At 71.0% G+C, this 50,418-nt stretch carries 50 protein-coding genes (1 of these 50 cut by a window edge); 32 read left to right on the plus strand and 18 right to left on the minus strand.

The features are described from left to right. The 3 genes from ACIPSA_RS37750 to ACIPSA_RS37760 all read left to right on the plus strand — a co-directional run. Nucleotides 1–785 carry the 3' portion of a sensor histidine kinase gene (locus tag ACIPSA_RS37750; RefSeq protein WP_402643175.1) on the plus strand. The gene continues 421 nt to the left of window position 1, outside the view, so the window shows 785 of its 1,206 coding nt (coding positions 422–1,206); the start codon falls outside the window, past its left edge; the stop codon is at nucleotides 783–785. Between the two features lie 74 nt (nucleotides 786–859). Next, a complete protein-coding gene (locus ACIPSA_RS37755; protein WP_402643177.1) occupies nucleotides 860–1,531 on the plus strand; it encodes a response regulator in 672 nt (223 codons plus the stop codon). Nucleotides 1,532–1,595: 64 nt separating this feature from the next. Further along, on the plus strand, nucleotides 1,596–2,228 hold the full coding sequence (locus ACIPSA_RS37760) for an AAA family ATPase (RefSeq protein ID WP_402643179.1): 633 nt from the start codon (nucleotides 1,596–1,598) through the stop codon (nucleotides 2,226–2,228). A gap of 12 nt (nucleotides 2,229–2,240) precedes the next feature. On the opposite strand, the gene ACIPSA_RS37765 is transcribed toward ACIPSA_RS37760, so the two are convergent. Together ACIPSA_RS37765 and ACIPSA_RS37770 are read right to left on the minus strand one after the other, a co-directional pair. Further along, nucleotides 2,241–3,347 carry a DUF5937 family protein gene (locus ACIPSA_RS37765; protein WP_402643180.1) on the minus strand — a complete coding sequence of 369 codons (1,107 nt, stop codon included), beginning with the start codon at nucleotides 3,345–3,347 and terminating at the stop codon, nucleotides 2,241–2,243. Between the two features lie 263 nt (nucleotides 3,348–3,610). Beyond that, nucleotides 3,611–4,783 (minus strand): threonine aldolase family protein, encoded by a 1,173-nt coding sequence (locus ACIPSA_RS37770; RefSeq protein WP_402643182.1) that lies wholly within the window; start codon nucleotides 4,781–4,783, stop codon nucleotides 3,611–3,613. A gap of 197 nt (nucleotides 4,784–4,980) precedes the next feature. Between ACIPSA_RS37770 and ACIPSA_RS37775 the strand changes: the two genes are divergently transcribed. From ACIPSA_RS37775 to ACIPSA_RS37820, 10 genes are all read left to right on the plus strand, one after another. After that, nucleotides 4,981–5,901 (plus strand): Rossmann-like and DUF2520 domain-containing protein, encoded by a 921-nt coding sequence (locus ACIPSA_RS37775; RefSeq protein WP_402643185.1) that lies wholly within the window; start codon nucleotides 4,981–4,983, stop codon nucleotides 5,899–5,901. Nucleotides 5,902–5,971: 70 nt separating this feature from the next. Beyond that, entirely contained in the window at nucleotides 5,972–6,973 is a 1,002-nt protein-coding gene (gene panC / locus ACIPSA_RS37780; RefSeq protein WP_402643187.1) for a pantoate--beta-alanine ligase, read from the plus strand. Then, complete coding sequence (locus ACIPSA_RS37785; RefSeq protein WP_402643190.1) at nucleotides 6,970–8,691, plus strand: L-aspartate oxidase; 1,722 nt, start codon at nucleotides 6,970–6,972, stop codon at nucleotides 8,689–8,691. The genes panC and ACIPSA_RS37785 overlap by 4 nt, the downstream gene beginning before the upstream one ends. 5 nt (nucleotides 8,692–8,696) lie before the next feature. Beyond that, nucleotides 8,697–9,674 carry a carboxylating nicotinate-nucleotide diphosphorylase gene (gene nadC / locus ACIPSA_RS37790; protein WP_402643192.1) on the plus strand — a complete coding sequence of 326 codons (978 nt, stop codon included), beginning with the start codon at nucleotides 8,697–8,699 and terminating at the stop codon, nucleotides 9,672–9,674. Nucleotides 9,675–9,679: 5 nt separating this feature from the next. Continuing rightward, a complete protein-coding gene (locus ACIPSA_RS37795; RefSeq protein WP_402643195.1) occupies nucleotides 9,680–10,477 on the plus strand; it encodes a type III pantothenate kinase in 798 nt (265 codons plus the stop codon). A 157-nt stretch (nucleotides 10,478–10,634) separates the two neighbouring features. Continuing rightward, nucleotides 10,635–11,255 carry a hypothetical protein gene (locus tag ACIPSA_RS37800; RefSeq protein ID WP_402643284.1) on the plus strand — a complete coding sequence of 207 codons (621 nt, stop codon included), beginning with the start codon at nucleotides 10,635–10,637 and terminating at the stop codon, nucleotides 11,253–11,255. A gap of 81 nt (nucleotides 11,256–11,336) precedes the next feature. Continuing rightward, the gene (locus ACIPSA_RS37805; protein WP_402643196.1) at nucleotides 11,337–11,516 is read left to right on the plus strand and encodes a hypothetical protein; all 180 of its coding nucleotides are present in this window, start codon (nucleotides 11,337–11,339) and stop codon (nucleotides 11,514–11,516) included. Between the two features lie 158 nt (nucleotides 11,517–11,674). Then, a complete protein-coding gene (locus ACIPSA_RS37810; protein ID WP_402643286.1) occupies nucleotides 11,675–12,094 on the plus strand; it encodes a BlaI/MecI/CopY family transcriptional regulator in 420 nt (139 codons plus the stop codon). Between the two features lie 9 nt (nucleotides 12,095–12,103). Further along, on the plus strand, nucleotides 12,104–12,637 hold the full coding sequence (locus ACIPSA_RS37815) for an amino-acid N-acetyltransferase (RefSeq protein ID WP_402643199.1): 534 nt from the start codon (nucleotides 12,104–12,106) through the stop codon (nucleotides 12,635–12,637). A 234-nt stretch (nucleotides 12,638–12,871) separates the two neighbouring features. Then, the gene (locus tag ACIPSA_RS37820) at nucleotides 12,872–13,207 is read left to right on the plus strand and encodes an Lsr2 family protein (RefSeq protein ID WP_365273264.1); all 336 of its coding nucleotides are present in this window, start codon (nucleotides 12,872–12,874) and stop codon (nucleotides 13,205–13,207) included. On the opposite strand, the gene ACIPSA_RS37825 is transcribed toward ACIPSA_RS37820, so the two are convergent. After that, on the minus strand, nucleotides 13,186–13,830 hold the full coding sequence (locus ACIPSA_RS37825; RefSeq protein ID WP_402643201.1) for an SCO3374 family protein: 645 nt from the start codon (nucleotides 13,828–13,830) through the stop codon (nucleotides 13,186–13,188). The two genes, ACIPSA_RS37820 and ACIPSA_RS37825, sit on opposite strands and share 22 nt — an antisense overlap. Nucleotides 13,831–14,277: 447 nt before the next feature. Between ACIPSA_RS37825 and ACIPSA_RS37830 the strand changes: the two genes are divergently transcribed. Next, nucleotides 14,278–16,803 carry an ATP-dependent Clp protease ATP-binding subunit gene (locus ACIPSA_RS37830; protein WP_402643203.1) on the plus strand — a complete coding sequence of 842 codons (2,526 nt, stop codon included), beginning with the start codon at nucleotides 14,278–14,280 and terminating at the stop codon, nucleotides 16,801–16,803. A gap of 88 nt (nucleotides 16,804–16,891) precedes the next feature. Here the strand turns inward: ACIPSA_RS37830 and ACIPSA_RS37835 are convergent, their stop codons facing one another. After that, complete coding sequence (locus ACIPSA_RS37835) at nucleotides 16,892–17,491, minus strand: HAD family acid phosphatase (protein WP_402643204.1); 600 nt, start codon at nucleotides 17,489–17,491, stop codon at nucleotides 16,892–16,894. 520 nt (nucleotides 17,492–18,011) lie between these two features. On the opposite strand from ACIPSA_RS37835, the gene ACIPSA_RS37840 reads away from it, so the two are divergent. Continuing rightward, the gene (locus tag ACIPSA_RS37840; protein WP_402643207.1) at nucleotides 18,012–18,557 is read left to right on the plus strand and encodes a M23 family metallopeptidase; all 546 of its coding nucleotides are present in this window, start codon (nucleotides 18,012–18,014) and stop codon (nucleotides 18,555–18,557) included. Nucleotide 18,558: 1 nt separating this feature from the next. On the opposite strand, the gene ACIPSA_RS37845 is transcribed toward ACIPSA_RS37840, so the two are convergent. Then, entirely contained in the window at nucleotides 18,559–19,158 is a 600-nt protein-coding gene (locus ACIPSA_RS37845) for a TetR/AcrR family transcriptional regulator (RefSeq protein WP_402643208.1), read from the minus strand. Nucleotides 19,159–19,305: 147 nt separating this feature from the next. Here ACIPSA_RS37845 and ACIPSA_RS37850 point away from each other — a divergent pair, with 147 nt between their 5' ends. The 3 genes from ACIPSA_RS37850 to ACIPSA_RS37860 all read left to right on the plus strand — a co-directional run bounded on the left by ACIPSA_RS37850 (nucleotide 19,306) and on the right by ACIPSA_RS37860 (nucleotide 21,949). Continuing rightward, nucleotides 19,306–20,916, plus strand: a complete 1,611-nt coding sequence (locus ACIPSA_RS37850) for an MDR family MFS transporter (protein WP_402643210.1) — start codon at nucleotides 19,306–19,308, stop codon at nucleotides 20,914–20,916. Nucleotides 20,917–21,020: 104 nt separating this feature from the next. Further along, on the plus strand, nucleotides 21,021–21,446 hold the full coding sequence (locus ACIPSA_RS37855; protein WP_402643289.1) for a helix-turn-helix transcriptional regulator: 426 nt from the start codon (nucleotides 21,021–21,023) through the stop codon (nucleotides 21,444–21,446). Between the two features lie 56 nt (nucleotides 21,447–21,502). Further along, nucleotides 21,503–21,949, plus strand: a complete 447-nt coding sequence (locus ACIPSA_RS37860) for a VOC family protein (protein ID WP_402643213.1) — start codon at nucleotides 21,503–21,505, stop codon at nucleotides 21,947–21,949. A gap of 216 nt (nucleotides 21,950–22,165) precedes the next feature. On the opposite strand, the gene cseC is transcribed toward ACIPSA_RS37860, so the two are convergent. The 5 genes from cseC to ACIPSA_RS37885 form a co-directional block, all read right to left on the minus strand. Then, on the minus strand, nucleotides 22,166–23,527 hold the full coding sequence (cseC, locus tag ACIPSA_RS37865) for a two-component system sensor histidine kinase CseC (protein ID WP_402643291.1): 1,362 nt from the start codon (nucleotides 23,525–23,527) through the stop codon (nucleotides 22,166–22,168). After that, nucleotides 23,524–24,228, minus strand: coding sequence for a two-component system response regulator CseB (gene cseB / locus ACIPSA_RS37870; protein WP_402643214.1), 705 nt, complete (start codon nucleotides 24,226–24,228; stop codon nucleotides 23,524–23,526). The genes cseC and cseB overlap by 4 nt, the downstream gene beginning before the upstream one ends. A gap of 74 nt (nucleotides 24,229–24,302) precedes the next feature. Further along, entirely contained in the window at nucleotides 24,303–24,965 is a 663-nt protein-coding gene (locus ACIPSA_RS37875; RefSeq protein ID WP_402643217.1) for a hypothetical protein, read from the minus strand. Continuing rightward, nucleotides 24,953–25,492: a SigE family RNA polymerase sigma factor gene (locus ACIPSA_RS37880; protein WP_132856486.1), complete on the minus strand. Its 540-nt coding sequence runs from the start codon at nucleotides 25,490–25,492 to the stop codon at nucleotides 24,953–24,955. The genes ACIPSA_RS37875 and ACIPSA_RS37880 overlap by 13 nt, the downstream gene beginning before the upstream one ends. A gap of 267 nt (nucleotides 25,493–25,759) precedes the next feature. Then, nucleotides 25,760–26,635: an A/G-specific adenine glycosylase gene (locus ACIPSA_RS37885; protein WP_402643219.1), complete on the minus strand. Its 876-nt coding sequence runs from the start codon at nucleotides 26,633–26,635 to the stop codon at nucleotides 25,760–25,762. 180 nt (nucleotides 26,636–26,815) lie between these two features. Between ACIPSA_RS37885 and ACIPSA_RS37890 the strand changes: the two genes are divergently transcribed. Next, on the plus strand, nucleotides 26,816–27,664 hold the full coding sequence (locus tag ACIPSA_RS37890; protein WP_402643220.1) for a hypothetical protein: 849 nt from the start codon (nucleotides 26,816–26,818) through the stop codon (nucleotides 27,662–27,664). Nucleotides 27,665–27,802: 138 nt separating this feature from the next. Here ACIPSA_RS37890 and disA read toward each other — a convergent pair whose 3' ends face one another. Together disA and radA are read right to left on the minus strand one after the other, a co-directional pair. Next, entirely contained in the window at nucleotides 27,803–28,927 is a 1,125-nt protein-coding gene (gene disA / locus ACIPSA_RS37895; RefSeq protein WP_402643223.1) for a DNA integrity scanning diadenylate cyclase DisA, read from the minus strand. Nucleotides 28,928–29,007: 80 nt separating this feature from the next. Then, complete coding sequence (gene radA / locus ACIPSA_RS37900; RefSeq protein ID WP_402643226.1) at nucleotides 29,008–30,417, minus strand: DNA repair protein RadA; 1,410 nt, start codon at nucleotides 30,415–30,417, stop codon at nucleotides 29,008–29,010. Nucleotides 30,418–30,617: 200 nt separating this feature from the next. Between radA and ACIPSA_RS37905 the strand changes: the two genes are divergently transcribed. Further along, nucleotides 30,618–32,318: a hypothetical protein gene (locus ACIPSA_RS37905; RefSeq protein WP_402643228.1), complete on the plus strand. Its 1,701-nt coding sequence runs from the start codon at nucleotides 30,618–30,620 to the stop codon at nucleotides 32,316–32,318. Between the two features lie 19 nt (nucleotides 32,319–32,337). Here the strand turns inward: ACIPSA_RS37905 and ACIPSA_RS37910 are convergent, their stop codons facing one another. Then, nucleotides 32,338–33,186, minus strand: a complete 849-nt coding sequence (locus ACIPSA_RS37910; protein WP_402643230.1) for a hypothetical protein — start codon at nucleotides 33,184–33,186, stop codon at nucleotides 32,338–32,340. A 71-nt stretch (nucleotides 33,187–33,257) separates the two neighbouring features. Here ACIPSA_RS37910 and ACIPSA_RS37915 point away from each other — a divergent pair, with 71 nt between their 5' ends. The 4 genes from ACIPSA_RS37915 to ilvD all read left to right on the plus strand — a co-directional run bounded on the left by ACIPSA_RS37915 (nucleotide 33,258) and on the right by ilvD (nucleotide 37,853). Beyond that, nucleotides 33,258–34,190: a Ppx/GppA family phosphatase gene (locus ACIPSA_RS37915; RefSeq protein WP_402643232.1), complete on the plus strand. Its 933-nt coding sequence runs from the start codon at nucleotides 33,258–33,260 to the stop codon at nucleotides 34,188–34,190. 166 nt (nucleotides 34,191–34,356) lie between these two features. Then, nucleotides 34,357–35,187 (plus strand): sugar phosphate isomerase/epimerase family protein, encoded by an 831-nt coding sequence (locus ACIPSA_RS37920; RefSeq protein WP_402643234.1) that lies wholly within the window; start codon nucleotides 34,357–34,359, stop codon nucleotides 35,185–35,187. Beyond that, the gene (locus tag ACIPSA_RS37925; RefSeq protein WP_402643237.1) at nucleotides 35,184–35,810 is read left to right on the plus strand and encodes a TetR family transcriptional regulator; all 627 of its coding nucleotides are present in this window, start codon (nucleotides 35,184–35,186) and stop codon (nucleotides 35,808–35,810) included. The genes ACIPSA_RS37920 and ACIPSA_RS37925 overlap by 4 nt, the downstream gene beginning before the upstream one ends. Nucleotides 35,811–35,999: 189 nt before the next feature. Beyond that, nucleotides 36,000–37,853, plus strand: coding sequence for a dihydroxy-acid dehydratase (gene ilvD / locus ACIPSA_RS37930; protein WP_402643239.1), 1,854 nt, complete (start codon nucleotides 36,000–36,002; stop codon nucleotides 37,851–37,853). Between the two features lie 57 nt (nucleotides 37,854–37,910). Here ilvD and ACIPSA_RS37935 read toward each other — a convergent pair whose 3' ends face one another. Beyond that, nucleotides 37,911–40,019: a serine/threonine-protein kinase gene (locus tag ACIPSA_RS37935; protein ID WP_402643241.1), complete on the minus strand. Its 2,109-nt coding sequence runs from the start codon at nucleotides 40,017–40,019 to the stop codon at nucleotides 37,911–37,913. 190 nt (nucleotides 40,020–40,209) lie between these two features. Between ACIPSA_RS37935 and ACIPSA_RS37940 the strand changes: the two genes are divergently transcribed. From ACIPSA_RS37940 to ACIPSA_RS37950, 3 genes are read left to right on the plus strand one after another with little or no spacing between them, the layout of a single operon-like run. Further along, complete coding sequence (locus ACIPSA_RS37940; protein WP_402643242.1) at nucleotides 40,210–40,527, plus strand: SH3 domain-containing protein; 318 nt, start codon at nucleotides 40,210–40,212, stop codon at nucleotides 40,525–40,527. A gap of 26 nt (nucleotides 40,528–40,553) precedes the next feature. Next, a complete protein-coding gene (locus ACIPSA_RS37945; protein ID WP_402643245.1) occupies nucleotides 40,554–40,895 on the plus strand; it encodes a hypothetical protein in 342 nt (113 codons plus the stop codon). Between the two features lie 42 nt (nucleotides 40,896–40,937). After that, nucleotides 40,938–41,456: an EamA/RhaT family transporter gene (locus ACIPSA_RS37950; RefSeq protein ID WP_402643248.1), complete on the plus strand. Its 519-nt coding sequence runs from the start codon at nucleotides 40,938–40,940 to the stop codon at nucleotides 41,454–41,456. Nucleotides 41,457–41,474: 18 nt separating this feature from the next. Here the strand turns inward: ACIPSA_RS37950 and ACIPSA_RS37955 are convergent, their stop codons facing one another. Beyond that, nucleotides 41,475–41,954 (minus strand): SAM-dependent methyltransferase, encoded by a 480-nt coding sequence (locus ACIPSA_RS37955; RefSeq protein WP_402643249.1) that lies wholly within the window; start codon nucleotides 41,952–41,954, stop codon nucleotides 41,475–41,477. A 137-nt stretch (nucleotides 41,955–42,091) separates the two neighbouring features. On the opposite strand from ACIPSA_RS37955, the gene ACIPSA_RS37960 reads away from it, so the two are divergent. Next, nucleotides 42,092–42,865: a class I SAM-dependent methyltransferase gene (locus ACIPSA_RS37960; protein WP_402643251.1), complete on the plus strand. Its 774-nt coding sequence runs from the start codon at nucleotides 42,092–42,094 to the stop codon at nucleotides 42,863–42,865. Nucleotides 42,866–42,917: 52 nt separating this feature from the next. Here the strand turns inward: ACIPSA_RS37960 and ACIPSA_RS37965 are convergent, their stop codons facing one another. Continuing rightward, the gene (locus ACIPSA_RS37965) at nucleotides 42,918–44,324 is read right to left on the minus strand and encodes a SulP family inorganic anion transporter (protein ID WP_402643253.1); all 1,407 of its coding nucleotides are present in this window, start codon (nucleotides 44,322–44,324) and stop codon (nucleotides 42,918–42,920) included. 227 nt (nucleotides 44,325–44,551) lie between these two features. On the opposite strand from ACIPSA_RS37965, the gene ACIPSA_RS37970 reads away from it, so the two are divergent. From ACIPSA_RS37970 to proC, 3 genes are all read left to right on the plus strand, one after another. Then, complete coding sequence (locus ACIPSA_RS37970) at nucleotides 44,552–45,361, plus strand: ABC transporter ATP-binding protein (RefSeq protein ID WP_402643255.1); 810 nt, start codon at nucleotides 44,552–44,554, stop codon at nucleotides 45,359–45,361. Further along, on the plus strand, nucleotides 45,358–46,131 hold the full coding sequence (locus tag ACIPSA_RS37975; RefSeq protein ID WP_402643257.1) for an ABC transporter permease: 774 nt from the start codon (nucleotides 45,358–45,360) through the stop codon (nucleotides 46,129–46,131). The genes ACIPSA_RS37970 and ACIPSA_RS37975 overlap by 4 nt, the downstream gene beginning before the upstream one ends. Nucleotides 46,132–46,317: 186 nt before the next feature. Beyond that, nucleotides 46,318–47,130: a pyrroline-5-carboxylate reductase gene (gene proC, locus ACIPSA_RS37980; protein WP_402643259.1), complete on the plus strand. Its 813-nt coding sequence runs from the start codon at nucleotides 46,318–46,320 to the stop codon at nucleotides 47,128–47,130. 35 nt (nucleotides 47,131–47,165) lie between these two features. On the opposite strand, the gene ACIPSA_RS37985 is transcribed toward proC, so the two are convergent. Further along, nucleotides 47,166–47,750 (minus strand): cysteine hydrolase family protein, encoded by a 585-nt coding sequence (locus tag ACIPSA_RS37985; protein ID WP_402643260.1) that lies wholly within the window; start codon nucleotides 47,748–47,750, stop codon nucleotides 47,166–47,168. Nucleotides 47,751–47,825: 75 nt separating this feature from the next. Here ACIPSA_RS37985 and ACIPSA_RS37990 point away from each other — a divergent pair, with 75 nt between their 5' ends. Then, nucleotides 47,826–48,839: a GlxA family transcriptional regulator gene (locus tag ACIPSA_RS37990; RefSeq protein WP_402643263.1), complete on the plus strand. Its 1,014-nt coding sequence runs from the start codon at nucleotides 47,826–47,828 to the stop codon at nucleotides 48,837–48,839. Here the strand turns inward: ACIPSA_RS37990 and trpS are convergent. Continuing rightward, nucleotides 48,779–49,804 carry a tryptophan--tRNA ligase gene (trpS, locus tag ACIPSA_RS37995; RefSeq protein WP_402643264.1) on the minus strand — a complete coding sequence of 342 codons (1,026 nt, stop codon included), beginning with the start codon at nucleotides 49,802–49,804 and terminating at the stop codon, nucleotides 48,779–48,781. The genes ACIPSA_RS37990 and trpS overlap by 61 nt on opposite strands. Nucleotides 49,805–50,418: the final 614 nt, after the last annotated feature.

A 50,418-nucleotide genomic window follows, 5' to 3' on the forward strand; every position in this document is an offset into this window, starting at 1 on the left:
CGGTGTTCCAGACGGTGCCGTTCGCCCTCGCCTGGGTGCTCGGTGACTCCATGCGCACCCGCCGCGCCTACTTCCAGCAGCTGGAGGAGCGCGCCGCCCGGCTGGAGAAGGAGCGCGAGGCGCAGGCCAAGGTCGCGGTCGCCGCCGAGCGGGCCCGGATCGCGCGGGAGCTGCACGACGTGGTCGCGCACAACGTGTCGGTGATGGTGGTGCAGGCCGACGGCGCCGCCTATGTCCTCGACGCCGCGCCCGACCAGGCGAAGAAGGCCCTGGAGACGATCTCCTCCACCGGCCGCCAGGCCCTCGCCGAGATGCGCCGTCTGCTGGGCGTCCTGCGCACTGGGGAGCACCAGGAGGTCGGTGAGTACGTCCCGCAGCCCGACGTCGAGCAGATCGATGACCTCGTCGAACAGTGCCGCAGCTCCGGCCTGCCCATCGACTTCAAGGTCGAGGGCACCCCGCGCCCGCTGCCCAGCGGCGTCGAGCTCACCGCGTACCGCATCGTGCAGGAGGCGCTGACCAACACGCGCAAGCACGGCGGGCCGAACGCCGGCGCCAGCGTGCGCCTGGTCTATTTCGACGACGGGCTGGGCCTGCTCGTCGAGGACGACGGAAAGGGCGCCCCGCACGAGCTGTACGAGGAGGGCGGCGCCGACGGCCAGGGCCACGGCCTGATCGGCATGCGCGAGCGGGTCGGCATGGTCGGCGGCACCCTCGACGCGGGCCCGCGTCCTGGGGGAGGCTTCCGCATCAGTGCCCTGCTCCCGCTCAAACCGGCGCACTGACCCCGATGCACGCCCCCTGTTGACACCTGTCACGCCCCAAGCAAGTCGTAAAGACGGAAACGGAAGAGGCCCCGATGACGATCCGTGTGATGCTCGTCGACGACCAGGTGCTGCTGCGCACCGGGTTCCGGATGGTGCTCGCCGCCCAGCCGGACATGGAGGTCGTCGCGGAGGCGGGCGACGGTGTCGAGGCCCTCCAGGTGCTGCGCTCGGCCGAGGTCGACGTGATCCTGATGGACGTGCGCATGCCGAAGCTGGACGGTGTGGAGACCACCCGCCGCATCTGCTCGGAGCCCGACCCGCCGAAGGTGCTGATCCTGACCACCTTCGACCTCGACGAGTACGCCTTCTCCGGGCTGAAGGCGGGGGCCTCCGGCTTCATGCTCAAGGACGTGCCGCCCGGCGACCTGCTGACCGCGATCCGCTCCGTGCACAGCGGTGACGCCGTCGTCGCTCCCTCCACCACCCGCCGCCTCCTCGACCGTTTCGCGCCGATGCTGCCCGCCGCCGGCGGGGAGCCCCAGCACAAGGAGCTGGAGCGGCTCACCGACCGTGAGCGCGAGGTCATGGTGCTGGTCGCCCAGGGGCTGTCCAACGGCGAGATCGCGGCCCGGCTGGTGCTGTCCGAGGCGACGGTGAAGACCCACGTCGGCCGCATCCTGACCAAGCTCGGGCTGCGGGACCGGGTGCAGGTGGTGGTTCTGGCGTACGAGACGGGGCTGGTACGGGCCGGCGGGCACGGCTGAGTCCGGGACACCGCGACTCCCGGAACCGCACTCACGCGTGACCGGCTCGTACTAGGGTCCGCCCATGCTCCTGTGGATCAACGGCCCCTTCGGGGGCGGCAAGACACAGACCGCACACGAGATCCAGCGTCGGCTTCCGGGCAGCGTGATCTGCGATCCGGAGCACGCCGGCTTCGGCCTGCGCCGCATGCTCCCGCCCGAACTGCGCGGAAACTTCCAGGACCTGGTGTGCTGGCGGCAGGGCGTCGTCGAGGTCCTCGACCTCGCCCTGGCCGAGCACGACGGCGTGGTGATCGTCCCCATGACGGTCACCGACTCCCGCTACTTCGCGGAGACCATCGGCCGGCTGGGCGAACTCGGGCACGACGTACGGCACTTCACACTCCTCGCCGAGCGCGAGACGGTGATCCAGCGGCTGCGGGAGCGCGGCTTCGGGCACCTCCTCCAGTACGTCGCGGGGAAGAACTCGGGTCTGCGCAGGGAGAGCTGGGCCGTGCAGCAGCTCGACCACTGCCTGGAGCGGCTGCGCGAGCCGGAGTTCGCCGAGCATCTGTGGACGGACCACTCGACCGTGCCGAAGACGGCGGACCGGATCGCGGTGCTGGCCGGGCTGACGCTCAGGCCCAACACCGAGGGTGCGCTGCGGACGCGGCTGAGGCAGGTCGGGGTCGGTGTGAAGCACATCCGCTTCGACTGATTCGTCGCCCGGCTACCTGAGGATCCCTTCCAGGAAGTCGCTGCCCAGCCGCGCCACCACCGACACGTCCAGCTGGTGCAGGACGTACCGCCCCCGGCGACGGGTCGTGATCAGGCCCGCCTTCTTGAGGACGCTCAGGTGCCGGGATATCTCGGGAGCGGTCATGCCGCGGACCTGGGCCAGCTCGCTCGTGGTGTGTGCGCTGCGGGCGAGACTGCGGCAGATGCGCATGCGCACCGGGTGGGACAGGGCGGTCATCCGCAGGGTGAGCTGCTCGACGGAGGGCGGGGCGGCGAGTTCCGGGGAGCCCACGGGGTAGTGCAGGACCGGCTGCCAGCCGTACCGGTGCAGCACCATCAGATGGGGCCAGCCCAGGCTCGTCGGTACGAGCAGGAGGCCGCCGTCCGCCGTGGCCGTACGCCCCTCGCCCAGCTTGTCGACCGTGATCCGGCCGGCCGCCTCGTCCAGGGCCACGGCCGGGGACACGGACGCCAGCGCCTCCGCCAGGCCCTTGCGGCGCAGCAGCTCCGTCTTGAGGCGGGCGTCCGCCGTGAGCTGGTGGCGCAGCCGGGACCAGGTCTCCGCGAAGAACGCCTCCTCGCAGTCCTCCAGGAACTGCCGGAGCCAGCCCCGGATCCGGGGCGGGTCGGCCAGCAGCCGCTCGGTGAAGCGCATCTGCTGCGGCCCCCGCGCGGCGGCCAGCTCCACGGCGCGACTACGCAACCCGGCGTCGGCAAGCGGGCCGGGGCCCGGCAGGCCGTAGGGAAGGGCGCAGGTGAACTCCAGTGCCGTGTCCACGAACTGCTCGTCCGTCAGCTTGTCCAGCTGGTCCAGTTCCTCGGCGAGCGTGGCGCCCGGGAGCGTGGACCCGCCCGGAGTGCCCGCGAACGGCAGGAACATGTCGGAGAACGTCGTCCGCCACAGGAAGTCGGCCTCGCACATCCGGTCGGCCAGATGCGAGTCGAGCCCCGCGGTCACGCTCGTGACCCAGCCCTGCAGCCCCGGGTGGTGCCCCGGCTCGGACAGCGCGTGCAGCGCCATGCCGAGCTCGGCCAGGGGCGAGGGCACGACGGCGACCCTCTCCGGCCGCAGCCCCGCGATGTCGATGCGCACGCTCATGCCCCCATGGTGCACGCCGCCACTGACAGCCCGGCCCCGATTGACGGCGCCCGTCAATCGGGGGGACTTCCCGCCCGGACCGGCGCAGCCCGGGGCGTCCGGGGCGGCCGCGGAACCCGGTCGTCCACGTCGATCCGCATCCCGGGAAGGAGATCCGACATGAGCGTCACCCAGCAGTACCTCCTCGACACCTACCGCGCCCGGCAGCACGGCGTGCCGGCCCCGCCCGCGCCCGCGTTCCCTGTAGCCCGCGTGCCCTGCGGCTAGGCCTTCTGCGGCAGCCTGGTCGCGAAATCCGCGACGGCAGCCCGTACGTCGGCAGCCGTCCACTCCAGACCCGCGGAGCGAACCGTGACCTCGGTGACGGCCAGGCCGGGGCCGCCCGGCTGCCACCCATTGCAGAACAGGAGCGTCCCGGTCTCCTCGGCCTGGCGCACCGCCGCCTCCGCCACCACTTCGGGGGCGTACGGCAGCCACACCTGGAACTCGTGGGTGTGCGGCTCCTCGGGGTTCACCCGCGCCCAGGGCACCCCGGCCTCCGCGAACCCCTCGCGCAGCGCGGCGGCCACCACGCGCGCGTGGCGCACATAGTCGGGCAGCCGGGGCAGCTCCCGCTCCAGCCCGGCGAACGCCGACAGCGCGGTGGGGAACTGCTGGAAGACCATGCCGCCGTACCGGTGCCGCCAGGTCTTCGCCTCTTCCACCAGGGTCTTCGGGCCGGCGAGCGCGGCTCCGCCAAAGCCGTCGAGGGACTTGTAGAACGAGACGTAGACGCTGTCCGCCAGGCCCGCGATCTCGTCCAGGGAGCGGCCGAAGTGGACGGTGGACTCCCACAGGCGCGCGCCGTCGAAGTGCACCACCGCGTCGCGCTCCCGCGCGGCTTCCACGACGGCGGTGAGCTCCTCCCAGGAGGGCAGCAGGAAACCGGCGTCCCTGAGGGGCAGTTCCAGCATCAACGCCCCGAAGGGCTCCGGGAAGTCGCGTATCTCCTCGGCGGTGGGGAGCCGCGGCTCATCGGTCACGCGGACCGGGCGCAACCCGCTGACCTGGCTGAACGCGTTCCGCTCGTGCATCTCGGGGTGGGCCAGCGCATGCAGGGCGACCGTGGGGTTGCCGGTGCGGCCCGCCCAGCAGCGCAGGGCCACCTGCTGGGCCATCGTGCCGGTCGGGAAGAACGCGGCCGCCTCCGTGCCCAGGAGCGCGGCGACCCGTTCCTCCAGGGACGCGACGATCCGGTCGCCGTAGATGTCCGCCGGTTCGTCCAGGTCGTACACCTGGGGCGCCGTCTCCTGCAGCAGCGCGAGCCGTTCGCGGATCGTGCCTCGCCAGCCCGCGCGCGACAGGACGCGCCGCGCCTTCCGGTGAGCGGCCGACCGGCGTTCCCGCAACCGCTCCTGTGCCGACCGCTCTTCGCCCTGTTCACCCGTATCACTCATGCACCGGATCATGCCGTGCCGGCCTGCGCGCCGACAGCCGGATTTCCACGGAGCGAAGTGCCGCCGGGGCCCGCCGCGCGGACGTGTGGAAACCCACAGCCTGTGGACAACGCGATCGGTGCTCCAGCCGATAGCGTTAACATGACGAGAAATCGTCCGGTACCCAGAGCGGACTGGAACGGGAAGGCCACCTTCGCGTGAGTACAGACCAACAGCCAGACCCCAAGGACCGCCCGGCGCGGCTCGCCGTCGGCGTCGTCGGCGCCGGCCGGGTGGGCCCCGCGCTGGCCGCGTCCCTCCAGCTCGCCGGACACCGCCCGGTGGCCGTCTCCGCGGTCTCCGACACCTCCAGACGACGCGCCGGTCTGATGCTCCCGGACGTCCCGGTAGTCCCGCCCGCCGAGGTGCTCCAGCGCGCCGACCTGGTGCTGCTCACGGTTCCCGACGACACCCTGCCCGGCCTGGTGGCGGGCCTCGCCGAGACCGGCGCCGTACGGCCCGGCCAGCTCCTCGTGCACACCTCGGGGCGATACGGCGCGAAGGTCCTGGACCCCGCCCTGCGCGCGGGCGCGCTGCCGCTGGCCCTGCACCCCGCGATGACCTTCACCGGCACCCCGGTGGACGTCCAGCGGCTCGCCGGATGCTCCTTCGGTGTCACCGCCCCCGACGAGCTGCGGCTGGCCGCGGAGGCCCTCGTCATCGAGATGGGCGGCGAGCCCGAGTGGATCGCCGAGGAGAACCGCCCGCTCTACCACGCGGCCCTCGCCCTCGGCTCCAACCACCTGGTGACCCTGGTCGCCCAGTCCATGGAGCTGCTGCGCACGGCCGGTGTCGAGGCCCCCGACCGGATGCTCGGCCCGCTGCTCGGCGCCGCCCTGGACAACGCCCTGCGTTCCGGTGACGCGGCGCTGACCGGGCCCGTCGCGCGCGGGGACGCGGGCACGGTCGCCGCACACATCGCCGAGTTGCGCAGGCACTCCCCGCAGACCGTCGCGGGTTACCTGGCGATGGCCCGCGCGACCGCCGACCGCGCGCTCGCGCACGGCCTGCTGAAGCCGGAACTCGCGGAGGACCTCCTCGGAGTGCTCGCCGGCCGCGGCGAGGGGGACGCCCGATGACCGGGACCGGGCTCAGGACCGTGAGGGAGGGCCGCCTGACGACGCGCGTGCCCGAGAACGGAGACTTCCGATGACCACCGCCCTGCTGAGCACCGCCGACGAGCTGCACGCGCGGGTGCGTCGCGGTCGCCGTGCCGTGGTGATGACCATGGGCGCCCTGCACGAGGGGCACGCCACGCTGATCCGCAGCGCGCGAGAGATCGCCGGGCCGGACGGCGAGGTCGTGGTCACCGTCTTCGTCAACCCGCTCCAGTTCGGCGCGGGCGAGGACCTCGACCGCTACCCGCGCACCCTGGAAGCCGACCTGAAGATCGCCGAACAGTCGGGCGCGGACGCCGTGTTCGCCCCCTCCGTGGACGAGGTCTACCCCGGCGGCGAACCCCAGGTGCGTGTCTCCGCGGGCCCGATGGGCGAGCGCCTGGAGGGATCCTCGCGGCCCGGGCACTTCGACGGTGTGCTCACCGTGGTCGCCAAACTGCTCCACCTCACCCGGCCCGACGTCGCGCTCTTCGGCCAGAAGGACGCCCAGCAGCTGGCCCTGATCCGTCGCATGGCAGGGGACCTGAACTTCGGTGTCGAGATCGTCGGCGTACCGACCGTGCGCGAGGACGACGGCCTGGCCCTGTCCAGCCGCAACCGCTACCTCTCGCCCCAGGAACGGCACACGGCCCTCGCCCTGTCCCAGGCCCTGTTCGCGGGCGGTGACCGGCACGCCGCGCAGGAGGCGCTGCGCGCGCGGGCCCGCGAAGTGCCCTCCACGCGCGCGCGTGCCGAGGCGCTCAGCGCCATAGGGGAGTCCCGCGCGGCCGCCGACGCGCACGCCGTCGCCAAGGCCGTGCCCGGGGCTGCCGCGGCCGTCCGCGCCGCGGCCCGCCTGGTCCTGGACGAGGCCGCCCGGCTCGACCCGCCGCTCGAACTGGACTACCTCGCCCTCGTCGACCCGTCCGACTTCACCGACATCGGCGACGACTTCACCGGCGAGGCCGTCCTCGCCGTCGCCGCCCGGGTCGGGACGACCCGGCTGATCGACAACCTCCCCCTCACCTTCGGAACCTTCGGAGCCGCCTCGTGACCAGCACAGGCATACGACTGCACGCGCCCGCCCCCGGGTGGTCCATCTCCGCGGACGTGGTGGTCGTCGGCTCCGGGGTCGCCGGCATCACCGCGGCCCTGCGCTGCGAGGCCGCGGGCCTGAAGACCGTCGTCGTCACCAAGGCCCGCCTCGACGACGGCTCCACACGCTGGGCGCAGGGCGGCATCGCCGCGGCCCTGGGCGAGGGCGACACCCCCGAACAGCACCTGGACGACACCCTGGTCGCGGGCGTGGGCCTGTGCGACGAGGACGCCGTACGGATCCTCGTCACCGAGGGTCCCGACGCGGTACGGCGACTCATCGAGACGGGCGCGCACTTCGACGAGTCCTCCGAAGGCGGACTGGATCTCACCCGGGAGGGCGGCCACCACCGCCGCCGTATCGCGCACGCGGGCGGCGACGCCACCGGCGCGGAGATCTCCCGGGCGCTCGTCGAGGCCGTACGCGCGCGTGGGCTCCGTGCGATCGAGAACGCGCTGGTCCTGGACCTGCTGACGGACGCCGACGGCCGTACCGCGGGTGTGAGCCTGCACGTCATGGGTGAGGGCCAGCACGACGGCGTGGGCGCGGTGCACGCCCCCGCCGTGGTCCTGGCGACCGGCGGCATGGGGCAGGTGTTCTCGGCGACCACGAACCCGTCCGTGTCGACGGGCGACGGTGTGGCCCTCGCGCTGCGTGCCGGTGCGGAGGTCTCCGACCTGGAGTTCGTGCAGTTCCACCCGACGGTGCTGTTCCTCGGCGCCGACGCGGAGGGCCAGCAGCCGCTGGTCTCCGAGGCGGTGCGCGGCGAGGGCGCCCACCTGGTCGACGCCGACGGCGTGCGCTTCATGGTCGGTCAGCACGAGCTGGCCGAACTCGCGCCCCGGGACATCGTCGCCAAGGGCATCATGCGGCGCATGCAGGAGCAGGACGCCGAGCACATGTTCCTCGACGCCCGGCACTTCGGCGCCGACATGTGGGAGCACCGCTTCCCGACGATCCTGGCCGCGTGCCGTGCCAACGGCATCGACCCGGTCACCGAGCCCATCCCGATCGCCCCTGCCGCCCACTACGCCTCCGGCGGCGTGCGCACCGACGCCCGGGGCCGTACGACCGTCCCGGGCCTGTACGCGTGCGGCGAGGTCGCCTGCACCGGTGTGCACGGCGCGAACCGGCTCGCCTCCAACTCCCTCCTGGAGGGGCTGGTCTACGCCGAGCGCATCGCCGCCGACATCATCGCCGGCCACGCCGGAAACGGCCTCCACGCGCGTGTGCCGGAGCCGGTCGAGCACCCCGAGACGCCCGCCCACCCGCTCCTCGCCCCCGAGGCCCGGTTCGCGATCCAGCGGATCATGACCGAGGGCGCGGGCGTCCTGCGCTCGGACGAGTCGCTGCTGAAAGCCGCCGACCAGCTCCAGCAGCTGCACACCGAGGCCCGCGACGCCCTCGACGAGAACGGCAAGACCGCCGAGCCGGGCGTCGACACCTGGGAGGCCACCAACCTCCTGTGCGTGGCCCGCGTCCTGGTCGCCGCCGCGCGGCTGCGCGAGGAGACCCGCGGCTGCCACTGGCGCGAGGACCGGGCCGACCGCGACGACGCCGACTGGCGGCGCCACATCGTCGTACGGCTGAATCCGGACCGGTCGCTGGCCGTGCGCACCACCGACACCGCAGACTTCCCCCCTACCCGGCAGCAGCACCAGCCCCAGGAGCAGTGACAGAAGTGAGCACCCCCGACCTTCCCCTCGCCTCGAACGGTGGCTGCGGCGACGGCTGTGCCTGTGGCGCGGACACCGACGAGGAATATCTGGAGTGCGGGCTCGACCCCGCGCTCGCGCAGCTCCTGGCCGACGCCGGACTCGACCCCGTGGAGGTCGAGGACATCGCCAACGTCGCCATCCAGGAGGACCTCGCCCACGGCGTGGACGTGACGACCGTCGCGACCATCCCCGAGGACGCCGTGGCCACCGCCGACTTCACCGCGCGCGAGGCGGGCACGGTGGCCGGCCTCAGGGTCGCCGAGGCCGTGCTCTCCGTGGTCTGCACGGACGAGTTCGAGGTCGAGCGGCACGTGGAGGACGGCGACCGGGTGGAGGCCGGGGACAGGCTCCTGTCGGTCACCACGCGCACGCGTGACCTGCTGACCGGCGAGCGCAGCGCGCTCAACCTGCTGTGCCGTCTGTCAGGCATCGCGACGGCCACGCGCGCGTGGGCGGACGCGCTGGAGGGCACGAAGGCCCGGGTGCGCGACACCCGCAAGACGACGCCGGGCCTCAGGTCGCTGGAGAAGTTCGCGGTGCGCTGCGGCGGCGGCGTCAACCACCGCATGTCGCTGTCGGACGCGGCCCTCGTCAAGGACAACCACGTGGTTGCCGCGGGCGGCGTCTCCCAGGCCTTCGAGGCCGTGCGGGCGGCCTTCCCGGACGTACCGATCGAGGTCGAGGTCGACACCTTGCACCAGCTGCGCGAGGTCGTGGACGCGGGCGCCGACCTGATCCTGCTCGACAACTTCACGCCCCTGGAGTGCGAGGAGGCGGTGGCGATCGTCGACGGCCGGGCGATGCTGGAGGCCTCCGGCCGGCTCACGCTGGAGAACGCCAAGGCGTACGCGGACACCGGCGTGGACTACCTGGCCGTCGGGGCCCTGACCCATTCCTCGCCGATCCTGGACATCGGCCTGGACCTGCGTGAGGCGGAGTAACGGCCATGCTCCTCACGATCGACGTGGGCAACACGCACACCGTTCTGGGCCTGTTCGACGGTGAGGACATCGTCGAGCACTGGCGCATCTCCACGGACGCCCGCCGCACGGCGGACGAGCTGGCGGTGCTGCTGCAGGGCCTGATGGGCATGCACCCGCTCCTCGGCGACGAGCTCGGGGACGGCATCGACGGCATCGCGATCTGCGCGACCGTGCCGTCGGTGCTGCACGAGCTGCGCGAGGTGACGCGTCGGTACTACGGCGACGTGCCCGCGGTGCTGGTGGAGCCCGGGGTGAAGACCGGCGTGCCGATCCTCACCGACAACCCCAAGGAGGTCGGCGCGGACCGCATCATCAACGCGGTGGCCGCCGTCGAGCTGTACGGGGGGCCCGCGATCGTCGTGGACTTCGGTACGGCGACGACGTTCGACGCGGTGTCCGCGCGCGGGGAGTACGTCGGCGGTGTCATCGCGCCCGGTATCGAGATCTCCGTCGAGGCGCTGGGCGTCAAGGGTGCGCAACTGCGGAAGATCGAGGTGGCCCGGCCGCGCAGCGTGATCGGCAAGAACACCGTGGAGGCGATGCAGGCCGGCATCGTGTACGGGTTCGCGGGGCAGGTCGACGGAGTCGTGAGCCGGATGGCCCGCGAGCTGGCCGACAACCCCGACGACGTGACCGTGATCGCCACGGGCGGCCTGGCTCCGATGGTCCTCGGCGAGTCGTCCGTCATCGACGAGCACGAGCCCTGGCTGACGCTGGTCGGGCTGCGGCTGGTGTACGAGCGGAACGTGTCGCGCATGTGAGATCCCGCGTGTGAGGCGGGACCGGCACCGGGCGAGGGCAGGGCCGGGACCGTCCAGGCGAGTGGCTCTCCCGCGCCACATGTGTCTTTTGTGTCTGGTTTGTCTGATTAGCGCGTATCTTCGGTGCATGCCCACGCCCTACGGATCCCGCGGCGGCATGGCGTTCGGTGTGACGGAGCTGCCTGTGCTCCGCCGCGCTCTCGCCCTCGCCCTTCATCCCGGTCACGCCTCGGCAGAGGACGTCCAGGACTGCCTCCGCCTCGCCGAGTCGCTCGACGAGGCGATGCGCGAGGGCGCCCGGCTGCGCGCCTTCCTGGTGGCCGACCTCGCCCGGTACCGCGCCGCTCTGCCCGGGACCGTCGCCGGGTACCTCACGCTGCTGGAGGAGGCGCTGGAGGCCGGATACCGGCCCGTCGTGGCCGACCTCGCCGCCCTGCGGGCACTGCGTGCGGGCCCCGCCGCGGCGTCCCTCCTGGAGCGCTGTCAGGCGCTCGGGGACGATGCGCAGCGGCCGGCCGCCGAGTTCCCGGGCGTGCCCGCCTGCCGTACGCCCGACCGGGCGCACAAGCGGCTGATGGCCCTTCCCGGGGGCGCGGGCGAGGAGCAGGGCAAGAAGCCCGCGGAGAAGCCCGCCGAGCGGCCCCCCGAGCATCCGGGGCCCGAGCCCGCCGTTCCGAAGCCGCCCCGGCCGGTTCCGACCCCTGGAGAGGTCTTCCCGCGCCGCAAGCCCACCCCGCCGCCCGCCGGTCCGCCGCAGCAGCGGCTCGCGGCGGGCTGAACGGGTGGCGGTGACGTGGTGAAACGAGGGCCGGGCCCACCCCGGCCCGGCCGTTCGTCCCCCCGTGGCTACTCTGGTCGCATGGACTACGTCTCCGCGCTCGTGCCCCCCGTCGTGATGGCCGTCTTCTTCATCGGCCTGGTCAGGGTGATCGTGAAGACCCAGGGCGGGGCCGCCAAGGCCAAGGAGGACGCCGCCGTCGACGCCGCCATCTCGCGCGCGGAGGGCGTACGAAAGGCCTCCGCCGGTACCGACGTCTGACGGACGCCCGGCGGCGCCCGAGGCGGGGCCCGCGAGTCACGGTGCACCCGCACGCCGTGGGCCATGCGCCCCTTTTGTTCACGTTTGCCACTGGAAGTGCCCGTCCGGCACGCCATTGGCGAGATCTCCCACTATTGTTCTGAGCTGTGCCTCGCCCATTGGGAGAACTCGAAGACGCGGTCATGACGCGGGTGTGGAAGTGGAACCGCCCGGTGACCGTTCGAGAAGTCCTTGAAGACCTTCAGCAGGAACGGTCGATCGCGTACACCACGGTGATGACCGTTTTGGACAATCTCCATCAGAAGGGCTGGGTGCGCCGCGAGGCGGAAGGCCGGGCCTATCGATATGAGGCCGTCTCCACGCGAGCCGCGTACGCCGCCGCACTGATGAACGATGCCTGGTCGCAGAGCGACAACCCGGCCGCCGCTCTGGTCGCCTTCTTCGGGATGATGAGCGACGAACAGCGACAGGCCCTCCGGGACGCCGTACGCATCGTCCAGGGCCCGGAAACCCCGGATACCACCTCCGATACCGACGACGAGAACCCCGGCGCCGCACAGGACGGCGGTGGGCGATAGCGTCCGCTCATGTCAGCAGAGCGCCCCGAAGCCACCGCAAAAGCCATCACCGTCCGGCGGGCCCGGACCGGTGATGTACCCGCCGTGCGCAGCCTCCTCGACGCGTACGTGCGTGACCGCATCCTGCTCGACAAAGCGACGGTGACTCTTTACGAGGACATCCAGGAGTTCTGGGTCGCGGAACGGGACGACAACGCCGAGGTGGTCGGCTGCGGCGCTCTGCACGTGATGTGGGAAGACCTCGCCGAAGTCCGCACTCTCGCGGTGAAGCCCGGCCTGAAGGGTGCCGGTGTCGGCCACCGGTTGCTGGAGAAGTTGCTGCACACAGCGCGCTGGCTCGGCGTTCGTCGCGTTTTCTGCCTGACCTTCGAAGTCGACTTCTTCGGGAAGCACGGCTTCGTGGAGATCGGCGAGACACCCGTCGACACCGATGTGTACGCAGAGCTGTTGCGTTCCTATGACGAGGGCGTCGCCGAGTTCCTCGGTCTCGAACGAGTGAAACCGAACACCTTGGGCAACAGCCGGATGCTTCTGCATCTGTGATCCCCGGGCTTGGCCGTCTATTCCGGCGGTCCGGCCTTGCCCCGGTTCCCTATGTCCGAAACGCGCATGTTTCCGGCTTCAGGGCGGCCCCTGAGTCTCTCCCAGGGGTTTGTGTTTTTCCCGCAAAAGCGGTTTGCTTTCCGACGTACTGCAGTACTGCATATAAGAGGGGGCGGCGAAACGGCGGACGCCGCAGACCCCCGGCCCTTGAAGTTATCGATGAAAGGAAATCCGGTGGCACAGAAGGTTCAGGTCCTTCTTGTCGACGACCTCGACGGCGGCGAGGCGGACGAGACCGTGACGTTCGCGCTGGACGGCAAGACGTACGAGATCGACCTCACGACCGCCAATGCGGACAAGCTGCGTGGCCTTCTTGAGCCCTATGTGAAGGGCGGCCGTCGTACCGGTGGCCGTGCTTCGGGCGGACGCGGAAAGGCTCGTGCCGCTTCCGGTGGCAGCCAGGACACCGCGCAGATCCGCGCCTGGGCGAAGGAGAACGGTTTCGAGGTCAACGACCGTGGCCGTGTTCCCGCGACCATCCGCGAGGCCTACGAGAAGGCCAACGCCTGAGAAAGCGACGGCCCGGCGCATCCGCGCCGCAGCCGGATCCGGTGGCACTGTGTCGCCACCGTGTCCACGAGTCGTACGAGATCGGGGACGCCCTCCACGCCCCCCATGGCCGACAGGGTCGGCAGTGATGCCTCGGCCCCGCGCCCCGGCTCAGGGGGCCGCAGCCATACAGCGGCCCCCTGCACGGCACCCGGAACGGGCGCGGCCGGCACGGTTGCGGACCGGCCGTGGGGAAGCGGTCGCGGTCCGATGGAGGCCCGCTCGAGGGGCGGTGGCGCGTCCATGCGCCCGTTCGCGCCCAGCGCGACGAGATCGAGGGCCAGCGTGCCCCACTCCAGCCAGTCCAGCAGCCCCGGCAGCTCCTCCGCGCTGCCCGCGGCCACCAGCAGCCGCATCCGGTCGCCCTGAAGGGCCACGGGAGAGCCCGGCCCCACGCGCCTCAGCGCCGCGGCGCCCGCCTCGGCCGGCACATCCAGGACGTCGAACCGCTCGCCGGTGACGAGCCGTACCGGCTCTTCCGGCCCTCCGGGCACTGTCGGCCACCCCAGTTCGTTCTCGTACCAGCGCCGGATCCTGGTGCTCGGGTGGAGCAGTCGGCGAGGGAGGGGGATCGTGGAATCCATGAGCACCGTGCCAACCATGACAAGTCCAACAGCTGAAGCTGGACACAAGTTACGCTGTGTATTCGCCTGACTTCGGACAGCGCCGAAAAAGGAGGCGCGCGGGGGCCGGAGAGGCGCAAGGTTGTTCGCCCATAGCGGAGGGAACCGGTGCCCTCGGCATGGAGTGTCAGTCCGTACGGGTAAGACATCCCTAGTGGGAGGGGGCGACACGCAGGACGGGACGTCTCACGTTCGCCATCGGCGTACTGGCGAGTGGGGTAACTGCCTGGCCTGCGGGAACATCGTCTCGCACCATCGGGTTGGAGCAGATGTCGGCGTTCGGGGTCAGGAGGCCATCGACGGTGTCGGCAGTTGGAATGAGCGGTCCCCGCTTGCGGGACTAAGCTGCGGAAGGACAGGGAGGGGAAGTTCCCCCCACTGCCTGACCGCTCTGAGGAGCGATTAACGATGTTCGAGAGGTTCACCGACCGCGCGCGGCGGGTTGTCGTCCTGGCTCAGGAAGAAGCCCGGATGCTCAACCACAACTACATCGGCACCGAGCACATCCTCCTGGGCCTGATCCACGAGGGTGAGGGTGTCGCCGCCAAGGCCCTTGAGAGCCTCGGGATTTCGCTCGAGGCGGTCCGCCAGCAGGTGGAGGAGATCATCGGCCAGGGCCAGCAGGCCCCGTCCGGGCACATCCCCTTCACCCCCCGTGCCAAGAAGGTCCTGGAGCTGTCGCTCCGCGAGGCGCTTCAGCTGGGCCACAACTACATCGGCACGGAGCACATCCTGCTCGGCCTGATCCGTGAGGGCGAGGGCGTCGCAGCCCAGGTCCTGGTCAAGCTGGGCGCTGATCTCAACCGGGTGCGGCAGCAGGTCATCCAGCTGCTCTCCGGTTACCAGGGCAAGGAGACCGCCGCCGCCGGCGGCCCTGCCGAGGGCACCCCCTCGACGTCCCTGGTCCTCGACCAGTTCGGCCGGAACCTCACCCAGGCCGCTCGTGAGTCCAAGCTCGACCCGGTCATCGGGCGCGAGAAGGAGATCGAGCGGGTCATGCAGGTGCTGTCCCGCCGCACCAAGAACAACCCGGTCCTGATCGGTGAGCCCGGCGTCGGCAAGACCGCCGTCGTCGAGGGCCTCGCTCAGGCCATCGTCAAGGGCGAGGTGCCCGAGACCCTCAAGGACAAGCACCTCTACACCCTGGACCTCGGCGCGCTGGTCGCCGGCTCCCGCTACCGCGGTGACTTCGAGGAGCGCCTCAAGAAGGTGCTCAAGGAGATCCGCACCCGCGGCGACATCATCCTGTTCATCGACGAGCTCCACACGCTGGTCGGTGCGGGTGCCGCCGAGGGCGCCATCGACGCCGCTTCGATCCTGAAGCCGATGCTGGCCCGCGGTGAGCTCCAGACCATCGGTGCGACCACGCTGGACGAGTACCGCAAGCACCTGGAGAAGGACGCGGCCCTGGAGCGCCGCTTCCAGCCCATCCAGGTCGCGGAGCCGTCCCTGCCGCACACGATCGAGATCCTCAAGGGTCTGCGCGACCGGTACGAGGCGCACCACCGCGTCTCCATCACGGACGAGGCGCTGGTCCAGGCCGCCACCCTGGCCGACCGCTACATCTCGGACCGCTTCCTGCCGGACAAGGCGATCGACCTGATCGACGAGGCCGGTTCCCGGATGCGCATCCGCCGGATGACCGCGCCGCCGGACCTGCGTGAGTTCGACGAGAAGATCGCCGCTGTCCGCCGGGACAAGGAGTCCGCGATCGACTCGCAGGACTTCGAGAAGGCCGCCTCCCTGCGCGACAAGGAGAAGCAGCTCCTGGCCGCCAAGGCCAAGCGGGAGAAGGAGTGGAAGGCCGGCGACATGGACGTCGTCGCCGAGGTCGACGGCGAGCTGATCGCCGAGGTCCTCGCCACGGCCACCGGCATCCCGGTCTTCAAGCTGACCGAGGAGGAGTCCAGCCGCCTGCTCCGCATGGAGGACGAGCTCCACAAGCGGGTCATCGGCCAGATCGACGCCGTCAAGGCGCTGTCGAAGGCGATCCGCCGTACGCGTGCGGGCCTGAAGGACCCGAAGCGTCCGGGTGGTTCGTTCATCTTCGCCGGCCCGTCCGGTGTCGGTAAGACCGAGCTGTCCAAGGCGCTCGCCGAGTTCCTCTTCGGCGACGAGGACGCGCTGATCTCCCTCGACATGTCGGAGTTCAGCGAGAAGCACACGGTGTCGCGTCTCTTCGGTTCGCCCCCCGGCTACGTGGGCTACGAAGAGGGCGGCCAGCTGACCGAGAAGGTCCGCCGCAAGCCGTTCTCCGTCGTCCTCTTCGACGAGGTGGAGAAGGCCCACCCGGACATCTTCAACTCGCTGCTGCAGATCCTGGAGGACGGTCGTCTGACCGACTCCCAGGGCCGGGTCGTGGACTTCAAGAACACGGTCATCATCATGACGACCAACCTCGGCACCCGGGACATCTCCAAGGGCTTCAACCTGGGCTTCGCGGCCTCGGGTGACACGAAGACCAACTACGAGCGCATGAAGAACAAGGTCCAGGACGAGCTCAAGCAGCACTTCCGGCCCGAGTTCCTCAACCGTGTCGACGACGTGGTCGTCTTCCCGCAGCTGACGCAGGCGGACATCCTGCGGATCGTCGACCTGATGATCAGCAAGGTGGACGAGCGCCTGAAGGACCGGGACATGGGCATCGAGCTCGCCCAGTCCGCCAAGGAGCTGCTGTCCCAGAAGGGCTACGACCCCGTGATGGGCGCGCGTCCGCTGCGCCGCACCATCCAGCGCGAGATCGAGGACACGCTGTCGGAGAAGATCCTCTTCGGCGAGGTGCGCCCCGGTCAGATCGTGGTCGTGGACACCGAGGGCGAGGGCGAGGCCAAGACCTTCACCTTCCGGGGTGAGGAGAAGTCGGCGCTGCCGGACGTCCCGCCGATCGAGCAGGCCGCGGGTGGGGCCGGTCCCAACCTGAGCAAGGAGGCGTGACCCTCCGGGGGTTCGCCTGAAAGGCCCGAAGGAAAGGGGGCCGGTGCTTCGAGCACCGGCCCCCTTTCGTCTGCCCGAAGGGCACCGCCTACGACAACTGTCCGTCGTAGTCAGGCAGCTTGAACGTCTTCTCGGCGTGGCCGCCCGACAGGTCGGTGGCACTGTTGCCGATGTTCGCGATGATCGTGTAGCCCTTGTTCTCGATGTCGACGCGCTGGGCGGTCTTGTAGGCGGAGACGTCCTTGAAGAGGTCGAACAGGCCGCGCACATAGAGGCCGGAGACGTCGTAGCCGTCGTATTCGAGGTTGTACTCGGTGGGCCAGGAGATGATGCCCGGCCGGGCGGTGACGAAGAACAGCGAAACGCCGTGCTCCTGGGCGTACTTGGCGACATCCAGCACCGGCTTGTTGGCCGGCTGCGGGTAGCTGAAGCCGAAGTCGGTCTCCAGCGTGGTGTTGTCGATGTCGAAGACGATCGCCTGCTTCTCGCCCGGCTCGGCGGCGGCGATGCGGTTCTTCAGGTACGGCAGGGCCTGGTCCATGACGCCCTGACAGTCCTTCTGCCAGGTGGCGTAGTCGACCTTGGCCGCGGTCTCGGTCGCGGCGTCGGCCGGGGCGGCCATGGCCGTGAGCGCGGCCACGGAGACGGCGGTCACGGAAATACGGCGCGCCCAGGGGCGTCTGGTCATCGGTGGGGGTCCTCTCACATCCGTATGCCTGTCAGGTGCATGATCTTTGGGCAGGATGGCGCGAGGGGAACCGTAGGGTTACCGGACGGTAGGAGTACAGAGATGTGCGTCACACGATGCCGTGAATTCCGCTGACGTGAACCCGGAGTTGAGCACTGCCGTATCCGATCCCGCCCGCGTAGCGCCGGTCACAATCCACTGTTCGTCGATCTTGCGAGCCGGTGACATGCCGCACAGGCGATATGTCAGTTACTAACGGAGGTAGTGGGGCAATGACGGATCTTTCGGTGCGGGCAAAAGGGATGTTTTCTACGTATTCCCCCTGGTTTGTGCGCGGCATGCGCGTTCTTCGTCAAATGCAATCTCTGTCAAGAATTAGGCGTTTTACGCACCGAATACGACCTTGTGTCGTAGAACGGGTGTTTGAGGGCGAGGGGGCTTCCGGGGTACCAAGGGATGCCCCACCCGGCGGACGTCAGTGCGCCAGGTGGTCCCCCGTTCCCGAACCCATGAGGTCCAGATGTCCCAGCGCGTTACGTCCCGTTCCCCCCGCACGTCCAAGCTCCGTACCCGTGTGGCCGTCCTGGCCGCCGGTCTTGGCGCCGCGGCCGTCGTGGGAACCGGGGTCGCGAGCGCCGCCACCGGGTCCGCCTGGGTCGACCCGGTGAAGAAGTACACGCTCAGCGCCGGCTTCGACCAGGCTGGCAGCCACTGGGTGGCCAAGCACAGCGGTCAGGACTTCGCCGTCCCGACCGGCACCGAGGTCGTCGCCGCCCACGGCGGCACCGTCGTCAAGGCCGGCGGCAACGGAGCCGGTGACGGTCCCGCGTACGGCAACGCCATCGTCGTCAAGCACGGCAACGGGACCTACTCGCAGTACGCCCACCTGTCCCGGATCGACGTCAGGGTCGGCCAGGTCGTCGCGACCGGCCAGCACATCGCCCTGTCCGGCAGCACCGGCAACTCCACCGGCCCGCACCTGCACTTCGAGATCCGCACGACCCCGAACTACGGCTCCGCGGTCGACCCCGTCTCCTTCCTGCACGCCGAGGGCGTCAAGGTCTGACCTATTCCTCCCCGTGGGCGCCCCGGTGCGCCTGCGTGACGAGGTCCACGGCGACTTCGAGAACGGCCTCGCGCCGCTTCTCGGGGTCGCCTTCCAGGTCCTGCATCACGAACATCCCGGCGTGCAGTGTGAATATCGCGCTGACGCACCGGACCTGCTCGACGAGCGGCGCATCGGGGTCGATCATGATGTCCCGCAGACTGCGCATCCGGTCCTTGAAGGTGTCGCCGATGCGCAGCTCCCGGACCGTCGCCTGGTTCTCCTGCATGAAGCGGAAGAGCGGTTCCGCGCCGACCAGCGTCCGGCTGTAGCGCCGTACGATCTCCTGCTTGGTCTCCAGGGTGTGGGGCTGCTGCCTGCCCCACTCGATCAGGTCCTCCATCGGCTTCGTCAGGTCCTCGAAGAGGCTGACGATGATCTCTTCCTTCGTCTTGAAGTGGTAGTAGAGCGCCGCCTTGGTCACGTCGAGGCGCTCGGCGATCTCACGCAATGACGTCTTCTCGTAGCCCTGCTCGGCGAAGAGTTCGAGCGCCACGTCCTGGATGCGCTGGCGGGTGTTGCCGCGGCGCTGCTGCTTGGTGCCGTCCATGGTGACGCCCATCCTCGTACTCCTTGCGCTCCCGCGGAAACTTACTTGCCGCCCGACTAGTAAACTTACTTGACGCCCGGCTAGTTGCGCGGCTAACTTCCCAGTGTAGTCAACTAGCCGGGCGGCAAGTAAGTAGCGGTCGCTGGGGGAGTGGGAAAGATGGCGGACACACAGATAGCCCAGGCGGGCCCGGAGACGCTCCAAGGGGCGCCCGGCGAGCAGGGCAAACGGCAGCGGAGCGTGCGGGTCGTCCTGCTCGCGCTGATGATCGCGATGATGCTCGCGATGCTCGACAACATGATCGTGGGCACGGCGATGCCGACGATCGTCGGTGAGCTGGGCGGACTGGAGCACCTGTCCTGGGTGGTGACCGGTTACACGCTGGCCACCGCGGCGGCTACCCCGATCTGGGGCAAGCTCGGCGACATGTTCGGGCGCAAGGGCGCCTTCATGACCTCGATCGTGATCTTCCTGGTCGGCTCCGCGCTGAGCGGCATGGCCCAGAACATGGGCGAGCTGATCGGCTTCCGGGCCGTTCAGGGGCTCGGCGCCGGCGGTCTGATGGTCGGCGTCATGGCGATCATCGGTGACCTCGTCCCGCCGCGGGAGCGTGGCAAGTACCAGGGCATGATGGCCGGCGTCATGGCGCTGGCGATGATCGGCGGTCCGCTGGTCGGCGGCACCATCACCGACAACTGGGGCTGGCGCTGGTCCTTCTACATCAACCTGCCGCTCGGCGCCGTCGCGCTGCTCCTGATCAGCGCCGTGCTGCACCTGCCGAAGAAGCGGACCAAGGCGCGGATCGACTATCTGGGCGCCGGACTGCTGACCGTCGGCATCACCTCGATCGTGCTCGTGACCACCTGGGGCGGCTCGGAGTACGCCTGGACGTCCGCGCGGATCATGGAGCTGATCGCCATCGGCGTCGTCACCCTGGTCGGCTTCGTGTTCTGGCAGACCAAGGCCGCCGAGCCGGTCCTGCCGCTGCACATCTTCCGCAGCCGCAACTTCACGCTGATGTCGCTCATCGGCTTCATCACCGGCTTCGTGATGTTCGGCGCCACGCTGTTCCTGCCGCTGTACCAGCAGTCGGTGCAGGGAGCCTCCGCGACCAACTCCGGCCTGCTGCTCCTGCCGATGCTCGGCGCGATGCTCGTGACCTCGATGGTCGCCGGGCGGGTCACCACCAACAGCGGCCGCTACAAGGTCTTCCCGATCGCCGGCGGTGTCCTGATGATCACGGGCCTCTACCTGCTGTCGCTGATGGACACCGGCACCTCCCGGTTCACCTCCGGCGTGTACATGGCCGTCCTCGGCCTCGGTATGGGCTGCCTGATGCAGATCACCATGCTCGTGGCGCAGAACAGCGTGGAGATGAAGGACATGGGCGTCGCGTCCTCGTCGACCACCCTGTTCCGTACGCTCGGCTCCTCCTTCGGTGTCGCCATCATGGGCGCGCTGTTCAACCACCGGGTCCAGGACGTCATGGCCGAGCGGGCCGGTGCCCTCGGCTCCAAGGTCACCGAGCAGTCCGCCCAGCTGGACGCGGCCAGCCTGGCCAAGCTGCCGGCGGCGGCCCGCGAGGCCTACCAGCACGCGGTGTCCGCCGGTACGCACTCGGCGTTCCTGCTGGGCGCGGTGATCGCGGTGATCGTGCTGGTGGCGTCGCTGTTCGTGAAGGAGGTCCCGCTCCGGGGCGGGCCCCAGAAGCCGGAGTCCGCGGCCGACGGCGGCGACGCGACGCCGGGGCCGGTGATCGAGGCCGTCTGAGCCGACCCTGAGCCGAAGGCCCCCGGATGGTGTCCGCCCCGGGGGCCTTCGCCGTGCGCGGACCCGATGTCAGTGCCCCGTGCCACCATCGCCGTATGGACAAGATGCGCCAGTTGCGCCTGGCCAAGGACGCCATGGACCGCGACTGGGCCGATCCGGAGCTCGACCTGGACGCGGTGGCGGCGCACGCCGGGTACTCGCGGTACCACTTCATCCGCGCCTTCAAGGAGGCGTACGGCGAGACGCCCGGCCAGTATCTGACCCACCGCCGCACAGAGCGGGCGGAGGACCTGCTGCGCACCGCCAACCTGTCGGTGACCGAGATCTGCCACCTGGTCGGCTTCAGCAGCCTGGGCACCTTCTCGACCCGGTTCAAGGCATGGACCGGGCTCACTCCCAGCGAGTACCGGGCCAAGCACGTGGGGCGCGGGGCCGCGCTCATACCGGGGTGCTACGCCATGCTCTGGGCGGGCGGATTCAGAAGCGGCCCCGGCGGTGCCCGGCGCAATTCTGGAGAAGCGGACCGATAGCCCGGCTGCCTACGGTGGCGGAGCAGACAGCCCACCCCCGCGGACAGGAGCGCACCATGATCAAGGGACTCAGGATTTCGACCGTCTGGGTACTCGACCAGGACCGGGCCAAGGAGTTCTACACGCAGAAGCTGGGCCTCGAAGTCCGTACGGACATGTCGATGGGCGACGGAGGGATGCGCTGGCTCACCGTCGGCTCCCCGGACCAGCCCGACGTCGAGCTCACGCTGATGGTGCCCGGCCCGCCGGCGATGGACCCCGAGTCCGCCGAGATGGTCAAGAAGCTCGTGGCCAAGGGTGCGCTGGGCGCGGGTGTGCTGACCACCGACGACATCCACGGCGACTACAAGAAGCTCAAGGACCGCGGCGTGGAGTTCCTGCAGGAGCCGCAGGAGCGCCCCTACGGCACGGAGGCGCTCTTCCGCGACGACTCCGGCAACTGGTTCTCCTTCACCCAGCCCCGCGAGGGCGGCCTCGACATGGACAAGGACTGGACCGGCTGACCCACGGGGGCGGGCCGCGGGAAGGCGTGGCAAGCGAGCCGACCCGGCCCGGCCGGCAGAGTCCTTGCTCTCCGGCACCCTGATCGTCGGCCTCGCCGCGCACCGCGCGGGCCCTGCCCTCTGAGCGGCCCTGGGGTCACGTCCCGCCCGGCGGACTACGGCCGACTACGGCGGACCCGGCCGCCGCGTGCCTGTCGCACACGGCCCGCGGCCGCGCTACGGCACCATCGGATAGCTGCCCGTGCTCGTCGGTGCGTGCTCCGGCAGCCACAGGACGGCCACCGCGCCCTCCGCCGGAACGTGCTCCGGCGCCCCGGCGGGGCGTACGTTGCGGAACGTCAGGCGGGCGCCGAGCACCCGGGCCTGCCCGGCCGCGATCGTCAGCCCCAGACCGTGTCCCTTCCCGGCGCGGTCCTTGCTGCCGGTGCGGAAGCGGCTCGGTCCCTCGGCGAGCAGTTCCTCGGGGAAGCCGGGGCCGTGGTCGCGGACCCGGATGACCCGGCCTTCGACGATGACCTCGATGGGCGGCTTGCCGTGCCGGGCGGCGTTGGTGAGCAGGTTGAACAGCACCCGCTCCAGGCGTCGCGGGTCGGTGGTGACCTCCGACTCGTGCACCACGTGGACGACGGCCGCCGGATCCTTCGTGGCCACGCGCCGGGCGACGAACTCGCCCAGCATGATGTCCTGCAGCTCGGCCCGTTCGGAGGCGCCGTCGAGGCGGGCCACCTCCAGGACGTCCTCGACGAGGGTGCGCATCGCCTTGGCCCGGTCGAGGACCAGTTCGGTCGGGCGGCCGGGCGGAAGGAGTTCGGCGGCGGTCAGCAGGCCGGTCACCGGGGTACGCAGCTCGTGCGCGATGTCGGCGGTGACCCGGCGCTCGGCCTCCAGCCGCTGCTGGAGCGTGTCCGCCATGGCGTCCACCGCGCGGGCGAGGTCGTCGGTCTCGTCCCGTACGACACCGCCGATGGCGTCCCGTACCCGGACGTCCGGCTCGCCCCTGGCGACCTGGTTCGCGGCGGACGCCGCCTTGCGCAGCCGGCCCGACAGCTGCCCGCCGATGAGCACGCCGAGCGCGCTGCCGCCGAGGACGACCGCGATGGAGCCGATGACCAGGGCCTGGTCGAGGTCCTTCATCACGTTCGTGCTGCGGTCGGTGAAGTGGCTGTGCAGCGACAGGACGTGTCCGCCCTTGACCGGGACCGCCGCCCAGATGTCCGGCACGTCGCCGCCGTGGTCGGTGACGTACGTGGCCCGGCGGCCCGCCTCGACCTTCTCCCGCAGCGCGGGCGGCAGGTCCGGGTCGTCGACCTCGATGTTCGGGAAGTTCGGCCGCCGGAGCAGGTCGTAGTTGCGCTGGGCGATCTGCAGGCGCTCGTCCGCGAGGTCGCGCGCGTTGTCCAGCATCGACACCCGGGCGGCGTTGTGCACGACCAGGCTGAGCGCGATCGCCACCAGAGCGCCGACCAGCGCGATGGCCGCGCTGAGCTTCCACCTGAGCCCCGTGCGGATGCCCGCGCGCTCCATGCGCCGTCCGAGCGGTCGTCGAATGATCCCCCGCATGCCCGCCGCCCCGCTCAGGCCTTCAGCTTGTAGCCGAAGCCGCGGACCGTCTCGATCCGGTCCTGGCCGATCTTCGTGCGCAGCCGCTGTACATGCACGTCGACGACGCGCGTGTCCCCGCCCCACCCGTAGTCCCACACGCGTTCGAGCAGCTTGTCGCGAGAGAGGACCGTGCCCGGCGTCGAGGAGAACTCGAGGAGCAGCCGCATCTCGGTCGGGGTGAGCGCCACCGGCTGTCCGGCCCGGCGCACCTCCATGCCCTCCGTATCGATCTCCAGTTCGCCGAACGTGAGCACGCCCCCATCGACCGCCGAGGGGTCGGCACTCGCCTGCGCGCCCCCGCCCGCGTGCCCGAAGCGGCGCAGCACCGCACGGATCCGGGCGACCAGGACCGCGCCGTCGAAGGGCTTGGTCACATAGTCGTCGGCGCCCGCCTCCAGGCCCAGGACGACGTCGATGGAGTCGGCCCGCGCCGACAGCATGATCACCGGAACCGTCGACTCGTCGCGGATCCGCCGGCACAGGCTCACCCCGTCCAGGCCCGGGACCATGACGTCCAGGAGCGCGATGTCGGGGCGGTTCGCGCGGAACGCCTCCAGGCCCGACAGCCCGTCGGGCATCGCGGTGACCGCGAAACCGTCCCGCTCCAGGGCGAGCTGGGTGGCCTCGCGGATGACGTCGTCGTCCTCGACGAACAGGACATGGGTCTGATCTGCCATCCCGCTGCTCTCAGTCCTCGTGGGGTTCTCGTGCCGTCACTGAGGTGACGTATGGATCGTGCGCCGGGTTCACTTCAGCCGGACGGCACCGGCGAAGGATCGCCACCGAGAGCGTTGCCGTAGTCGGTGTGGTGGTAGTCCTCCTGGACGAAGCGCCCCGCCCTCCAGCCGTATGTGATCACGTTCTCCGCGGACGGATTCGACAGGGGGTCGCTCTTGTCGTACACCTGCTTGGTCACCATCAGGTCGCCCCGGTCTATCTCCGCGTAGACCGGGGACTCCTCGGCCGTGAACACGTTCTCGTATCTGCCGCTCTCCTCGCGGTACACGTACGCGCCGACGCCCACGCCGTCGGCGCAGGTCAGCACGTTGATCACGATGTCCTTGGCCGGGCCGCCGGTCAGATCGCCGTACGTCACGTCGACCGAGTCGTCGTCGCCGCACGGCTTGAGATACCGCTTGACCTCGGGCGAGACCTGCGGGTCGTGCTCGACGAGGGCGACCGCGTCCACACGTTTGTAGGTGTACGCGGGGCTGGGGGCGGGGGCCGGGGAGGCCACCGAGCGCGCCCCCGCCCCCGAGTCGGCGTGTGCCGGGCCCTCGTCACGGGCGCCGGTGCCGCCGGTGCCGCAGGCGGCGGCGAAAAGGCCGAGGGCGGCGAGCACGGCCACTGCCGTGATCGCCGCCTGGTAGACCCCGCGAGCCGCCATGGGCTCCTCGTCGGTCAGGCCGCGCACCGCTCCCGCTCCTCACGCTCGAGCGCGCGTGCGTCCAGATCGCGGGCCTCCAGCTCCTCGCGGAGCCGGGCGAGCGCCCGGTGCAGCGTGCTCTTGACCGTTCCGGCCGACATGCCGAGGGCGGCGGCCGTCTCTTCCGTGGACATCTGCTCCCAGTGTCGCAGGACGACGACACTGCGCTGCTTCGGAGCGAGCACCTTCATGATGTCCATGAGGAGCGCGCGGTCGGCGTGCTGCTCGGTGGAGTCGTCCACGCAGGCGTCCGGCAGCTGCTCGGTGGGGACCTCCTCCAGCTTCCGGGCCCGCCACCACTCGGTACGCGTATTGATCATCACCCGGCGCAGATAGGCGTCCGCGAGGCGTTTGTCCGCGATGCCCTCCCAGCGGCCGTACGTCCGTACCAGCGCCGTCTGGAGCAGGTCCTGGGCGTCGACCGGATCCGGGACCAGCCGGCGGGCGCTGCGCAGCAGCGCGTCCTGCCGAGTGCGGACGTACTCCTCGAATTCGAGCACCTCGCCCTGCGCCATGATCAACCGCCTCCGTTCCCCGTTTCCGCCGGCCCCGTGCCGGTCGTTCCGTGCCTGCGGTGGTCATGCCGGGCACAGGTATGAAGCTACGGAGGTGTTGTCACGGGGCTGTCCGAAGCAGCCTTCGGCTAGCACTCGGCTGTCCGTCGGTTGTGTAACGGAAGTAGGTTCGGGGTAAAGGGAGCGGGTGAATTGCCCTTATATAGAGGGGTTTGTGTGGTGAGGTGGCTGTGAAACAGCCTCCCCGCTCTGTGACTTGTCTGTGCGTCAGCTCAGCGGGAGCCGATAGAGGCCGCCCTGCAGCGGCTCCACCAGACCGTCGGCGACGAGCCCGTCCAGCGCCCGGGCGCGTTGCACCGGCTCGTGCCACACCCGGTCCAGGGCCGCCTGCGGCACGGGGACGTGCGCCTCGCGCAGTACGGCGAGGAGCTTGCCCCGGACCTGACGGTCCGTACCGGCGTACGTCTGGCCGCGCCGCGGCGGGCCCTCGTGCTCAGGCTTGCCCGCGAGCCGCCAGGCGCACTGGTCGGCGATCGGGCAGCGCGGGCAGGTCTCGTTCTTCGCCGTGCACACCAGGGCGCCCAGCTCCATGGAGGCGGCGGCCCAGCGGGCGGCGGTCCCCTCCTCCTCGGGCAGCAGCTCGCGGGCGAGCCTGCGTTCCGCGGCTGTGGTGGCGTTCGGCGGGTACTGCACACCGGTGACCGCGCGGGCGAAGACCCGGCGGACGTTGGTGTCCAGCACGGCGTGCCGCTGCCCGTAGGCGAAGGAGGCCACCGCGGCGGCGGTGTACTCGCCGATGCCGGGCAGCGCGAGCAGCTGTGCGTGGTCCGTCGGTACGTCGCCGCCGTGCCGCTCCGTTATGGCGACCGCGGCGCCGTGCAGGCGCAGGGCGCGGCGCGGGTAGCCCAGCCGGCCCCAGGCGCGGACGGCCTCGCCGGGGGCCTCCTCGGCCAGGTCGGCGGGGCGGGGCCAGCGGGCCAGCCACTGCTCGTAGACCGGCAGGACCCGGTTGACCGGGGTCTGCTGGAGCATGAACTCGCTGACCATCACGCCCCAGGGGCCCGCCTCCGGGCGGCGCCAGGGGAGGTCGCGGGCGTGGGTGTCGAACCAGGCGATCACGGGGGCGTGGAGCTTCTCAGTCATGGCCCTTCCGATCCTGCCACGGGATGGCCGGGCTTGGTCCGTGGCGGCGCCGGGGCGGGGCGTGCGGGGCGCCAACGGTGTTCCGCCGGCGGTAAGTTGCCGGAGGGATGATCCGAAAAGTTGGTTTCGCGGCGGCGGGTGGCGCAAGCAAGCGGGCCGATCTCTCGTAAAGTTTGCGCCGTGGGATCTCTGCGCAATCCGATCGGGCCGCTTCCCTCCTCCATCTACTGGCGACGGAGGGTCGTCATGCTGTCGGCGGTCGCCGTCCTGGCGCTGCTGATCGCCTGGATCGCCACCGCGGGCGGCGGGGGCGGAAAGAAGGCCGCCGGCGGGTCCAACGGCAAGAATCCCGCGTCCACGATCACGGCTGGGCCGACGCCTTCCGGGTCGGCGATCAGCCAACACCCCGGCGGGCGCGACGAGTCGGGGAGCGGGGGCTCCGGCGGAAGTGACGCCGGGTCGGGGGGCGGGGGCGACTCCGGCTCGACGGACGGGAGCGGTTCGGGCGATTCGGACGGTTCGGGCGGCGGTTCGGGATCCGATGCCGGTTCCGACGCAGGTTCCGATTCCGCTTCCGGCGGTGGCAGTGTCGGTACGGCGGCCACGCTGCCGGCCTCCTCCGGGCTGCCCAACTGCACATCCAAGGCGGTCACGTTGAGCCTGCGCAGCAAGCACAACTCGTACTCGCCGGACCAGACGCCCGCCTTCGAGCTCACCGCAAAGAACTCGTCGTCCAGTGACTGCAAGGTCGACCTCGGGCCGAAGAGCGCGGTACTGACGATCACTCAGTCCGACGACAGCGACGCGTACTGGTCGTCGGCCGACTGCCCGAAGGGCGCCGGAAGCCTGGTGTACCGGGTGCCGGCGGGCAGCGACATCACCTACACGGTGAAGTGGGACCGCAAGCCGAGTGCTCCGCAGTGCGCCACGCCTCCGGCGGGCTCGGCCAAGGACGGGACGTATCTGCTGGAGGCGAAGGCGACGGGGTTCGCGAAGGCGCAGACGTCGTTCGTGCTGTCGGCCGACTAGCGACTGCCCGCTGCCGGGGTGCCCGTGCGAGTGCGGTGACTGCGGTTCCCAGGGGCGCGGGGAACCGCGTGACCAGCCACGACGCACCCGCGGCCGTGGACGGACCCGCGGCCGTGGACGGACCGCGCCGCCCCCGAATCAGACGTAGCGCTCCAGGATCGACGACTCCGCAAGCCGCGACAGACCCTCACGCACGCTGCGCGCCCGTGCCTCGCCCACGCCGTCCACGGTCTGGAGGTCGTCCACGCTCGCGGCCAGGAGCTTCTGCAGGCCGCCGAAGTGCTCCACGAGACGGTCGATGATCGCGCCCGGCAGCCTCGGCACCTTGGCCAGGAGGCGGAAGCCCCGCGGGGACACCGCCGAGTCGAGGGCCTCGGGGGAGCCGGTGTAGCCGAGGGCGCGGGCCACCGTGGGCATCTCCAGGAGCTCGGCGTGGGAGAGGGCGTCGAGCTCGTACAGGGCCTCGTCGACCGTGCGGGAGCGCTTGGCGGTCGGCTCGGGGACGTAGTCCCGGACCACCAGCTCGCGCTCCGGCTCCACGCCCGCGATCAACTCGTCCAGCTGGAGCGCCAGAAGGCGTCCGTCCGTGCCCAGTTCGACCACGTATTCGGCGATTTCGGTGGCGATGCGGCGCACCATCTCCAGGCGCTGCGCGACGGCGGACACGTCGCGGACCGTCACCAGGTCCTCGATCTCCAGTGCCGACAGCGTTCCCGCGACCTCGTCCAGGCGGAGCTTGTAGCGCTCCAGCGTGGCCAGGGCCTGGTTGGCGCGGGACAGGATCGCCGCCGAGTCCTCCAGGACCCGGCGCTGGCCGTCGACGTACAGGGCGATCAGACGCATCGACTGGGAGACGGAGACCACAGGGAAGCCGACCTGCTTCGAGACGCGGTCCGCCGTGCGGTGCCGGGTGCCCGTCTCCTCCGTGGGGATCGTGGGGTCCGGAACCAGCTGGACGCCCGCCCGCAGGATCTTCGACAGGTCCGACGAGACCACGATGCCGCCGTCCAGCTTGCACAGCTCCCGCAGCCGCGTCGCCGAGAACTCCACGTCGAGGACGAAACCGCCGGTGCACATCGTCTCGACGGTCTTGTCGGAGCCCAGCACGATCAGTCCGCCGGTGTTGCCGCGCAGAACCCGCTCGAGGCCGTCACGCAGGGCCGTACCGGGTGCCACGGCGCGCAGCGAGGCGCGCATCAGGCCATCGGAACCGGCACTCCCACCGGACTTTCCGGGAGCTGCTGCCCGGTCGTTGGCTGCCACTGCACTCCTCCGGTCGCAGGTTCTGGGGCGCTGCCGTACGCGCACTCGGTTCGTACGGACGGGCGAGACCAGGGCAAAGTCTACCGGCGGTCCTCAGCCTCCCGTGGGGCCTCTCGGCGACGGGAGCGGGGAAGGACCCTGAGCGCGTCCCCTATGTCGGCGACTTCCAGGACCTTCATACCGGGAGGGATCTTGCCCGGGTCGCCCGGCACGAGCGCGTGCGTGAAGCCCAGGCGGTGTGCCTCCGTGAGCCTGCGCTGCACCCCCGTGACCCGTCTGACCTCGCCCGCGAGACCGACCTCGCCGATGGCGACGAGGTTCTTGGGCAGCGGGGTGTCGCTGGCCGCGGAGGCGAGGGCCAGGGCGATCGCGAGGTCCGCGGCCGGCTCCGAGAGCTTCACTCCGCCCACCGTCGCCGAGTAGATGTCCCGCTTGCCGAGCGCGCTGATCCTGCCCCGCTGCTCCAGCACGGCGAGCATCATCGAGACCCGGGACGTCTCCAGGCCGGAGGTCGTGCGGCGGGGCGACGGGATCTGGGAGTCGACGGTCAGCGCCTGGACCTCCGCCACCAGCGGGCGGCGGCCCTCCAGGGTCACCGTCAGGCAGGTGCCGGGGACCGGTTCGTCACGACGGGTCAGGAAAAGTCCGCTCGGGTCGGCGAGGCCCGTGATGCCGTCGTCGTGCAGTTCGAAGCAGCCGACCTCGTCCGTGGCGCCGTACCGGTTCTTGACGCCCCGCACCAGCCGGAGGCGCGCGTGCCGGTCGCCCTCGAAGTGCAGCACGACGTCCACGAGGTGTTCGAGGAGGCGCGGTCCGGCGATGGCCCCGTCCTTGGTGACATGGCCCACGAGGAGCGTGGACATGCCCCGCTCCTTCGAGGCGCGGATCAGCGCCCCCGCCACCTCCCGCACCTGGGCCATACCGCCGGGCGCCCCGTCGATCTCGGGGGAGGCGACCGTCTGCACGGAGTCGAGGATCAGCAGGGACGGCTTCACCGCGTCCAGGTGGCCGAGGACGGCCGCCAGGTCGGTCTCCGCCGCGAGGTAGAGATGGTCGTCGATGGCCTTGATGCGGTCGGCGCGCAGCCGCACCTGGCTCGCCGACTCCTCACCGGTCACATAGAGCGTGCGGTGCTCGTCGCTCGCGGACTTCGCGGCCACGTCGAGCAGGAGCGTCGACTTGCCCACGCCGGGCTCGCCCGCCAGGAGCACCACCGCACCGGGCACCAGTCCGCCGCCGAGCACCCGGTCCAGCTCGGGCACACCGGTGGAGCGCGCGGTGGCCTGCCGCCCGTCGACCTGGCCGATCGGCACCGCGGAAGTGGTGACACGGCCCGGCGCCGTCGTCCGCACCGCCGGCGCGCCGTACTCCTCGATCGTCCCCCACGCCTGGCACTCGGGACACCGGCCGAGCCACTTGGCCGTCTGCCAGCCGCACTCCGTGCAGCGGTAGGACGGGCGTTCCTTGGTGGTCTTGGTACGGGCAGCCATGCGGAAACCGTAGCCGCCGCCACTGACAACGCGGGCACCGGCCGCCGGGCGGGAGCGGGGCCGGCCCGGCCGCGTGCCGTCACGAACGGGCTACGGAATGAGAGGTTCCTGTCCCCTTATGAGGGATCGTTTCACCCGTACGGATTAAAAGCGCTCAAGGTGGAAGAAGGGCCCATCCCGCGCCGCCTACGGTCGCACGGGTGACGAGCAGTCCGGAGACCTCGACCCGCACCACCGGCGCACACCGGGCGCACCGGGAGGCGCGTGACCGTGCTGCGGCGCGCGCGCCGGCGCCTCGACCGCCGACGCGCTACGAGCCGTATCTGGACGGTCTGTTCACCTACTGCCTGTCGGTGCTGTGCGACCACGACGCGGCGACCGCCGCGCTGGGCGACGCGCTCGCGCTGGCCGAGCGGCGCGGGCAGCGCGTCCCGGACGCGGCGGGGGACCGCCGGGCCTGGCTGTACGCGCTGGCCCGATGGGCGTGCCTGCGCAAGCTGGCCGAGGCCAAGCAGAAACGTCAGGCCACCCACGCGGCAGGCCGCCCGGCACCCCCGAAGCACGGCCCCCAGGCCGCCGACGCGCCCGTCTCCGACCAGATCCAGGAGCAGCGGCGGCGCGAACTCACCCTGCTCGCCTGGCCCGAGGCCGCCGGGACCACCCCGGAACAGCGCGAGGCACTCGAACTCGCCGTCCGGCACCACCTCGCCGCCCACGAGGTCGCCGCCGTCCTCGGCATGGACCAGGCCGTCGCCCGCGAGCTGCTGGCCTCCGCCGCCTGCGAGGTGGAGCGCACGCGTGCGGCCCTCGCCGTCGTCGAGACCGGCAGCTGCCCCGGTGTGGCCCTCCTCACCGGGGACAACCAGCTCGTCCTCAGCACCGCCGTACGGCGTGAGCTGGTACGGCACGTCGACGACTGCCCGCGATGCCGCCGGACCGCCGAACGCGCGGTTCCGGGCCGCTGGCCCGGAGCCAGCGTCACGCCCGCGGAGCTGCCCGTCCTGGAGGCACCCCGCGCCGCCCTGCACGTCGCCCTGGCCCACCACCCGCGCGCGCGGGGCGCGGCGGTTCCGCGTTTCGACCGGCGCGGCTTCCCGATGGACCCGAAGGACCGGGCCGCCCGCCGTGACCGCCTACGCGCGCGTGCCGTGACGACGACCGTAGTCGCCACCGTCGTCGCCGCCCCAGTCTTCGCCCTGTGGGCCGCCTACCGGGGTTCGCCGACCGCGGAGGGCCAGGAGGCCCGCGCCGCCACCGCCAGCGAGGCGCACGGCCCCGACAGCCTCGGCGGGGACCCGGTCGGCGCCTACGAGAACGCCGGGAACGCCGGTGTCAGACCCGGCGCCCGCCTCGGCAGGGACGGGCGGGCCGACGTGTCCGTGGAGGTCATCAGCGTCGCCGGGGCCGGGGAGAAGGGTGCGGCCCGGCTCGCGGTGTCGGCCGGAAACAGGGGCGACACCACCCTGATCACGCTGACCGCCTCCGGCCCCTCGCCGGTCCGCTGGTCCGCCTCCACCGCGGCCGCCTGGATCCACCTCAGCCAGTCCGCGGGAACCCTCCAGCCCGGCGAGTCGTTGACGATCAAGGTGTACGTCGACCATCTGCGCGAGCCGTCCGGCCACTGGAGCGCCCAGGTGGCGGTGTCACCGGCGGGCGCGGTCGTCTCGATCGAGGGTTACGGCACCGTACCCACCGGCCCCACGGCCCCGGGCAACCCGCCCCCGCCCCCGACCTCGGCCCCGGACCCGACGCCCACGACCTCGCCCCCCACCGATCCCCCGCCCAGCGACCCGCCGACCCCCGACCCGACCCCGACACCCACCGCCCCGACCCCGACCGACTCCGCGACCTCGACCCCACCCCCGCCCGACAGCGGCGACCCGACCCCCTCGGGCGGCTAGGGCCGTGACCGGCAGCCGGTCAGTCCACCGGATCCGCCGGGTGCGGTGCCAGCAGTGGGAGCCGGGACGCCAGCCGCTCCTCGCACAGCTCGACCAGACGGTCGTAGCCGGCCTTGCCCATCAGTTCGGTCAGCTCGGCCCGGTAGGAGACGTACACGGGGTCGCCCGCGCCGTGCGCCGACGTCGCCGATGTGCACCACCAGTGCAGGTCGTGGCCGCCCGGACCCCAGCCCCGGCGGTCGTACTCACCGATGGAGACCTGCAGGACACGCGTGTCGTCGGGCCGGTCGATCCAGTCGAAGGTCCGCCGGATCGGCAGCTGCCAGCAGACGTCCGGCTTGGTCTCCAGCGGCTCGCGGCCCTCCTTCAGCGCCAGGATGTGCAGCGAGCAGCCCACGCCACCCGCGAAACCGGGGCGGTTCTGGAAGATGCAGGAGCCCTTGTACGGACGGGTCTGGCGGGAGCCCTCCTCGTCCTCCGAGACCCAGCCGTGCGCCAAGCCCTCGTCGTGGTTCTGCCAGATGTCAGGGGTCAGCCGCGCCACGTGCTCGGCGACCCGCTTCTCGTCGTCCTCCTCCGAGAAGTGCGCGCCCAGCGTGCAGCACCCGTCGTCCGCCCGGCCCGCCTGGATGCCCTGGCAGCCGCTGCCGAAAATGCAGTTCCAGCGAGAGGTCAGCCATGTCAGATCGCACCGGAATACCTGCTCGTCGTCCGCCGGATCAGGGAATTCCACCCACGCTCGTGCGAAGTCGAGCCCCTTCTCGTCGGCCGCCGACTCCTTCTTGGGCTTCTTCGCTGGCTTCACCTGCGAAGAACCGCTGGAGGATTTGGCTGCCTTGTGGTCCTTCGCCTTTTTCGTCTTTGGCACCCGTCCAGGGTAAGTCGCCCGAGACGGCTCCGGGGACGGTCGAGCTGCCAGGTGGCAGTAGCGTTTCGTACATGAGACTCGGTGTCCTCGACGTGGGATCTAACACGGTGCATCTGCTGGTGGTGGATGCGCACCCGGGCGCGCGCCCGCTGCCCGCGCACTCGCACAAGGCGGAGCTGCGGCTCGCGCAACTCCTCGACGAGGACGGGGCCATCGGCCCCGACGGGGTCGACAAACTGATCGGTGTCATCCACGACGCGCTCCAGGCCGCCGAGGACAAGGGTGTCGAGGACCTGCTGCCGTTCGCCACCTCCGCGGTGCGCGAGGCCACCAACGCCGACGACGTCCTCGCGCGCGTGAAGGCCGAGTCCGGGGTCGAGCTCCAGGTCCTCACCGGTGCCGAGGAGGCCCGGCTCACCTTCCTCGCCGCCCGCCGCTGGTTCGGCTGGTCGGCCGGGAAACTGCTGGTCCTGGACATCGGCGGCGGCTCCCTGGAGATCGCTTACGGCATCGACGAGGAGCCGGACGCCGCCGTCTCGCTGCCGCTCGGCGCGGGCCGGCTGACCGCCGGCTGGCTGCCCGGGGACCCGCCCGGCGCGGAGGCGATAAGGGCCCTGCGCCGCCATGTACGGGCCGAGATCGCCCGCACGGTCGGGGAGTTCAGCCGGTTCGGCGCCCCCGACCACGTGGTCGCCACCTCCAAGACCTTCAAGCAGCTGGCCCGCATCGCCGGCGCCGCCCGCTCCGGCGACGGCCTCTACGTCCAGCGCGAGCTCAAGCGGGAGTCCCTGGAGGCCTGGGTGCCCCGCCTGGCCGGCTTGACCGCCGCTCAGTGCGCGGATCTGCCCGGCGTCTCCGAGGGCCGCTCCGGCCAGCTGCTGGCGGGGGCGCTGGTGGCCGAGGGGGCGATGGACCTGTTCGGCGTCGAGAACCTGGAGATCTGTCCCTGGGCGCTGCGGGAGGGAGTGATCCTGCGGCGTCTGGATCACATGGGTTCGGCCTGAACCTGCGGCCCGGATCCGCGCCCCGGAAGGGGCGCGGGGCGGTGAGCGTGCGGCTCCGCCGCGTGGGTGCGGCGGGCCGGCGGCGGCCCACGGCCGCCCATGGGGAAAGTCACAACGGCGAATAGAGACCCGGCGTCCTGCCGACCCCACCCCGTAATCTGTCTCCGTGGCAGATCCAAGGGACGTGGTCCGGATTCCGGATGCGAAGGTCGCCCTGTCGACGGCCTCCGTCTACCCGGAGTCCACGGCGACGGCCTTCGAGATCGCCGCGCGCCTCGGGTACGACGGGGTCGAGGTCATGGTGTGGACCGACCCGGTCAGCCAGGACATCGAGGCGCTGCGCCGGCTCAGCGACTACCACCGGATGCCGATCCTGGCCGTGCACGCCCCCTGTCTGCTGATCACCCAGCGCGTGTGGTCCACGGACCCCTGGGTCAAGCTCCAGCGCGCCCGGGCGGCCGCCGAGAAGCTCGACGCCAGTACGGTCGTCGTGCACCCGCCGTTCCGCTGGCAGCGCCAGTACGCCCGTGACTTCGTCGCCGGGATCTGGCGGATGGCGAACGAGACGGACGTACGGTTCGCCGTCGAGAACATGTACCCGTGGCGCTACCGCGACCGCGAGATGCTCGCGTACGCCCCCGACTGGGACGTGACCAAGGACGACTACCGCCACTTCACGATCGACCTCAGCCACGCGGCGACGGCGCGCACGGACGCCCTGGAGATGGTCGACCGCATGGGCGACCGGCTGGGCCACGTCCACCTGGCGGACGGCAGGGGATCGGCGAAGGACGAGCACCTGGTCCCCGGCCGCGGCAGCCAGCCCTGTGCCGAACTGCTGGAGCGGCTCGCGCTCACCGGCTTCGACGGGCACGTCGTCATCGAGGTCAACACCCGGCGGGCCATGTCCAGCGCCGAGCGCGAGGCCGACCTGGCGGAGGCGCTGGCCTTCACGCGCCTGCACCTGGCCTCGGCGGTGAAGGTGCCCAGGCGATGACCGGGACCACTCCGCACCGCACCGACGCGACCTCCCGGCGCCGCGGCCGCCCCCCGCGCACGGAGTCCGCGGACACCCGCGACCGCATCCTGACCGCGGCCCGCGAGGAGTTCTCCGAGCGCGGCTACGAGAAGACGTCGGTGCGCGGCATCGCCAAGGCGGCAGGCGTCGACTCCGCGCTGGTCCACCACTACTTCGGCACCAAGGAGCAGGTGTTCGAGGCGGCCATCGCGGTCGCCTTCGCACCCGCCCTCAACGCGCCGGCCGCGGTCGCCGACGGCCCCCTCGACGGGGTCGGCGAGCGGCTCACCCGCTTCATCTTCGGCGTCTGGGAGAACCCGACCACCCGGACGCCGCTGCTGGCGATCGTCCGCTCCGCCGTCAACAACGAGACCGCGGCCGCCGTCTTCCGACGTCTCATCGCCTCCCAGCTGCTGCGCCGGATCGCCGCACAGCTGGACCTGCCGGACGCGGAGCTGCGCGCCGAGCTGGCGGCGGCTCAGATAGTGGGGTGCGCGATGCTGCGGTACGTGATCAAGGTGGAGCCGCTGGCCTCGGCCGACCTGGAGCAGATCGTGGCGCGGGTGGCGCCCGTGGTCCAGGGGCACCTCACGGCTCCCTGACCGTCGGCTCCCTGGACCTGACCGTCGGGTTCCCGAGATCCGACCGTCGGGTTCCCTGGGTCCGACCAGCGGGTTCGCGAGACGCGCGTCCCGCATTCCGGACACCTCGTCCCGATCCCTGGATGACCGGCGTACGCTCGTTGGCAATCAGAAGTCTCTCTGATCGCAGTCTCTGAAGGAGCGAGCGAGATGCCCGAGCTGAGGTCCCGCACAGTCACCCACGGCCGCAACATGGCGGGCGCCCGCGCCCTTATGCGCGCCTCCGGTGTACCCGGTGCGGACATCGGCCGGAAGCCGATCATCGCGGTCGCCAACAGCTTCACGGAGTTCGTGCCGGGCCACACCCACCTCCAGCCGGTCGGCCGGATCGTCAGCGAGGCGATCACGGAGGCGGGCGGCATCCCGCGCGAGTTCAACACCATCGCCGTCGACGACGGCATCGCGATGGGCCACGGCGGCATGCTGTACTCCCTGCCCTCCCGCGACCTGATCGCGGACAGCGTGGAGTACATGGTCGAGGCGCACTGCGCCGACGCCCTGGTCTGCATCTCCAACTGCGACAAGATCACCCCGGGCATGCTGCTGGCGGCCCTGCGCCTGAACATCCCGACGGTCTTCGTCTCCGGCGGACCCATGGAGGCCGGCCGCGCCACGCTCGTCGACGGTACGGTCCGCACCCTCGACCTGGTCGACGCGATCTCCGACGCCGTGAACGACAAGATCTCGGACGAGGACATCCTCCGTATCGAGGAGAACGCCTGCCCGACCTGCGGCAGCTGTTCCGGCATGTTCACCGCGAACTCGATGAACTGCCTGACCGAGGCGATCGGCCTCTCCCTCCCCGGCAACGGCTCGGTCCTCGCCACCCACACGGCCCGCAAGCAGCTGTACGTCGCCGCGGCCCGCACGGTGATGGACATCACCCGCCGCTACTACGAGCAGGACGACGAGACGGTCCTCCCGCTCAACGTCGCCACCTTCGCGGCCTTCGAGAACGCCATGGCGCTCGACATCGCGATGGGCGGCTCCACGAACACGATCCTGCACCTGCTGGCCGCCGCCCAGGAGGCGGGCGTCCCCTTCGGCCTGGAGCAGATCAACGAGGTGTCCCGCCGCGTGCCCTGCCTCGCCAAGGTCGCCCCGAACGTCGCGAAGACGCGCACGTACTACATGGAGGACGTGCACCGGGCCGGCGGCATCCCCGCCCTGCTCGGCGAGCTGCACCGCGGGGGCCTGCTGAACGAGGACGTGCACGCGGTCCACAGCCCGTCCCTGGCGGACTGGCTGAAGACGTGGGACGTGCGCGGCGGCTCCCCGTCCCCGGAGGCGGTGGAACTGTGGCACGCGGCCCCCGGCTGCGTCCGCTCCGCCGAGGCCTTCTCCCAGTCCGAGCGCTGGGAGGCGCTGGACGACGACGCCGAGGGCGGCTGCATCCGCTCGGTCGAGCACGCGTACTCCAAGGACGGCGGCCTGGCCGTCCTCAAGGGCAACCTCGCGGTCGACGGCTGCGTGGTGAAGACGGCCGGTGTCGACGAGTCCATCTGGACCTTCGAGGGTCCGGCGGTCGTCTGCGAGTCGCAGGAAGAGGCCGTCGAGAAGATCCTCAACAAGCAGGTCACGGACGGCGACGTGGTCGTCATCCGCTACGAGGGCCCCAAGGGCGGCCCCGGCATGCAGGAGATGCTCTACCCGACGTCCTTCCTCAAGGGCCGCGGCCTGGGCAAGACCTGCGCCCTGATCACCGACGGCCGCTTCTCCGGCGGCACGTCCGGCCTCTCCATCGGCCACGCGTCCCCCGAGGCGGCCTCCGGCGGCACGATCGCCCTCGTCGAGGACGGCGACCGCATCCGCATCGACATCCCGGGACGCACGATCGAGCTCCTGGTCGACGAGGCCGAGCTGGCGCGCCGTGAGCAGGCGCTGGGCGGGGTGTTCGCACCGAAGAACCGTGAGCGGAAGGTCTCGGCCGCGCTGCGGGCGTACGCGGCGATGGCGACCAGCGCGGACAAGGGCGCCGTGCGGGACGTGACCAAGCTGGGCTGAGACTCCGGCCGTGCCGCAGGGGCCGCCTCCGCTTTCCGGAGGCGGCCCCTGCGCGTGTCACCAGGCCGACGGGTCGCGCGCGTCCTCGGCGAAGACGGTGCCGTCGGGGGCGGTGGCGTAGACACGGCCACCGGCGAGCAGCGGTGCCGGCAGCGCGGCGGTGACCTCGTCCGCGCGGCTGCCCAGCCGCGGCGAGGTCTGTCCCACGAGGTGCCCGTCGCGGGCGCCGAAGGCGAGCAGCCGTCCGTCGGCGGCCGTGAAGTACACATGGTCGCCGTCGGCCACCGGCGCCGAGCCGCGGCTCACCGAGGTCTCCAGATGCCACAGCCGCTTGCCGCTGTCCAGGCCGACGGCCTCCAGAGAGCCACCGGCGGCCAGCAGATGGACGACCCCGCCGTACACGGTGGCCTGGGGAGCCAGGCGCGGCACGGGCAGCGGCACCCGGTGCGGCGTCTTCGTCGCCGGTGCGTAGCGCACGATCCCGGTCGTCTCCCCGGTCGCGTTGTCGATCGACAGCAGGACGAGCGAGCCGTCGTGGCTGCCGATGGGCTTCAGCGACCCCGTCAGCCGCGCCGCCCAGCGCTCGGTGCCGGTGATCGGGTCCAGGGCGGTGACCTGTGTGTGCGTCCCGTCGCGGGTGACGGTGGCCGTGTAGGCCAGCGGGTCGCCGGAGAAGGAGGCCAGGACAGGTGTGCCCGGTCCGGGGATCCGGCGGTTCCACTTCGTGTCGCCCGACGCGCCGTCCAGGCCGGTGAGCGATCCGTCGGTGCCGGTGAGCAGCAGCATGCCGCCCGTGAACGCCATGTCGGCATGCGCCGGCATGTCCCGTGTCCAGCGCGTACGGCCCGAGCCGGGGTCGAGCGCCACCACCCGTCGGCCACCGTCCGTCGGCAGCTGCAGGAGTCCGCCCGACAGGGCGGGTGCCCCGCTGGTGCGCTCCCGGGCGACGGAGTGCCGCCACAGCAGGCGTCCGTCGGCCGGGTCGAGGGCATAGGCGAGCCCGGACCGGAAGCACAGCAACTTCCCCGCCCCGTACGCGCATCGGGGCATGCCCGAGCCCGTGCCGACGGACTTGCCCCGCCAGGCGCCGGACCCGGCGGCGGTGCTGCTGACGCCGTTCCCGGCCGGCGCGGGTTCGGAACCGCCGGCGCCGAGCCACTGCACCGAGGCGAGCACACCGCCGACGACGAGGGCTACCGCCCCTGCGGCCAGGGCCACGCGCCCGCGAATGCGGCGGCCGGTCCCGGGCGTCCGCTCGGCCGGGGCGGCGGGTGCCTCCTGCCCGGGCGCCTCCTCGCTCGTCCGCTGTGCCGGTATGAACGCCTGTGTGTCGTACGAGGCGGCCACCGACCGCAGTTCGCGCATGAGCTCGTCCGGTGTCGGCCGGTCCTCGGGCTCCTTGGCGAGACAGCGCAGCACCAGCGGCGCCAGACTCTCCGGTACGCCCGTCAGGTCGGGCTCGTCGTGCACGACCTGGTAGGCGACGACGTACGGGCTGTCGGAGTCGAACGGACCGCGTCCGGTGGCCGCGTGCACCAGCACCGAGCCGAGCGCGAAGATGTCGGCGGCCGGCCCCACCTCGCGGGGGCGCCGGAACTGCTCGGGTGCCATGAACGGCGGAGTGCCGATCAACTTGCCGGTCTCGGTGCGGAGTTCGCTGTCCTTTGGCCGAGAAATGCCGAAGTCGATGACCTTCGGGCCGTCCTCGGCGAGCAGCACGTTGCTCGGCTTCAGATCCCGGTGCACGACCCCGACCCGGTGGATGTCGCGCAGCGCCTCCGCGAGCCCGGCCATCAGCCGGCGCAGCTGCGCGGGAGGCATCGCCCCGTTCCGCTTGACGTGTTCGGAAAGGGTGGGCCCGGCAATGAACAGCGTGGCCATCCAAGGCCGTTCGGCCTCCGGATCGGCGTCGACGACCGGTGCGGTGAAGGCACCGCTCACCTTCCGGGCGGCGGCCACCTCCTGCCGGAAACGGCCTCTGAACTCGCGGTCCTTGGCGAACTCTGCGTGTACGACCTTCACCGCGAGCTTCAGCCCCGAGGTGCTCCGGGCCAGGTGCACGACACCCATGCCGCCCGAACCCAGAGCCGACTCCAGGCGGTAGTGACCGGCGTAATCGGGAAGTTCCGCTTCCGCGCCCGCTCCGGTGTTCCTCTGTGGCGCCATGGAACCACCCCCGTGCTGTTCGTCCGCGCGCGCGACGCACGGAGCCTAGTCGATGACGCGTACGAGACAGAGGAGGCTTGCTAGCCTTCGCGTGCGAATTTCGCGCACGTGTTTCATGCGTTTCGTGGCTCGATTCGCGGGAATCAACGGGATCCCATGGCAGTCATGGGATCAACGGGGGGAGAACGTCATGTCAGTCGACCGTGCCGAAGAAGCCGGGAGCGACGCCGGGGCCGAGGCCCTCACGGCGGCGGCGGCCGTCCGGACGTACGCGATCGCTCCGGGCGTCACTCTGAACGTCCGCAGCGGTCCCGGCACCAACTACAACATCGTCCGTGTCCTGCCGGTGGGCAGCCATGTCCCGATCTTCTGCCAGACGCCGGGCACGTCGGTATCGGGCCCGTACGGCACGACGAAGATCTGGGACAACATCGACAACGGCGAGTACGTCTCCGACGCCTACGTGAACACGGGCAGCGACGGCTACGTGGCCGACCGCTGCGCCTGATCCGTACCCGAGAGGAAACAGCAGAGATGACATCCCGGAGACGTAGATCCGCCCTGCTCGCGGCAGGCGCCGCCGGAGCCTTTCTCATGGTGATGGGAGCGGCGGCCACCGCGGAAGCGGCGACGTACTACTCGGTCGCCCCGGGCCTCCGGCTCAACGTCCGCAGCGGTCCCGGCACCGACTACAACCTCGTCCGCCTCCTGCCCGAGGGTGCCAAGGTCCACATCTACTGCCAGTCCCCGGGCACGACGGTGTCGGGCTACTACGGCACCACGAACATCTGGGACAACATCGACAATGGCGAGTACGTCTCCGATGCCTACGTGAACACGGGCAGCGACGGCTACGTCGCCGCGCGCTGCGGCTGACCCCGTACGAGCCCGCGGCGGCCCCGGAGCCATAATCGTCCCGTGAGCGACGAACCCGGCACCCTGGACACCCCCGCGGGCTCCACCGACGGAGCCCGGAGCGGCCCGCGCCCCGAGCCTCTCCGCTTCTTCGGCACGTCCTGGGTGAACCACGACGACGGATACGCGGCCCGCCGTGCCGGCGTGGCCGTCGGCTCGCTCGCGGCGGCGGTCGCCTCCGCCTTCGTCCTCCGCTTCGCCTACCAGGGCCTGCAGATCGCCGACACCGGCTCCTTCGTGACCGTACTGGTCGTGGCGATGTTCGCGATCTGCAGCGCGCTGGCCTTCCGCAACACCTGGGACGGGTACGGCAGGCGCCTGGACGCCGACCGCCAGGCCTCCCTGCGCGGGCTCCTCGCCATCGGCTTCATCGGCTCGCTCCTCGCGTACTTCTTCCGCTCCCTCACCGAGGCCCCGGGCGAGAAGCTGCACCGCGAGGAGTACGAGAAGGCACGCGAGGAGTACGAACGCCGTTCCGTGCGGCGCACCGGGAACCCCTCGAAGAAGAAGCGGCGCGGCTAGAGCCTGGCATCGGCGGCGTCAGTAGTACGCGCGCATGATGTCCGTCGCCCACTCCGGCTGACCGGTGTCCCCCTGCGGCCCGAACTCCGCCATGTACGGCTTGATGTCCAGCACCGGCGTCCCGTCGACCGCGTCGAGCCCCTCGACGTGCACATCGAGGCCCTCCACCCGCAGCACCCGGCAGCGGGAGACCCCGATGCGGTTGGGCCGGTTCTTGCCGCGCTGGGCGAAGATGCCGACCTTGGGCCAGTCGGGGTTGCCGCGCGGATGCCGGGCTCCGGTCTCGATCTTCTCCTCCGGCACCCGGTCGAAGTGGTAGACGACCTCCAGGTGGGAGAAGGCGTCAAGGCCGGCCAGGGCTTCGGCGGTGAACCGGTCGCCGTCGACGCGTATCACCGCGCGCACCTCGCCCCACTCGTCGTCGCGGACCTCCGCCCGCCCGCCGACCACCCGGCCCACCGGATACGCGACCACCGCGTCCTCGCCCCGCACAGTCATGACTCCCCCTTCGTCACCGAAGCAGTGGATCAAGGAACTCCGGCCCACCGTACCGACGTTCGACCCGGCCCACCCCTCATACGTACGTACCGAATACTCGCTGTCGTTTCCCGTCCCGACCCGACCACCATGTCCGTATGACCATGACGCCGCCCTCCCACACCGCCCGAGCCCACTCCTTCAACGCCGCCGCGGCCCAGTACGCCGCGAACCGCCCTTCCTACCCGCCCGCCCTCCTCGACACCGTCGAGGAACTCGCCGCCCGCCCCCTTGCCGGCGCCCGGGTCGTGGACGTGGGCGCCGGCACCGGTATCGCGACGGCGCTGCTGCACGCGCGCGGTGCCGACGTGATCGCGGTGGAGCCCGGCGAGGGCATGGCCGCCCAGTTCCGCCGCGCCCTGCCCGACGTCCCGCTCGTCCGGGGCAGCGGCGACGCCCTTCCCCTGGCCGACGCGAGCGCCGACTTCCTCACCTACGCCCAGGCCTGGCACTGGACGGACCCGGCCCGGTCGGTGCCGGAGGCGCTGCGCGTGCTGCGTCCGGGCGGCGCGCTGGCGCTGTGGTGGAACACCAGCGCCCTCGACGTCGAGTGGATCGCCGAGGCCTCCGGACGCGTCGGCCGGTTCTTCGGCGTCGACATCTCCGCCGAGAAGCAGAGGGCCGCCCGGACCGAACTCGCCGACCCCAGCGGCCGCCTGAGTTTCACCCGCCGTGAGGTCCGCTGGAGCCGCCGCGTCCCCCTCGCCACCCATCTGGCCAACATCAGCAGCCACTCTGCCTTCCTCGTCACCCCCGAGGAGCGCAGGACCGCCTTCCTCGACGAGGAAGGCGCCCACCTGCTGAAGGTCTTCCCGGACGGCATCGTCGAGGAGACCTACGACGTCCTGCTGCTGGTCGCCACCAACACCTGACCACAGGGCCTGTCGCCGAGTTCCCGCCGCCCTCCGGGCGGATGACGGGAATTCAGCGACAAGCCCTATCGGCGGCCCACCCCTCCAGGGCCGCCGCGCACGCCCGGTCCACGTACCGCAGACCGCCCAGCTCCAGCCGCACCTTCCGGTCGCGTGGCACCGCCTCCAGCGCGTCCAGCAGCTTCGGCAGACGCAGGAACGTCGCATGCCCCAGCACTCGTACGACGATCCCCGCCTCCCCGCGGTCCTCGCTCTCCACGTGCACATGGCTGACCTCCCACGCGGTCTTCGCCACCGCCAGCGTCAGCCCCACCAGCACCCCCTCGAACAGGTTCCCGAGGACGATCACGACCGCCGTCACTCCGAGCACCACCACCTCTCCGCGGTGTCCGCGCCACAGCCCCCGCAGCTCCCGCACGGGCACGAGCCGACAGCCCGCGTGCACCAGCAGTCCGGCCAGCGCCGCCACCGGAACCACCCCGAGCGCGCCGGGCAGCGCCGCCGTGAACACCAGCAGCCACACCCCGTGCAGCACCCGCGACGCCTTCGTTCGCGCCCCGGCCTGCACGTTCGCCGCGCTCCGCACGATCACCGCGGTCATGGGCAGCGCACCCAGCACGCCGCACACCGCGTTCCCCGCTCCCTGTGCGATCAACTCCTTGTCGTAGTCCGTCCGTCCCCCCTGGTGCAGCCGGTCCACCGCCGTCGCGCTGAACAGGGACTCCGCGGACGCGATCAGCGCGAAGGCGGCGACGGTCCCGAGCACGCCCACTTCCGTCAGCCGTCCGAAGTCCGCCGCCTCCGGGAGCCGCACGGCATCCAGTACGCCGCGCACCTCGACCCGCCGCACATTCAGGTCGAACAGCCAGGTCACCGCCGTCGCACCGGCCACCGCCACCAGAGGCGCCGGCACCAGCCGGGCTCCTCGCCGCCAGCGCGGCCACAGCAGCAGTACGGCAATGGTGGCACCGCCCACTGACAACGCCACCGGTCCCACCCGCCCCGGCAGCGACACCAGCCCGGCGATCTTCCCGAGCCCGTCCGCCGGAGCGGCCGCGTCACCGAGGGCGTACACCTGCCCGGCCACCAGCACGAGCCCGATCCCGGTGAGCATCCCGTGCACGACCGCCACCGACACCGCCCGGAACCACCGCCCGAGCCGCAGCAGCCCGAGACCTATCTGCACCAGCCCGGCCATCAGCACCAGCACCCCGAGCGCCCCGACCCCGTACTCCCGTACGGCCTCGTACACCAGCACCGTCAGTCCCGCCGCGGGACCGCTCACCTGCAGGCTGCTGCCCGGCAGCGCGCCGGCCACCAGCCCGCCCACTATTCCGGTCACCAGCCCCAGTTCGGCCGGGACGCCGGAGGCCATGGCGACGCCCACACACAACGGCAGGGCGACGAGAAACACGACGAGAGAAGCGAACAGATCGGCCTTGCCTACGACACGGCGCATGACGACAGCACCTCCGAGGACGAGGGACGCGGAGCCCGCGAGTGCGCGAATGGCACTGAAACCCATTGTCGGTAGCGGGTGCCGGGCGGGCGTCGGGTTCATGTGGCCACCCGGTGAAGGCGGAAGCGCGCGAACGGACCGCGCTCCTCCGATCGCGCCGCAGCTCCTTCGCGCCACCGCACGCACCCCACTTGACGGGGATCCGACCCGGACCCATTATTCACCGCATGATGAATTACCCGTCCGGCCCGCCAGAGACCCCCGAGACCCCAGACACCCCGGCCGTCGAGGCCGCCGACCTCACCGTCGTCCGCGGCCCCCGCACCGTCCTGCGCGGCCTCGACTTCACCGTCCCGCGCGGCCAGATCACCGGCCTGCTCGGCCCCTCGGGATGCGGCAAGTCGACCCTCATGCGCTCGATCGTCGGCACCCAGGCCAAGGTCTCGGGCACCCTGCAGGTCCTCGGCCGCCCCGCCGGCGACCCCTCCCTGCGCACCCGCATCGGCTACGTCACCCAGGCCCCCTCCGTCTACGACGACCTGACGGTCCGCCAGAACCTCGACTACTTCGCCGCGATCCTCGACCCCGGCCGCGCCGCCGCCGGACGCCGCCGCGAGAACGTCACCCGCGCCATCGCCGACGTCGACCTCACCAGTCACGCCGACGCCCTCGCCGGCAATCTCTCCGGCGGCCAGCGCAACCGCGTCTCCCTGGCGGTGGCCCTGCTCGGCACCCCCGAACTCCTGGTCCTCGACGAACCCACCGTCGGCCTCGACCCGGTCCTGCGCCGCGACCTGTGGAACCTCTTCCACGACATCGCCGCCACCCGCGGCGCCACCCTCCTCATCTCCTCCCACGTCATGGACGAGGCCGAGCGCTGCCACCGCCTCCTGCTCATGCGCCAGGGCGAGATCCTCGCCGACGACACCCCCGACGCCCTCCGCACCCGCACCGCATCGGACACCGTCGAGGCGGCATTCCTGCACCTGGTGGACGAGGCGGCCGCAGCAGGCCGCACCAAGGAGACAGCCCGATGAGCACGACGACCGCACCCGCCCCCACCGGCGCCCTGAACATCTCCCGCACCACCGCCACCGCGACCCGGGTCCTGCGCCAGCTCCGCCACGACCCGCGCACGATCGCGCTGATGATCCTCATCCCCTGCGTGATGCTGTTCCTGCTCCGCTACGTCTTCGACGGCAGCGCACGCACCTTCGACAACATCGGCGCATCACTCCTCGGAATCTTCCCGCTGATCACGATGTTCCTGGTCACGTCCATCGCCACCCTGCGCGAACGCACCTCGGGCACCCTCGAACGCCTCCTCGCCATGCCCCTCGGCAAGGCCGATCTCATCGCCGGCTACGCACTCGCCTTCGGCGCCCTCGCCATAGTCCAGTCGGCGCTGGCCACCGCCCTGGCCGTCTGGGGCCTGGGCCTGGACGTCACGGGCTCACCGTGGCTGCTGCTCCTTGTGGCCCTGCTCGACGCGCTGTTGGGCACGGCCCTCGGTCTCTTCGTCTCGGCCTTCGCGGCCTCGGAATTCCAGGCGGTCCAGTTCATGCCCGCGGTGATCTTCCCCCAGCTCCTCCTCTGCGGCCTGTTCACCCCCCGCTCCAACATGCACCCCGTCCTGGAGGGCATCTCCAACGTCCTTCCCATGTCCTACGCCGTCGACGGCATGAACGAGGTCCTGCACCACACGGACATGACGACGACCTTCGTACGGGATGTCCTGATCGTGGCCGGATGCGCACTGCTGGTACTGGGCCTGGGAGCGGCCACCTTGCGCCGCCGCACAGCGTGAGGGTTCGCTTCGGCCACCAAGCCCGTCCGGGGGTCCGGGGGACGGGAAGGGCAGGGGCGGCGGGGGCGAGAACCCTCGACGGCACCCCGGCAACACACGTCCGCCCACCGGACAACCACCCCCCACCCCTCCGCACCGGTGCGAGGATGAACCCGGACGACGCAACCCCCGGAGGGCACCCGCACCATGACCCAGAAAGTCGCAGTCCTCGGCACCGGCAAGATCGGCGAAGCCCTGCTCAGCGGAATGATCCGAGCCGGCTGGGCTCCCGCGGATCTCCTGGTCACCGCCCGCCGCCCCGAACGGGCCGACGAACTCCGAACCCGCTACGGAGTCAACCCGGTCAGCAACCCGGAGGCCGCCAAGACCGCCGACACCCTGATCCTCACGGTCAAGCCGCAGGACATGGGCGCCCTCCTCGACGAACTCGCCCCGCACATCCCCGCCGACCGCCTGGTCATCAGCGGAGCCGCCGGCATCCCCACCTCCTTCTTCGAGGAACGCCTGGCCGCGGGCACCCCGGTCGTCCGCGTCATGACGAACACCCCCGCCCTCGTCGACGAGGCCATGTCCGTCATCTCCGCCGGCAGCCACGCCACCCCCGAACACGTCGCCCACGCCGAGGAGATCTTCGGCGCCGTCGGCAAGACGCTCCGCGTCCCCGAGTCCCAGCAGGACGCCTGCACCGCCCTATCCGGCTCAGGCCCGGCCTACTTCTTCTACCTCGTCGAAGCCATGACCGACGCCGGCATCCTCCTCGGACTGCCCCGCGACAAGGCCCACGACCTCATCGTCCAGTCCGCGATCGGCGCCGCGGTGATGCTCCGCGACAGCGGCGAACACCCGGTCAAGCTCCGCGAGAACGTCACCTCGCCCGCCGGCACCACCATCAACGCCATCCGCGAACTGGAGAACCACGGCGTACGAGCCGCCCTCATCGCTGCACTCGAAGCCGCCCGCGACCGCAGCCGCGAACTGGCCTCCGGCAAGAAGGACTGACCCCGGCCCCACGAGCCGCGCACGAGGGCGGCGGGTCACGCCGTAGCGTCCACGATCTCCTTCGTGGTCACCACGCGAGCGAAGCCGCCCCCGTGCAGGGACACCGCCGACGCCTGCGCCACCTCGTCCGCACTGCGCCGCCAGCCGAACGGCCCCTCCAGGTCGAAGGTGTACGTCGCGTCGTACGCGACCAGCACGTCGTACCCGAGATTCCCGCCCATCCGGGCCGTCGTCTCCACGCACATATTGGTCTGGATCCCCGCCAGCACGAACTGCGAGATCCCGTTCTCCGCCAGCCAGGCCCCCAGATCCGGCGTGCCGAGGAAGGCCGAGTTCACGGTCTTCGTCACGAACAGCTCCAGCCCGGTTCCCTTCCCCCTCCTCTCCTGCACGTACTCCTTCAGGTCGTTCCCCTCGTACTCCGGCCGCAGCGGCGACTGAGGCTTCGGCGAGTCATGCCGTACGAAGACGACCGGCCGACCCGTCGCCTGCCACACGTCGACGAGCGCCGCGATGTTGTCATCGGCCCCCGGGTTGTTCCGGGGCCCCCAGAAGCCGGCCTCGTCGAAGCCCTTCTGAACGTCCACGACCACCAGTGCTGCGTTCTCCGCGATCTCCATGCCCACGATCCTGCCGCCGCGAGCACGTCCACCCCAGAGGACGAAAAGCCAGCGATCGATGGTTTACTGCCAGCCATGCCACCCATGGAGCACGAGAACGTCCACCGCGTCGCCCTCGTCGCCTTTCCCGGCATCCGGGCCTTCGACGTCTCCGTCATCACCGAGGTCTGGGGCACCGACCGCACCGACCGCGGCGCCCCCGCCTTCGACCTGCGCAGAGTCGCCACCGACACCACCACCCCCATCCCGATGCGCGGCGGCCTCGCCCTCCATCCCGACCGCACCCTCACCTGGCTGAACCGCGCCGATCTCATCGTTGTCCCCGGCCTCGACGACCACCTCACTCCCGCCCCCGCCCGCGTCCTCGACGCCCTCCGCCGCGCCCACGCCCGCGGCATCACCATCGCCGCCCTCTGCGGCGGCGCCTTCACCCTCGCCCAGGCAGGCCTCCTCGACGGCCGCCGAGCCATCACCCACTGGAACCTCGTCGGACTCCTGCGCGCGCATCACCCCCACGTCACCGTCGTCCCCGACGCCCTCTTCATCGAGGACGACAACATTTGGACCGCCGCCGGCACCGCGGCCGGCATCGACCTCTGCCTCCACCTCGTCCGGCAGGCCCACGGCGCCGAGGCGGCCGCCACCATCGCCCGCTCGATGGTCACCGCCCCTTTCCGCAACGGCACACAGGCACAGTTCATCGAGCACCCCACTCCCCGCGCGGACCGCGACGCCGACACCCTCGCCGCCGTACAGGAACACGCCCTGCGCCGTCTCCACGAACCGCTCACGGTCGCCGACCTGGCCGCCCACGCGGGCATGTCCCCGCGCTCCTTCGCCCGCCACTTCACCGCCGCCACCGGCACGACACCGCTCCGCTGGCTCCTGGAACAGCGCATCGCCGCGGCCCAGAAACTCCTCGAACGCACCGACCTGCCCATGCCCGAGGTCGCCCGCCGCGCGGGCTTCGGCAGCGAGGTCACCATGCGTCAGCACTTCGCATCGCGCCTCGCCACCAGCCCGCGCGCCTACCGGGCCGCGTTCAGCGCAGGCTCCGCCACCGGCGGCAGCAGCCCGATCGCCCGGTAGGCGGTATCGACGGTCGGCCGCGCCATCGCCCGCGCCTTCTCCGCACCATGCCGCAGCACCTCCTCCACATATCCCGGGTCGGCACACAACTCCTTGTGCCTGGCCTGCACAGGCCCGAGAGCCTCGATCACCGCCTCCGCGGTGTCCTTCTTCAAAGCGCCGTACGACTGGTGAACGCTCGCCAGTGACTCAGGGTTCCCACCCGTGCACGCAGCGAGAATCTCCAGCAGATTCGCGACCCCCGGCCGTCCCTCCCGGTCGTACACGACCTCCCGCCCGCTGTCGGTCACGGCCCGCAGCACTTTCCTGCGCACCACGTCCGGCTCGTCGAGCAGATAGACGATGCCCGGCCCCGAGTCGTCCGACTTCCCCATCTTCGACGTCGGCTCCTGCAGGTTCATCACCCGAGCGGCTACCCGCGGAAGCGTCGCCTTCGGCACCACGAACGTGTGCCCGTACCGCTGGTTGAAGCGCACCGCCAGATCCCGGGCAAGCTCCACATGCTGAGCCTGGTCGTCCCCCACCGGCACCTCGCCCGCCCCGTACGCCAGGATGTCCGCCGCCATCAGCACCGGATACGTCAGCAGTGACAGCCGCACGCTCCCGCCCCGGGCCCGCTCACGCGCGGACTTGTCCTTGTACTGGATCATCCGCCGCATCTCACCGTCGGTGGCCACGCACTCCAGCACATACGACAGCCGCGCGTGCTCGTCCACATGACTCTGTACGAACACGGTGCACAGCTCCGGATCCAGCCCCGCCGCGAGCAGGAGCGTGGCGGCCTGCCGGGTGAGCCTGCGCAGCCGTGCCGGATCGTGGTCCACGGTCATCCCGTGCAGATCGACGATGCAGAACACCGCATCGGCCTCGTGCTGGTCCACGGCGGCCCACTGCCGCATGGCTCCCAGATAGTTGCCCAGCGTCAGGTGCCCGGTCGGCTTGACCCCGCTGAAGACCCGTGTCATCCCTGCTCCATCTCCTGGTCGAGACCGCCGACCCGGGCGGCCGGCCCCCGGAGTCCTGGAGGGGGATACGAGAACGGCCGCCGAGGCGGCGGCCGTTGAGTGCATACGCGAGTACGGCCGCCGTCAGGCGGCCCACCACTGCTGGGTGCACGTACGCGTCATCACGTCGCCCACAGTACGCCCGTGGGGGGCCGCCTGCCCGCAAGTTGACACACCCCATCCCGATACGTAGTGTTCTCCGAGTTGTCCGACGTGAGCGCCGACCTCGGTCGGTCCCCGGACAGCCATTCCGCAGGTACCAAACCATCAATCGGCGATCCGTCGTCGTGCGCTTTGGTGCGCGTATTTGCGAAATGAGGAATCCGCGTTCGAAAGGGCGCAGGCCCCCGATTAGCTCGGGAGTCGGGAATCCGCTAAAGTCTCAGTCGTCGGAACGGCCCAACAGCCGCTAAGACAAACCCCGCTGACTGGGAATCAGGGCCGAAAGGATCTGATAGAGTCAGAATCGCCGGAAAGGGAAACGCGAGAGCGGGAACCTGGAAAGCGCCGAGGAAATCGGATCGAGAAAAGGTCTGATAGAGTCGGAAACGCAAGACCGAAGGGAAGCGCCCGGA

Origin of the sequence: Streptomyces sp. NPDC086549, from assembly GCF_044746205.1 — a bacterium.
GTDB lineage: Bacteria > Actinomycetota > Actinomycetes > Streptomycetales > Streptomycetaceae > Streptomyces.

Bases quoted from the DNA above. Each gene is read 5' to 3' on its own strand.
- ACIPSA_RS37755 (WP_402643177.1), top strand. From the start codon at position 860: ATGACGATCCGTGTGATGCTCGTCGACGACCAGGTGCTGCTGCGCACC.
- ACIPSA_RS37760 (WP_402643179.1), top strand. From the start codon at position 1,596: ATGCTCCTGTGGATCAACGGCCCCTTCGGGGGCGGCAAGACACAGACC.
- ACIPSA_RS37765 (WP_402643180.1), bottom strand. From the start codon at position 3,347: ATGAGCGTGCGCATCGACATCGCGGGGCTGCGGCCGGAGAGGGTCGCC.
- ACIPSA_RS37770 (WP_402643182.1), bottom strand. From the start codon at position 4,783: ATGAGTGATACGGGTGAACAGGGCGAAGAGCGGTCGGCACAGGAGCGG.
- panC (WP_402643187.1), top strand. From the start codon at position 5,972: ATGACCACCGCCCTGCTGAGCACCGCCGACGAGCTGCACGCGCGGGTG.
- ACIPSA_RS37795 (WP_402643195.1), top strand. From the start codon at position 9,680: ATGCTCCTCACGATCGACGTGGGCAACACGCACACCGTTCTGGGCCTG.
- ACIPSA_RS37800 (WP_402643284.1), top strand. From the start codon at position 10,635: ATGGCGTTCGGTGTGACGGAGCTGCCTGTGCTCCGCCGCGCTCTCGCC.
- ACIPSA_RS37805 (WP_402643196.1), top strand. From the start codon at position 11,337: ATGGACTACGTCTCCGCGCTCGTGCCCCCCGTCGTGATGGCCGTCTTC.
- ACIPSA_RS37815 (WP_402643199.1), top strand. From the start codon at position 12,104: ATGTCAGCAGAGCGCCCCGAAGCCACCGCAAAAGCCATCACCGTCCGG.
- ACIPSA_RS37825 (WP_402643201.1), bottom strand. From the start codon at position 13,830: ATGGATTCCACGATCCCCCTCCCTCGCCGACTGCTCCACCCGAGCACC.
- ACIPSA_RS37830 (WP_402643203.1), top strand. From the start codon at position 14,278: ATGTTCGAGAGGTTCACCGACCGCGCGCGGCGGGTTGTCGTCCTGGCT.
- ACIPSA_RS37835 (WP_402643204.1), bottom strand. From the start codon at position 17,491: ATGACCAGACGCCCCTGGGCGCGCCGTATTTCCGTGACCGCCGTCTCC.
- ACIPSA_RS37840 (WP_402643207.1), top strand. From the start codon at position 18,012: ATGTCCCAGCGCGTTACGTCCCGTTCCCCCCGCACGTCCAAGCTCCGT.
- ACIPSA_RS37845 (WP_402643208.1), bottom strand. From the start codon at position 19,158: ATGGGCGTCACCATGGACGGCACCAAGCAGCAGCGCCGCGGCAACACC.
- ACIPSA_RS37850 (WP_402643210.1), top strand. From the start codon at position 19,306: ATGGCGGACACACAGATAGCCCAGGCGGGCCCGGAGACGCTCCAAGGG.
- ACIPSA_RS37855 (WP_402643289.1), top strand. From the start codon at position 21,021: ATGCGCCAGTTGCGCCTGGCCAAGGACGCCATGGACCGCGACTGGGCC.
- ACIPSA_RS37860 (WP_402643213.1), top strand. From the start codon at position 21,503: ATGATCAAGGGACTCAGGATTTCGACCGTCTGGGTACTCGACCAGGAC.
- cseB (WP_402643214.1), bottom strand. From the start codon at position 24,228: ATGGCAGATCAGACCCATGTCCTGTTCGTCGAGGACGACGACGTCATC.
- ACIPSA_RS37880 (WP_132856486.1), bottom strand. From the start codon at position 25,492: ATGGCGCAGGGCGAGGTGCTCGAATTCGAGGAGTACGTCCGCACTCGG.
- ACIPSA_RS37885 (WP_402643219.1), bottom strand. From the start codon at position 26,635: ATGACTGAGAAGCTCCACGCCCCCGTGATCGCCTGGTTCGACACCCAC.
- radA (WP_402643226.1), bottom strand. From the start codon at position 30,417: ATGGCTGCCCGTACCAAGACCACCAAGGAACGCCCGTCCTACCGCTGC.
- ACIPSA_RS37915 (WP_402643232.1), top strand. From the start codon at position 33,258: ATGAGACTCGGTGTCCTCGACGTGGGATCTAACACGGTGCATCTGCTG.
- ACIPSA_RS37925 (WP_402643237.1), top strand. From the start codon at position 35,184: ATGACCGGGACCACTCCGCACCGCACCGACGCGACCTCCCGGCGCCGC.
- ilvD (WP_402643239.1), top strand. From the start codon at position 36,000: ATGCCCGAGCTGAGGTCCCGCACAGTCACCCACGGCCGCAACATGGCG.
- ACIPSA_RS37935 (WP_402643241.1), bottom strand. From the start codon at position 40,019: ATGGCGCCACAGAGGAACACCGGAGCGGGCGCGGAAGCGGAACTTCCC.
- ACIPSA_RS37940 (WP_402643242.1), top strand. From the start codon at position 40,210: ATGTCAGTCGACCGTGCCGAAGAAGCCGGGAGCGACGCCGGGGCCGAG.
- ACIPSA_RS37945 (WP_402643245.1), top strand. From the start codon at position 40,554: ATGACATCCCGGAGACGTAGATCCGCCCTGCTCGCGGCAGGCGCCGCC.
- ACIPSA_RS37955 (WP_402643249.1), bottom strand. From the start codon at position 41,954: ATGACTGTGCGGGGCGAGGACGCGGTGGTCGCGTATCCGGTGGGCCGG.
- ACIPSA_RS37960 (WP_402643251.1), top strand. From the start codon at position 42,092: ATGACCATGACGCCGCCCTCCCACACCGCCCGAGCCCACTCCTTCAAC.
- ACIPSA_RS37965 (WP_402643253.1), bottom strand. From the start codon at position 44,324: ATGCGCCGTGTCGTAGGCAAGGCCGATCTGTTCGCTTCTCTCGTCGTG.
- ACIPSA_RS37970 (WP_402643255.1), top strand. From the start codon at position 44,552: ATGATGAATTACCCGTCCGGCCCGCCAGAGACCCCCGAGACCCCAGAC.
- ACIPSA_RS37975 (WP_402643257.1), top strand. From the start codon at position 45,358: ATGAGCACGACGACCGCACCCGCCCCCACCGGCGCCCTGAACATCTCC.
- proC (WP_402643259.1), top strand. From the start codon at position 46,318: ATGACCCAGAAAGTCGCAGTCCTCGGCACCGGCAAGATCGGCGAAGCC.
- ACIPSA_RS37985 (WP_402643260.1), bottom strand. From the start codon at position 47,750: ATGGAGATCGCGGAGAACGCAGCACTGGTGGTCGTGGACGTTCAGAAG.
- ACIPSA_RS37990 (WP_402643263.1), top strand. From the start codon at position 47,826: ATGCCACCCATGGAGCACGAGAACGTCCACCGCGTCGCCCTCGTCGCC.
- trpS (WP_402643264.1), bottom strand. From the start codon at position 49,804: ATGACACGGGTCTTCAGCGGGGTCAAGCCGACCGGGCACCTGACGCTG.